A 55977-nucleotide genomic window follows, 5' to 3' on the forward strand; every position below is an offset into this window, starting at 1 on the left:
CGGGAATCCGCGCGCACAGATTGGTATAGAAATCGAGTTGCTGATGGGTGGCCTGCACTGCCGCCCGTTCGGCACTGAGATCGCGCGCAATGACGGTGACGGTGCAATCTTCCGGAGACATATTCGTATCCATGCCCAGCCGGCCTTCGAGCCTGATCCAGCGCTCATTCGATACCTCGGGCGGCAGCGCAGGCAACGACAGCAGCAGCTCGCAACTCCCCTCCGCCGCAACGGCAAAGCACTGCTGCAGGAAGCTCTCGAACACCGGCAGCGCAGTGTCGGCAATGCAAGCCTGCAAGGCGGCGGGCGCGCCGTGCGCCAGACCGAGCAAGCGCCGCGCCGCCCGGTTGCTCTGGCGCACGCTGCCATCGCGTGCCAGCACCAGACAGGCCACCGGCATCTCTTCAAACAACTGGCGATAATCCGGCGAACGCTCTGTCTCCATCACAGGCATCTCATCTGCGGCGCGAATTCGTGAAAGGGCTGGGGAACAAATGGAATCGGTCATGGTCTTGCTTCACTGTGCTGTGTTCCGGACGCATTATCTGCCCGATATTCCGAGACCCCAATACTCCCACAATCCCGGCCAGGGGAAATGTCGATGAGCCGACGATCCGGAAAACGGTACGGAGGAGTTTATCGGGTATGCTGGCCCTGCGCGGGACATGCAACACACAGCACACAACTCTCAACTTCCACAGGAGCAAGCAGCGGTGAGATTCAGAAGCAAGCGAATGCGATTATCCGGGTTGTCCGCCGCAGGCGGCATGGAACGCAATGCCAGTCCCTTGGCCCGGGTTTTGTCGTATCTCGTAACGGCCGTGGCACTGGTGCTGGCGCTGGCATTCTCGGCCGTCATTTTCGGTCTGCTGCTGTTCGCCGGCATACTGGTCGGCGCCTGGTTCTGGTGGAAGACCCGAGCCCTGCGACGCCAGATGCAGGAAGCCGCCGAGGCGATGGCCGCAACCGGTACCGCGCACGCTGAAGGCGAAGGTGAAATCATCGAAGGCGTCGGTGTGCGCATACACGAAGACAGGTTCGGCCTCGCGGAATACGCGGAGCCCGGGGAGTCCGGCGAATCCGGGAAGCCCGAGGCCCCCGACCGCCCCGCCGGACACGGATCCGGGTATTGAGCGCAGCGGCCGGCGTCAGGCGATGGCCTTGGCCGCGATCAGATTTTCCATGTATTCCACGAACGCCGCTGCCGCCATCGGCCGCGCGAAGTGGTAGCCCTGCGCTTCGTCGCAGTGCTGGCCATGCAGCATGGCAACCAGGGTCTCGTCCTCGACGCCTTCGGCAATCACCTGCAGGTTCAGGCTGCGCGCCATCTGGATGATGGCATGCACGATGGCGGCATCGTTCTTGTCGCTGGCCATGTCGCGCACGAAGGACTGGTCGATCTTGAGCTTGTCGACATCGAAACGCTTGAGGTAGGAGAGGCTGGAATAGCCGGTGCCGAAATCATCGATTGACAGCTTGATGCCCATCGACTTCAGGCGCTTGAGGATTTCCAGGGTCTTCTCGATATCCTGCACCAGGATCGATTCGGTCAGTTCGAGCTCCAGATACTGCGGATCGTGGCCGGATTCGTTGAGCGCCTGCACCACGCTTTTCTCGATGTCGCCGCGCTGGAACTGGATCGCCGACAGGTTCACCGCAACGACGATCGGCGGCAGGCCGGCCTTGCGCCATTCGACCGCCTGCTGGCAGGCATGCTTGAGCGCCCAGTCGCCCATGGGCACGATCAGGCCGCTCTCCTCGGCAATGGCGATGAACCGTCCCGGCTGCAGGATGCCCATCTCCGGATGGCGCCAGCGAATCAGCGCCTCCACCCCGACCACCTTGCCATCGGCCAGATTGATCTGCGGCTGGTAGTGCAGCAGGAATTCGTCGTTGATCAACGCCTGGCGCAAGCCGTTGCGAATCTTCAGATATTCGACGGCTTCGTTGTTCATCTGCTCGGTGTAGAACTGGTAGGTATTGCGGCCGCTGGCCTTGGCCTTGTAGAGCGCGGTATCCGCCTTCTTCAGCAGGGAATCGAAATCCTTGCCGTCTTCCGGATAGACGGCGATGCCGATGGAAACCGAGGTGGTCAGGTCGTGCCCCTGCACCTTGAAGGTGGTGCCCAGGGTTTCCTGCACCTTGGTGGCGATGGTGGAAATGATTTCCGGATCGATCACATTGGCCAGGATGATCAGGAATTCGTCGCCGCCCAGGCGGGCAATGGTGTCGGTCGTGCGCACGCAGTCGCGCAGCGTGTCGGCAATTTTCTTGATCAGTCCGTCCCCGACCGGGTGGCCGAGGGTATCGTTGATCGCCTTGAAGTGATCGAGATCCAGGTGCAGCACGCCCACCCCGCTCTTCTCGCGCGAGGCGTAGGCCACGGCATGATCCAGACGGTCCTTGGCCAGTTGGCGGTTGGGCAGACCGGTCAGCGCATCGTGATAGGCCAGATAGTTGATCTGCTCCTCGGCCTGCTTGCGCATGCCGATGTCCTGGATCAGCGGCAGAAAATAGAGCGGCTGGCCATTGCCATCCTTTACCAGGCTCATCGACACCTGTGCCCAGACATCCGCCCCGCTCTGCGACAGATAACGGCTTTCGCTGTTGTAATGCTCGGCATCGCCAGTCAGCAGACGCTGCATGCGTTCCAGCTCCTGGGGCAGCTCTTCCGGATGCATGACATCGCGGAAGTTCTTCGCCAGCAGCTCCTCGCGTTCATAGCCGAGGATCCGGCAGAGCGTTTCATTGGCGTCGAGGAAACCATGACCGGGCGCCACGATGGCGGCGCCCAGCGGCGACTGGTCGAACATTTTGCGCCAGCGCCGCTCGCCCTCCTGCTGCGCCTGCTTCACAGCGGCCAGCGATTCACGACCGGCCTGCTGCTGCGCCGATGCACGCAACAGCAGGCGTGCCGCCAGCAACGAAGCAGAGATGAAGAAAACGGCCGTCATGATGGCAGCCGGCACGCCAAAGCCGTGAACGTTGCCAAGGACCAGTACCGTCAGGAGTCCCACCAGCAGATTCGCGGCAATCACTGCCCAGATCACCTGCTTGCGGAAAGAGTTGGCTGGCAGTAATGGTGCGGCTTTGGTCATTGCATCGCGTCCTGTCGGTATCGGCCCATCGGAAACATCGAAACGTCGGCACATCCGGATCATCCCGTTCCGCGAGACGGTACCCCGGTGCTCGCGAATTTACTGTTCCGCAAGGTTTCATGCAAGGAAACATTACCCACTCCGTATCCATCCAGCCATTCCCTGTTCGCCGCATGGGATACGGCCGCGCAATGACGCCATATAATCCATTTTCTCCCCTGAGCAGACGGAATGGCCATGAACTATTACAAGCACCACGTTTTCTTCTGCACCAACCAGCGTGAACCCGGCATGGTCTGCTGCGGCGCGCGCGGCGGCGTCGAACTGCGCAATTACGCCAAGGATCGCATCAAGGCACTGGGCCTGAACGAAGGCGAAGCGGGGCAACGCATCCGCATCAACTCTGCCGGCTGTTTCGATCGCTGCGACGAAGGGCCGGTGCTCGTCGTCTATCCCGAGGGCGTCTGGTACACCTATATCGACAAGGAAGACATCGACGAAATCATCGACACGCACCTGATCGGTGGCCAGGTCGTCGAACGCCTGCGCATCTGACCGCATGAGCGCCCATGACTGAACGCTTGCTGCTCGACGGCCCGGATGGCCGCATCGAAGTTTTCGTCGATACCCTGCCGCTGCCCGGGCTGCGCGGCATTGCGCTGGTCGCCCATCCGCATCCACTGTTCGGCGGCACGGCCGACAACAAGGTGGTGACGACACTGGCCAAGGCCCTGCGCGGTCTGGGCTACGTCACGCTGCGGCCGAACTTTCGCGGCGTCGGCGCCAGCGAAGGCAGCCACGACCAGGGCGAGGCCGAAACCGCCGACCTGCTGGCCGTGCAGCAATACGCCGTCCAGCGCTTCGGTGCGCTGCCCACGGTGCTCGCCGGCTTTTCCTTCGGCGCCCATGTGGCGACCCGTCTGGCCAGGATACTCGCCGAACGCGACACGCCGGCCGAACGCCTGATACTGGTCGGCACGGCCGCCGGCCATGTCGAAGGCGCGCGCAGCTACGATACCGCCGCCGTACCCGCCGACACCATCGTCATCCATGGTTCGGAGGACACCACGGTGCCGCTGGCCAATGTCCTCGCCTGGGCCGAGCCGCTGGAACTGCCGATCAGCCTGGTACCGGGCGCGGATCATTTCTTCCATCGCAAGCTGCACATCATCCGCAACATCATCCATGCGGCATGGAAGCGCTGATGTGCTGAGCGTACAAAACGTGCCGAAAAAATTGCCCGTATCGGATATATCGGACATGCCGGACATCCTGTCGGTTGCCGACCTGCGCAAGTCGTATGCGGGCCGCGAAGTCGTCACCGGCGTGAGCTTCGGCCTGCGGCGCGGCGAATGCTACGGCCTGCTCGGCCCCAACGGCGCCGGCAAGACCACCACCCTGCGCTGCTGCCTGGGGCTGACCACGCCCGATGCCGGCGCGATCCAGATGGCCGGCCTGCCGGTGCCGCAGCGCGCCCGCGAAGCCCGCAGCCGCGTCGGCATCGTGCCGCAATTCGACAACCTCGATCCGGATTTCAGCGTCGCCGAAAACCTGCTGGTGTTCGGCCGTTATTTCGGTCTGGCGGATGCGGCCACCCGCGCGCGGATTCCCGCCCTGCTCGAATTCGCCGGTCTGACCGGCAAGGACGATGCGCCGCTGGCCAGCCTGTCCGGCGGCATGAAACGGCGCCTGACGCTGGCGCGCGCCCTGGTGAATGATCCGGATCTGCTGATCCTCGACGAACCGACCACCGGCCTCGATCCCCAGGCGCGCCACCTGATCTGGGAACGCCTGAAGCGCCTGCTGCAGCAAGGCAAGACCATTCTGTTGACGACGCATTTCATGGACGAGGCCGAGCGTCTGTGCGATCGCCTCGCCATCCTCGACGCGGGACGCATCGTTGCCGAAGGCGCGCCGCACGAACTGATCACGCGCCACATCGAGCCGCAAGTGGTCGAACTCTACGGCGAGAACGCGCCGGACTGGGCGCGGCAACAGGCGGACGGGCTGGCGACGCGGATCGAGGTCAGCGGCGAAACCGCCTTCTGCTATGTCACCGACGACAAGCTCGCGGCGCTGCTCGCGCTGACCGGTGCTGCGCCGGGCCTGCGCGTGCTGCACCGCCGCGCCAACCTCGAAGACGTTTTCCTCAAGCTCACCGGCCGCGAACTGCGCGACTGAGGACACAGACCCGCACCATGCAGCTCGCAGCCCACCTCCACCTGCCCCGCTTCTCGCTGCGCGCCATCGCCGTCTGGCGGCGCAACTTCCTAGTCTGGCGCAAGCTGGCGCTGACCTCCGTGCTCGGCAATCTCGCCGACCCGATGATCTACCTGTTCGGTCTGGGCTATGGTCTGGGCAGCCTGCTGCCGGAAGTCGGCGGCGTCAGCTACATCGTCTTTCTCGCCAGCGGCACGGTATGTTCGAGCACCATGAATGCCGCTTCCTTCGAGACGCTGTACTCCGGCTTCTCGCGCATGCATGTGCAGAAGACCTGGGATGCCATCCTCAATGCCCCGCTCTCGCTCGACGACGTGCTGGCCGGCGAATGCCTGTGGGCGGCCAGCAAGGCCACATTGTCGGGCCTGGCCATACTCGCCGTCGTCGCCGCGCTGGGCCTGGTCCACTCGCCGCTGGCCCTGTGGGCCATCCCGGTGATCTTCTGCACCGGCCTGGCCTTTGCCGCCCTGGGCTTGATCGTCACCGCGCTGGCGAGGTCGTACGATTTCTTCATGTACTACTTCACCCTCTTCGTCACGCCGATGACGCTGCTGTGCGGCGTGTTCTTCCCGATCGACCGGCTGCCGGCCGCCCTGCAGGGCGTGGCCACGACGCTGCCGCTGGCGCATAGCGTGCTGCTGATTCGACCGCTCCTGCAAGGCAGCGTGCCGCAGGACATCGCCCTGCACGTCGGCGCCTTGCTGGCGACGGCGCTGCTGGCCTATTGGACGGCGCTGCTGCTGATCCGACGACGCCTGCTCGGATAGGGATAGCGTCCGCCACCTCTGGCGGACGACTCAGCCGAGCAGTCCATACAGCATCTTGGTCGCCAGCAGGGCGAGAAAGGCGCCAAAGGCGCGCTTCAACTGCGTGACCGGCAGGCGATGCGCCAACCTGGCGCCAAGCGGCGCGGTGGCAATCGACATGACGACGATGCCGGCCAGCGCCGGCAGATGGACGTAGCCGAGCGCCCACGCCGGCAGACCCTCGGCGCCCCAGCCGCTGAGGATGTAGCCCAGGGTGCCGGCAATGGCGATGGGAAAGCCGAGCGCCGAGGAAGTGCCGATCGCCTGATGAATGGCGACGTTGCACCAGAACATGAAGGGAATGGACAGGAATCCGCCGCCCGCCGAAACGAGGCTGGCAATGCAACCGATGAATGCGCCCGCAAGGAACAGGCCGGGACTGCCGGGCAGACGCCGCGTCGGCTTCGGCGTGAAGCCGATGCTCATCTGCAGCGCCGCGTAATAGACGATCGCCGTGAACAACACGCCGAGCGGACGCGTCGGGATGCTGCTGGCAATGAAGGTGCCGCCGAACGTGCCGGCCATCAATCCCGGCGCCATGTGCCTGACGATGTCCCAGCGCACGGCGGCGTGGCGGTGATGCGCGCGCATGCTGGAAACCGAAGTGAAGGCGATCGTGGCCATCGCCGTGCCCAGCGCCAGGTGCATCAGATGCGCCTCGGCGATGCCCTGCGCGGCAAACAGCATGAACAGCAGGGGAACCAGCATCAGCCCGCCGCCGACGCCGAACAGACCGGCGATGAAGCCGGCGAAGATGCCCAGCAGGGGATAACCCAGCCAGGCCCAACTCATCATCGCGCTGTGGCCCTTGCCGCCTTGATCCCGAGCAGCCGCTCACAGATGAAGCGCCATTCGGCCGGATCGACCGGGGTGATCGACAGCCGGTTGCCCTGCTGCAGGGTGCGCATGCGCGCCAGTTCGGGATGGGAGCGCAGCTCGCTGATGCTCACCAGACGGGTTTTCTGCAGGCAGCGCACATCGACGTGCACCCAGCGCGGCTTTTCCGGCGTGGCCTTGGGATCGTAGTAGTGGCTCTTGGGATTGAACTGCGTCTGGTCGGGATAAGCCGCCCGGCTCACCTCGGCCAGGCCGACGATACCCGGCTCCTTGCAGTTGGAGTGGTAGAAGAACACCTGGTCGCCAACCTTCATCTGATCGCGCATGAAATTGCGCGCCTGATAGTTGCGTACCCCGTCCCACGGCGTGGTCTGATTGGGCATGGCCAGAAAATCGTCGATCGAGAACCCCGCAGGTTCGGATTTCATCAGCCAGTAACGCACGTTCCCTCCCGCCACAGATCAAAACGGGGAATTCTACTCGCCCTCAAGGACGAGGCGGCAACGATGCGGCGCGGTACGACACGACGTGACGCGGTGCGAATCACGGCTTCCGCTATTGGCTCTCTTGCGGCGCCCGCAGCGCCGCCAGCCGCATCTGCGCCTGCCGCCGGTCGAAACCCGCCGGACGCTGCTCGGCGGCGGCCAGGGCGAGTCGATAGAAACGCAGCGCCTGTTGCGGCTGTTGCAGGGAATCGAAGCTGACTGCGAGATTGAAAAGGTAATCCGGATTGTCCGGCTCGATGCGGTAGGCCTGCAGGAAAGCGGCCTGCGCCTCGGGCCAGTCCGACCGGCTGGCCTGCAGATTGCCCAGCGCGTAATGCAACAGCGCCTCCTCGGGCTGTTGGGCGAGCAAGTCCCGCAAACGCGCTTCGGCCGCCTGCGGGGCCTGGCGCGCCTGCAGACCGATCAGGCCGACTTCGGCGCGAAGATCCCGGGGATCCGCCTGCAATGCGCGCTGGTAGTAATTCCCGGCGACGGCTTCCTGTCCCTGGCTCAGCGCAATTTCCGCCAGGCCATGCAGGGCGGCGCGATTGCCCGGTTCGACGGCCAGCACGCGCTGATATTCCATGTACGCCCGCCTGATATCGCCCTGCTGCAAGGCGGCCTGAGCCTGTTGCATGCTGACAGGCGCCGCTGCCGCCGCTGCCGACGCGGCAACAGGGGGGATGGTCGGCGGACTCGTGCAGCCAGGCATACGCCGCATAGACCAGCGCGCCGCCGAGCAGCAGGATGGCCGCCATCACGCCCGGCGACCTGCCTGGCCGGGGTGCGACGCGCGGCGTCATGGCAGGAACTGGCGAGGGCCGTCCGGGCGCAACCTGCGGCCGAATTTCCGCCGGCGCGCGGACACCGGCGCTGCGCGTCCGTTCGGCCTTTTTCAGCTCGTCCATCAGGTGGCTCATGTTTTGCTCCGCCAAGGCTGCATCAAATCCGCCGATGATAACCCGGCGCCACGGTGCGGTATGGCAGAATGTGCCGTTCGGCATTCAGTGGGGAGCATCATGAGACGCGTGGTTTTCAATCAGAAAGGCGGTGTCGGCAAGAGCACCATCACCTGCAATCTGGCGGCCGTCGGCGCGGCGCGCGGGGAAAAGACCCTGGTGATCGATCTCGACCCGCAAGCCAATACCACCCGTTACCTGTTGGGCGATGCGGCCGACGATCTGGAAGCCAGCGCCACCGAGTTCTTCGACCAGATGCTCAGTTTCAAGCTGCGCCCGCGCGCGACCGAAGAGTTCATCGTCGCCACGCCCTTCGACAACCTGCACCTGCTGCCCTCGCATGCTTCGCTCGAAGAACTGCAGGCCAAGCTGGAGTCGCGCTACAAGATCTACAAGCTGCGCGAAGCGCTCGAAGCGCTCGAAGGCTACGACCAGATCTGGATCGATACGCCGCCGGCGCTGCATTTCTACACGCGCTCGGCATTGATCGCCGCCGATCGCTGCCTGATTCCCTTCGACTGCGACGAATTCGCCCGGCGCGCGCTGTACGCGCTGCTCGACAACGTCGCCGAAATCCGCACCGATCACAACGATCAGTTGCAGGTCGAAGGCATCATCATCAACCAGTTCCAGTCGCGCGCCAGCCTGCCGCAGCAACTGGTCGATGAATTGCGCGGCGAAGGCCTGCCGGTGCTCGACACCCTGTTGTCGTCCTCGGTGAAGATCAAGGAATCGCACCAGCAATCGAAGCCGATGATCCACCTGGATGCGCGCCACAAGCTGGCGCAGGAATTCAGCGCGCTGTACGACGAGCTGGGCAAGGCGCAGAAAACCACCGGACGAAAGAAAACCGTGAAAAGCGCCAGCCGCCAACGCGGCTGAACCGCTCACGCTTCGCGACGACTGCGACTACTTCAGGATCTTGCGCATCGCCCACAGCACCAGCGGCCCGAGCGGCATCATGAGCCAGCGCAGGCCGCCCAGGCGACTGCGCATGTCGGCCTGGTAGTCGGTAAAACGGTGGTTCTGGAAGCGCAGGACATCCTGCGATTCGGTGGTATCCATCCAGGAAGTGTAGAAGCGCTCGCTGCCCAACATGTCGCGCGGCAGCTCGATGCCCAGCGCATTGATGGCGACGCTGAGAAACTCATGCTGAGTGACCCGGCAGTCGTGGCCGCCGCCGAGCAGGAAGATTCGGCCGACGGCGCGCGGGTTGTCGATGCTGTTGGCCACGGCGGTCGCCACGTCACATGGATGCACGTATTCGAGCGGATTGTCGTGACGCACGTTGAAGAGTTGGCGCATCGTCGCCAGATCGGCGCCCAGAGTGCGCGAATCGACCGACACGCCGACACGCAGCACGCACCAGGGGATGCCGCTTGCCGCCAGACGCTGCTCGATCTCGACTTTGTGGCGGGTGTAGTTGTCGGTCGGTGAAACCGGATCGTCGGCGCGCATCAGGCGGGTCATCGGCTCCGGAAAGCCGAATACCGTCACCGATGAGGGATAGATCAGCAGCGGTTTCTCCGCACACTGTTCGATGGCATCGATCAGGCGGAAAGTCGCCTCGACATTCACCGCACGCGCCAGCGCCGGCGCAGTCTCGGTCAGCGGCGGCAGAATCGCGCCCAGATGCACGACCGCCGCAACGTCTTTCAGCAGCGGCTGGAATTCCAGCTTGCGCAAGTCGGCCCAGATCACTTCGTCATACAAATCGCCCAGCTTGCCGGCGACCTTGCGGTTCGCCGGGTTGTCGAGATCCATCGCCAGCAGGCGATGGCCGCGTTGCTTGAGCTCGGCAAGCACCATCTGGCCAAGGCGGCCAAAGGCACCGGTGACGATTACGGACTTGCTGGGATTCATGAACGACCTCGTTGCGATTGCATGGATTTGCGTGGGCTTATATGGATTACGCTGAGTCAGGCTGGCGTCAGCTTGGCCACGGCAAGCGCCAGCCATTTACTGCCGGCATGGGTGAAATTCACCTGCACGCGCGCGTCCTGGCCCGAACCTTCGGCGTTGATGATGACGCCTCGGCCGAACTTGTCGTGCATCACGCTCTGGCCGACGGCAAAACCGCTTGGCTCATCGCGCTGCAAGGCAGCGATCTCTGCCTTGCGGGTATCGTTGCCGTAACTGCCGTTTCGTGCAGCGCCGAAAGCATAAGCGCTGCCGGCATTGCGCAGTTGCGGCGTCAGCCACTTCAGCAGCGGCTGCGGAATCTCGTCGAGAAAGCGCGAGACGATGTTGTAGCGCGTCTGGCCATGCAGCATGCGCGTCTGCGCGAACGACAGATAGAGGCGCTGGCGGGCGCGCGTCACGGCAACGTACATCAGGCGCCGCTCCTCCTCCACGCCCCGGGTTTCGAGCAGGGCATTCTCGTGCGGGAACAGTCCTTCTTCCAGACCGCTGATGAAGACGATGTTGAACTCCAGCCCCTTGGCGGCATGCACGGTCATCAGTTGCACGGCATCGTCGCCGTCCTCTGCCTGGTGATCGCCCGCCTCCAGGGCGGCATGCGTCAGGAAGGCGATCAGCTCGCCTTCGTCCGCGGCAGCGGCATCATCATCTGCCGCTATGGGACGACGATCCTCCTCGGCAACGAAGCTGGCGGCGGCGGTCACCAGTTCGTCGAGGTTGGCCAGGCGGTCCTGGCCTTCCCGGTCGTTGCGATAGTGCTCGCGCAGGCCGGACAGTTCGACGACATGGTCAATCACCTCGGGCAGCGGCAAGCCGGCAGCGCCCTCGCGCATCCGGTCGAGCAAGCCGGAAAAATTCTGCAGCACGCTCTGCGCCTTGCCGGCAAGATGGACTATCGCCTGGTGCAGGCTGCACTGATGCAGCCTGGCCGCATCGGCAAGCTGCTCCAGGGAGCGCGCGCCGATGCCGCGCGTCGGGAAGTTGACGACACGCGCGAAGGCCGTATCGTCGTCGGGATTGGCGAGCAGGCGCAGATAGGCCAGCGCATGCTTGATTTCCTGGCGCTCGAAAAAGCGCAGGCCGCCATACACGCGATACGGCAGACCGGCGGAAAACAGCGCGTGCTCCAGCACCCGCGACTGGGCGTTCGAACGATAGAGCAGCGCGATCTCGCTGCGCGCGCGGCCGTCGCGCATCAGCGCCCTGATTTCCTCGACGATCCAGCGCGCCTCTTCGAGATCGCTGGCGGCTTCAAAGACGCACAGCGGCTCGCCGCTGCCGGCCTCGGTCCACAGATTCTTGCCCAGGCGCGTTTCGTTGTGCTTGATGATGGCGTTGGCCGCATCGAGGATGTTGCCCTGCGAACGGTAGTTCTGTTCGAGGCGGATCACCTCCGGCACGGCGAACTCGCGTTCGAAGGCGTGCATGTTGCCGACATCCGCGCCGCGAAAGGCGTAGATCGACTGGTCGTCATCCCCCACGGCAAACACCGCCGCGCCGGCGCCGCCGTCCGACAACAGCTTCAGCCAGCGGTATTGCAGCTTGTTGGTGTCCTGGAATTCATCGACCAGGATGTGGCGGAACCGCTGCTGATAATGGTTGCGCACAGGCTCGTTGCGCTCCAGCAACTCGAAGCTGCGCAGCAGCAGCTCGGCGAAGTCGACCACGCCTTCGCGCTGGCACTGCTGCTCGTAGGCCGCGTACAACTCGACGCGTTTTCTGCTGTAGTCATCCCAGGCCTCGACCGCCGCCGGCCGCTCGCCCTGCTCCTTGTGGGCATTGATGAAATGCTGCAGATCGCGCGGCGGAAACTTTTCGTCATCGACATTCAGCGACTTCAGCAGGCGCTTGATCGCCGAAAGCTGATCGGACTGATCGAGGATCTGGAACATCTGCGGCAGTCCCGCCTCGCGATGATGCGCGCGCAACAGGCGGTTGCACAGGCCATGAAAGGTGCCGATCCACATGCTGCGGGTGTTGACCGGCAACATGGCCGACAGGCGCGCCAGCATCTCCTTCGCCGCCTTGTTGGTGAAGGTCACGGCGAGAATATTGTGCGGACCGGCCAGCCCTTGCGCCAGCAGCCAGGCGATGCGCGTGGTCAGCACGCGCGTCTTGCCGCTGCCGGCGCCGGCAAGGATCAAGGCATGGCGCGGTTCCAGGGTGACCGCAGCGAGCTGCTCGGCATTGAGCCCGGAAAGAAGATGGGGAGACGAAACGGACATAAGCGGCGAATTATACGCAGCGCCCCGGAACATCTGGCGCTTGGCTATACTTGACAGCCCATCCCCTGCCCATCCCGAGCCCGAAGCCTGGAGTCAGCCATCATGAGCCACAAGGAAGTGGAAGCAGTCCTGCTGCCCGACGAACAACCGATCCTGCGCGTCGTGCCGATGCCGGCCGACGTGAATGCGGCCGGCGACATCTTCGGCGGCTGGGTGATGTCGCAAGTCGATATCGCCGGTGGCGTCGTCGCCGTCCAGGTCGCGCGCGGACGCATCGCCACCGTCGCGGTCAATGCCTTCCAGTTCAGGCAACCCATTTCAGTCGGCGACGTGGTCAGCTTCTACGGCAAGGTGGCACGCATCGGCCGCACCTCGATCACCGTCGATGTCCAGGTGTATGCGGAACGCTACCGGCCCTGCACGGAGAAACCGCTGGTCGTCAAGGTCACCGAAGCCACGCTGACCTATGTGGCAACCGGCAGCGACGGCAGCAAACGCGAAATCTGCCTGCCCGCAAGCTGAAGCCGGGCCAGCTCGGCGCGGCACCCGCCATGCCGCTGCATGGCTCGCTGCATGACTACTTCTTTCCCGCCTTCCTGCGCGCGGCCGGCTTCGGTTTTGCCGCGGGTCCATCGGTACTGCCAGCCGCTCCCGCCTCGTTTCCGGCCGCCGGTTGCTGCATGAAATTCCACGGCCAGAGCGCCGGATTCATCATCGTATCCAGCGCCACCTGAGCAAAGGGATTGGCCGCGCCGGCCGAATCTGCCGCTGCCGTTGCTGTTCCCTGCTCGCCGGCATCCATGGCCGCCCGCACCGACTGGCCCATCGCCTGCACCGTCATCAGCGCGACCCGCTGCATCTCCAATCCTTGAATCGTCATTTGCAGCATGTTCAGATTGGTCTTCAGCCAGCCTTCGACCGCCTTGAGATCGGCAATCCGCTTGCCGATCTCATCCACATCCACCGTCGGCGTCACCATGCCGGGGAGGGAAAATCCCATGCTGTTCCACATGGATTTCAGGAAGTCCAGCGAGTCAGCGGCAGATGATTCCTTTGACATATTCATGACTCCGGGAAATAATAGGTGGATACTACTCCAAGGCCATACTGCCCGGCGTGACAAAATGCTTTGTTTTCACCATTCCCCTTCGTTAGCATGGCGCGTCAGCCGATTCGTCGGGCTGTCATGGAAACAGGAAATGACTGCATGAAACTGCTGATCGTCGAAGACCACGCACTGGTGCGTGAAGGTTTGCTGCATACGCTGAAAAAACTGGGCCGCGACGTCGTCTGCAATGGCGTACAGAATGCCGAGGAGGCGCTGGCGCTGCTCGAAAAAGAGGGCAGCGAACACTACGGTCTGTGCCTGCTCGACCTGATGCTGCCCGGCCTCAACGGCATGGGCTGCCTGGGTGTATTACGCAAACGCTTTCCGGCCTTGCCCGTGGTCATCATTTCGGCACTCGATGATCGCAACACGATAGAGCGCGCCATGCGTGCCGGGGCTTCCGGCTTCATCAGCAAATCCAGTCCCGGCGCAGTCCTGCTGAATGCCCTGCGCACCGTATTGGCCGGTGACGTCTATGTTCCAAGGGTATTTCACGATGAAATCCTCATGCGGGGCAAACGCAACAGCAACGCTTCACTGGCCGAGCAATACAATCTGACCACGGCGCAGATGCGGGTGCTCGAACCGCTGGTGCAGGGCAAAACCAACCGGCAGATCAGCGAACTGCTGGGCCTGACCGAAGGCACGATCAAGGTGCACGTATCCGCCATCCTCAAGGCGCTCAATGTCGACAACCGCTCGCAGGCGCTGCTGCTCGTCAAGGAACACAAGTCGAACAAGCTTTGAGCGTCCTGCGGACTGACAGTGGCAGCGCAGTACGGAAAGCGGCAACGCCAGCGGCGTCAAACGCCGTAGCCGAAGCGGACCGGCGCAGGAAACCGGCCAGGCGGCGGATTCGGCGGCGTCTGGGCGCCAGTCTCGACGATATTTCCGCCACTTCGCGCATGTTTGCGGGTATGCGCGACCGGCTCGCCAGAGACTTCCAATTGCAGCAGATCGATCACCTGGCAGGAGACGCTGCGGCAGGCATTCGCCAGTGCCGTCGGCAAGGCAAGCGGCATCTGTTTCTGCAGCAGCAGCTTGCTTGCCGAAAGCGCGGATACCGGATCCAGAATCCGGTCCTGATATTGCGAAAGGAATTCACGCATCGCCCGGTCCGCCGCGTCACGCTGCCAGGCATTGGTCGGCCATTGCATGGGTACGGCGTAGGCGCGCGGAAACCTTTCCAGATCGCGCGTCACGGTACGAATGTCCTCGTGGGAATCACGAAACGGCAGCAGCACCAGATCCGCCAGACCATACAGCCGATGATCCATTTCGGTGCGGTTGCCGCCGCCATCGACCACGCCCAGCCAGGCATCGAGCGCGCGAATCTTCTCCATGACCTTGCCCAGCGTCTCGTGCGTGCGGGCATCCGCCGTCAGATAGCGGCGATTGACGGGATCCAGCGGCTCGCGGTCGGTATCCGTCAGCACGCAGACGGAACGCTGACCCAGCAGACCCAGCCCCTGGCAAAGCATGTGGGAAAGCGTGGTCTTGCCGGTACCGCCCTTGTTGCCGATGACACAAATGATGTCCGCCATGTAAGCCTCTCCAGATTCCACCGCCCCGCCACCATCGCATCGGTGCAAATACCCATGAAACAAAGCAAGGTCACGGGTACGCGGCAGGTTGGCATTATTGGCGAAGGCCGAAGCCGACAAAGCCGGGAAATGCGCGGCAATCGAGCCTTTATTCCTCGCCGCCGCCCGGCATGCGATAACAGTAAAGCCGGGTCTCGCGCCGGTCGGCAACGACGAGCTGCGATTCCGGCGCCACTTCGGGAACCGCAAAGCTGTTGCTGATCAACAGACTGTCAGGCCGCATCTGCGACCTGGCCAACGCATGCAGACGCGGCATCGGAGCCGGCGACAGGAAGGCATACACGACATCGAAGGGCGCCAGCGAAACGCGCCAGAAGTCACCATAGCGGATCTGCAGATTGCCGTGGCCACTGGCCGCCAGCCTGGCCCACAGCCAGGGCAACGGCGCATGCTCCACGCCGACGAATTCGCAATCGGGACGCGCCTTGGCCAAATGACGCAACAGGCCGCCATGACCGCAGCCAAGATCGACCAGCCGGCACGGCGTATTCGGCAACAAGCGCAGCACGGCGGCGGCGGTCGCCGGATTGGACAGATACAGCGGCACCTGGCTGCGGTCGATGCGCCAATAGAACAACAGCAGCAGAACGAAGCCCGCCAGATACCAGCCCGACGCGATTTCCAGCCGGCTGGCCAGCAGCACGGCCGGCAAAAACCCCAGATGCAGGGGAATCCACCAGCGCGGCGCGCCGAGCAACTGTCCGATCAGCGCCGCCAGCACCGCCTGCAGCAGCACCGCTTGCAACAGTGAAGCGAGTACGCCCGGCAGCGCATACGCCAGCGTCGCCGCCAGCACGATACCGGCCATCTGGGCCAGCAGAGCCTGACGCAAGGGGTGAGCGGAGCGGCGCAAAAACATCGCCGGATGATAGCCCAGCTCGGCGCGCTGGCGCATGAATCGAGCGCTCCACCGGCAACGCAACTGCCGCAAGCGCCGATATCTCTGATACAATTCGCCGCTTCGGGGCGTAGCGCAGCCTGGTAGCGCACTTGCATGGGGTGCAAGGGGTCGCGAGTTCGAATCCCGCCGTCCCGACCAATGGAATCAAGCACTTGGGCCAGTCTTCGGACTGGCCCAAATGTTTTTTTGGGATTGGTTCTCAAAAAAGTGCCCAACGAAGTGTCCAACAACCGCCATGGATTAGTGGGGTTGTCGGCCAATCACTTTGCGAACAATTGTCGCGATTGCCACCCACGTACAGTACGCGAGCCGTAGCGGAGGCCGAAGGAAGTCCCTGTGGGACGCCTCACCCATGAAATTCATGGAGCACTGGATCTCGACTCAGCATGAATCGAAACTCGCTGCATAATGCCGTTGGGTTAGAAGATGAAAAACAGAGGGAGGCTCATGCACAAGGGCCACATTCATTTCCACTGGAGAGAAAACCATGATTCATAAGTTCGCAGTCCTGGCTGTTGTAAGCACACTTTGCTCGCCGGTGTTGGCCGGGGGCAATGCGCTTCCGCTAAAGGAAGTCAACGCATTGAGACAGCAAGGATATTCGGTACGAACCATTACTCCGATCTTTGGTCAGCTAGTCACATTTTCATTTCCCAAAGGGTTCGTACCTGCGTTCGAGGATACAAAAGGTGGCCAATACATTCAAGAACTGGTCCTCGAAGGAGAGAACGTAAAGAAGTGGTCTCAGATGGTTACGATCACAGGAGCAAAGGGGCTTGCTTCAAATCCAAACGTAACGCCAGCGCGATTCGCCGACAACATGGCGGGCGGTTTCAAACGTGTGTGCCCAGACTCATACACCGCCACTGGCCTTGGTGAAATCAAGTTCGGTAGCCATGACGGATTTGTCGCCGTCGTGAGTTGCGGGGTCGCAAGCCCCGTCGGAGAGTCTTACAGCGAATCCATGCTCCTGATCGTTATCAAGGGCGAGAGCGACTACTACACCATCCAGTGGGCTGAGAGGGGTAAGGCATCGAAGACTCCGATCAAGTTCGACAATGCCAAATGGTCTGGTAGATTCAAAAAACTTACACCGATCAAGCTGTGCCCTATTGTCCCTGGGGAGCCGGCTCCTTATCCCAGTTGCACCAATCGCACGTAATGTCATCCGCACTCCCAACGACCAAGGTTAATTCTGGTTTTTGAAGCTCGGACGCCCGTACCCTGAGCGATTTTTCGAACGCAAGGAATTCCATGACCACGATCTATCGAAGAAGACGCGCATCCAATCGTGAGCTTCCCCCAAAATTTCGTCCTCCAAGGAATAGGGTATAACGCTCCGTAAATCTGGAAGGAGAAGTTGAGGAAGATAGCGAATTCGAATCCCGCCGCTCCAGCCAATGGAAACAAGCATTTGGGCCAGTCTTCGGACTGGCCCAAATGTTTTTCGGGCATCGAGCCTGCCTTGCCGATGACCGATTTCAGACGCCGGACGGCAGTTTGGAAGCCATCATGCTTCGCCGGTCGAGCTTGCGGCCATCGACGATGAACGTCCCATCGCCCACGGCGTGTATGCGCCGACGCTCCCTGCGTTCCGGATCGATGTGGGCCACTATCGCCTTCAACACGACGATGCCGTAACGATCGATGACGTCGGCAACCTTGCATTCGATGTTGGCCAGGCACTCCTTGATCAATGGCGCCTTGACGAATTTTCCCGGCACGGCCGTCAGGCCGAACCTGGCGAACTTGTCGGTATCGCTCCCGGAGCATGTACCGATGCCCACGACCGTATCCAGCAGGTCTACCGTGGGAATGGCGATCACGCACTCGCGTTGTTTGCGCAAAGCCCCGAACGAATGGTTCCATGCACCCGTCGCGATGGCGAACGCCGGGGTGAAATCCATCACCATCGTCCACGATATGGTCATGATGTTGGGCTTGCGCCCATCATAGGTGGTCACCAGGACCACCGGGCCGGGTTCGATCAGGGTAAAGGCCTTGGCTAACGCCAGCGTTCGCATGTCGACATCTCCAGCAGCATGGACGGGTAGGCGACGGATGATGGCATATTGTAACCAGCGACATGGCTCACTGGCGCTGGACAGCCTCGCCATTGCAATCATGAAACAATCCATGCCTGAGCCTGAAAGGGAAATCATCATGTCCAACCAGGAACACATCGTCATCTTCACTGGCGCGGGCGTTTCCGCCGAAAGCGGCATCGCCACCTTCCGCGACGCGAACGGCCTGTGGGAAAAGCACCGACCGGAAGAAGTGGCCCACATCGCTGCCTGGCGGCGCGACCCGGAACTGGTGCTGCGCTTTTACAACCAGCGCTGGGCGCAACTGCAAACCGTGCAGCCCAACGCGGCGCATCACGCCATTGCGGAACTGGAAGAAAATTTCAATGTGACCGTCATCACGCAGAACGTGGACGACCTGCACGAGCGCGCCGGTTCCACCAAGGTCATCCACCTGCACGGCGAACTGCTGAAGGCCTGTGAAACGCATGACAAGTCACGCACCTATCCTTATGCGCAACCGCTGAAGCTGGGCGACCTCGGCCCCACGGGACGGCAGTTGCGGCCCTTCATCGTCTGGTTCGGCGAAGATGTGCCGCTGATGCCCCTGGCGCAGGAAATCGTTTCCACGGCCAGCACCTTCATCGTCGTCGGCACCTCGCTCAATGTCTATCCCGCCGCCGCTCTGGTCCACGACGCGCTGATCGCCCGGCGAAAATTCCTGGTGAACAAGGAGCCCGCGCTGGACAACCTGGCGATTCGGGACGAAGACTGGCAGCAGTTCATCGGCCCGGCGACGGAGGGAATACGACGGGTGAGGGATGTGTTGTTGGGGTAGAGGCAGCGGTAATGGATTCGTGCAACCGCGTACCGTACGCCATCGAGCAGAACAATGACAGACTCGGCAAGGGTGATTGCGTGGTTTCGGCGATGCCGTGCCCCATATAAGGCGAAACGCCGTCAATTCTCGAAGACGATGCCTGCAGCAATCCACCGAGCGAAGTAATGACGATGACACTACGCACATGCTACACTGCGCACAATCAAGGAGGTTTCCCCATGACGGCCAGCACTGTGATTGCCAAACGCGACACCCTCAACCTGCGCATCAAGCCGCAAGTACGCGATCTGATCGATCGTGCAGCCAAGGTACGTGGCAAGAACCGCACGGACTTCATCCTCGATGCCGCGCGTCAGGCAGCAGAAGAAGCGCTGCTTGACCAGGCGCTGATACAGGTGAGTCCCGAAGCCTATGCCGAGTTTCTGGCACGTCTGGATCGCCCGGCGGCTGCCAACGTCCGCCTGCAAAAGACCCTGCAAACACCCGCACCCTGGGACCAGGCGTAATGCTGGCAGCTCCCGCGCCGCTGACGGCACACCACGAAACCAATACATTCACCTGTGGCGTCGAGAGCCTGGATCACTGGCTCAGGCAGCGGGCATTGAAGAACCAGATTTCCGGCGCTTCACGTACCTTTGTCGTTTGTGAGGATCAGCGAGTTCTCGCCTACTACGCGCTGGCCAGCAGTGCCGTCGCTGCCAAACTTGCAACCGGGCGTCTGCGGCGCAACATGCCTGACCCGATTCCCATTGTGGTATTGGGTCGTCTGGCCATAGACCAGAGTCTGCACGGTCAGGGGATTGGCCGCGCCCTGGTGCGCGATGCCTGCCTGCGTGTGGTCGCGGCAGCGGACGCCATTGGTATTCGCGGCATGCTGGTACATGCACTCTCACCCGAAGCACAGGCGTTTTATGCGCATGTGGGTTTCGAGCCTTCGCCGCTGGAGCCCATGACCCTGATGGCCACCATCGCTGATGTGCGTGCCGGGCTGGGCTGATTCGAATCCCGCCGTCCCGGTCACTCGAAGCAACGCAAAGGCAGTGCCGCGCGCCGGGTCGCATTGGAAACATTACAAAAACAATTCAAGCCAATGAATTTATTGCCGTTATTCATTGCAAGCGTCATTTTTGCATCGTGACGTGACCCTGCCGGCATCGGTTGCGCGATGCGGGCAATCCCCAGTCCCAGTGAATACGCCACTTGCCGGAGAGCCTTGCATCCCTTTGCGCTCATGAGTGGCTGGTTTATTGGAGGTCAGAATGGCACTCGATACCTTGCCCGCCTTGCTCCGGATACCGACGGTGAGCGCCATACCGGATACCAGCCAGACCAATCCGGATGACAGGAAACGTCGTGAGCAGCCGCGCGACCACCACGAGCAGTCGCCGGAAGAAACGCCGCACACACAGCCGGTCGTCAATATCGATGGCCAGATCACCGGCCGACTGATCGATACGACGGCCTGATCCGCCCGCGTCCCTCGGTGGCCGCGGCATCTTGCCGGCCAGCACGCCAGCCAGCCATTGCTATAGTGACCTATGTCACTTGCCGCAATCCATCGACGCCGGCCGCCGCTGCAAGACGTGAGAGAATCCGCCTCTGCATGAAGGAATGCACGGCAGATGAGCGACGAAGCTTGCCGCGCGACTTGCCAGCGGAAATTGCCGCCACAGGACTGCCATGAAGCTGACCGCACTTTTCAATCACGAAAACGCGCTGCCCACCTCGCCCCAGATCATCCAGGAGCTGATCGAAAGCTTCCGCGATGAAAATATTTCCAGTGACGAACTGGCGCGCAAGATTGCGCTCAATCCGGTACTCGGCGCCAATGTGCTGCGACTGGCCAATTCGCCCTACTACCACGTCTCGCGCCAGGTCGGCAGCATCAGGGACGCCATTGCCATGCTCGGTTTCGTTACCGTGCGCACGCTGGTGATCACCTGCGGCCTGGTTGCCCGCTTCAAGGCCACGCCGGGCATCGAGCTCCGGCAGTTCTGGCGCTACAGCCTGTCCACTGCGGTTGCGGGCAAGTGGCTGGCCGCCAAAACCGGCGAGAACGCCGAACTGGCCTTCACCATCGGCATCGTCCATGGGCTTGGCCAGTTGATGCTGCACCTCGGTCTGCCCGAGCAGGCCGGTACGCTGGACAAGATCACCAGCATCTACAGCGAAAACCGCTTGCAAATGGAGCGGGACGTCTTCGACTTCACCTATGCCGACGTCAGCGCCGAACTGGTCGCCCGCTGGAAGTTTCCGGATGCCATGGTCGAGGCGATACGCGCCTTCTCGCGGCCCTTCGAGAAGGAGACCCTGAACCGTCAGGGGACCATCCTCCATCTGGCCGCCTGGCTGGCGCGCATGGATGAACTGGGCTTCGATGCCGCCGCCCGCCAGGCCGCCTGTCCGCGCGATGTGGCCGGATTGCTGGGCCTGGCTCCCGAAGTCCTGCTTGCGGAAATTCCCTCTCTCGGCGAATTGCGCGCCGGCCTCGAAGACCTGATGCCATAGCCGCGGACAACCCGCATCGGGACGATCGCGCGCGCCGGCGGGTAGAATGCCGGTCCATGCCTGCACCAAAATTCATCCACCTGCGCCTGCACAGCGAGTACTCGATCACCGATGGCATCGTGCGCCTGGATGCCGCAGTCGCCCGAGCGGTGGCCGACGGCATGCCGGCACTGGCGCTGACCGACCTTGCCAATCTGTTCGGCATGGTGAAGTTCTACAGCGGGGCACGCAGTGCCGGACTGCAACCCATCATCGGCTGCGACGCCTGGATCGCCGACGACTCGCCAGACCGCCGCGACGGCAGTCGCGACGCCGGCTGCCGCCTGCTGCTGCTGGTGAAGGATCGGGCCGGCTACCTGCGCCTGTGCGAATTGTTGAGCAATGCCTACCTCGCCGCGCGGCGGCGTGGCCGCGCGGAGATAACGCGTGCAGCCCTTGCCCAGGGCGACAATGCCGGATTGATCGCGCTGTCCGGCGCGCATTTCGGCGATGTCGGCCAGTTGCTGCTGGCCGGCAAGAGCGCGCAGGCCGAGCAGCAGGCGCGCGCCTGGGCAACCCTGTTTCCCGGCAGCTTCTATCTCGAAATACAGCGTTGCGGCCAACCGCAGGCTGAAATGCTGATCACGCAGACCGCGGCGCTGGCCGGGCGCCTCGGCCTGCCGCTGGTGGCCACGCATCCCATCCAGTTCATGGCGCCCGACGATTTCAAGGCGCACGAAGCCCGCGTCTGCATCGCCGAAGGCTATGTGCTGGCCGACAAGCGGCGGCCGCAAAACTTCACCGAACAGCAGTACTTCAAGTCGCAAGCCGAAATGGCCGAGCTGTTTGCCGACCTGCCCGACGCCCTGGAAAACACGGTGGAAATTGCCCGCCGCTGCAACCTCAGCGTCGAACTGGGCAAGAGCCGCTTGCCGCAATTTCCGATTCCGGATGGCTTGAGCGACGATGCCTATCTCGATCAGCAGGCGCACGAAGGTCTGGAGCACCGCCTGGCCCAGTTGTATCCCGATGCGGCCGTGCGCGACGAAAAACGTCCGGAATACCTCGAACGCCTGGCCTTCGAAATCAACACCATCCAGCAGATGGGCTTTCCCGGCTACTTCCTGATCGTTGCCGACTTCATCAACTGGGCCAAGCAGAACGGCGTGCCGGTCGGGCCGGGGCGCGGCTCGGGAGCTGGCTCGCTGGTGGCCTACGCAATGGGCATTACCGATCTCGATCCACTGGCCTACGACCTGCTGTTCGAACGCTTCCTGAACCCGGAGCGCGTCTCGATGCCCGACTTCGACATCGACTTCTGCCAGGACGGCCGCGACCGGGTGATCGACTACGTCAAGGGCAAATACGGCGCCCACGCCGTCTCGCAGATCGCCACCTTCGGCACCATGGCGACCAAGGCGGTGATCCGCGACGTCGGCCGGGTGCTCGACCTGCCGTTCAACTTCGTCGATCAGTTCGCCAAACTAATTCCCAACGAACTCGGCATCTCGCTGGCTGAAGCACGCGAGAAGGAACCGGCCATCAACGATCGCATCGAGCAGGAAGAAGAAATCCGCGAGCTGTGGGACCTGGCCGAGCGCCTCGAGGGGCTGACGCGCAACATCGGCATGCATGCCGGCGGCGTGCTGATCGCGCCGGGCAAGCTCACCGATTTCTGCCCGCTGTATTCGGCGCAGGGCGAGGTCGATGGCCAGGCGCAGGGCGTGGTCAGCCAGTTCGACAAGGATGATGTCGAAAAGGTGGGGCTGGTCAAGTTCGACTTCCTCGGCCTGCGCACGCTGACCATCCTCGACGAAGCCGTGCGCTGGGTGCGCCAGCTCGATCCGGCGCTGAAGGATTTTCGCCTCGAAGACATCCCGCTCGACGACCAGGCGACCTATGCGCTGTTCGCCGCCGGCAATACCACGGCGGTGTTCCAGTCGGAATCGCGCTCGGCCAAGGATCTGGAAAAACGCCTCAAGGGCGACACTTTCGAGGACATCATCGCCCTGATGGCGCTCAACCGGCCGGGCCCGCTGGGGTCGGGCATGGTGGACGACTTCATCAACCGCAAGCACGGCCGCGCCAAGGCCGAGTATTTCCATCCCGACCTGGAGCCGGTGCTCAAGCCGACCTATGGCGTCATCGTCTACCAGGAACAGGTGATGCTGGTGGCCCAGGTGCTGGCCGGCTACACGCTGGGCGGCGCCGACATGCTGCGCCGCGCGATGGGCAAGAAGAAACCCGAGGAAATGGCCCAGCAGCGCGCCATCTTCACCGAAGGCGCGGCCAGGCGCGAGGTCGATGCGGCGCTGGCCACCCAGTTGTTCGACCTGATGGAAAAGTTCGCCGAGTACGGTTTCAACAAGTCGCACTCGGCGGCCTATGCACTGGTGGCCTTCCAGACCGCCTGGCTCAAGCATTACCATTGCGCGGCCTTCATGGCGGCGACGATGTCCTCGGAAATGGCCGACACCGACAAGGTGCAACTGTTCTACCAGGACAGCCTGGCCAACGATCTGCGCTTCCTGCCGCCCGACATCAATACCGGCGGCATCCGCTTCGAGCCGGTGGATGCCCGGACCATCCGCTATGGCCTGGGCGCCATCAAGGGCACGGGCGAGACCGCGCTGAGTGCCATCCTGCGCGCCCGCGAAACCGGCCCATTCACGGATCTGTTCGATTTCTGCCGGCGCATCGACAAGCGCGTGGTGAATCGCCGCGTCATCGAGGCATTGATTCGCGCGGGAGCCTTCGATGCGCTGGATGCCGAACACGCAGCAGATGCCTCATCCCGCGCCCATCGCGCGCGCCTGCTGGCCTCCGTCGGCGTGGCGCTGGAAGCCGCCGAGCAGGCCGAGCGCCACGCCCTGCAGGACAACCTATTCGGTGACGACAGCCACGCCGGCGCCGACCATCCGCACTATGTCGAAACGCCGCACTGGAGCGAGCGCGAACATTTACTCAACGAAAAACAGGCGCTCGGATTTTTCATCTCCGGCCATCCCTACAATGCCTATCGCGCCGAGCTGGCGCCCTTCGTGCGCAAGCCGCTCGCGCAGATCGAACCGCAACGCGACCCGCTGCTGCTGGCCGGCATCGTCGTCTCGACGCGCACGCAGATGACCCGGCGCGGCAAGATGGCCATCGTCATGATCGACGATGCCAGCGCCCAACTGGAAGTCACCGTATTCAACGAACGCTTCGAGGCCGAACGCAACAAGATCGTGGTGGATGAGCTGCTGCTGGTCGAGGGCAAGGTGATGCGCGACGACTTCAGCGGTGGCCTGCGCGTGGTTGCCGACAAGCTGCTCACGCTGGGCGAGGCGCGCGGCCGTTTCGCCAGGATGCTGCAACTATCGCTGAACGGCAACTCGAATGCCGAACGGTTGCGCAGCCTGCTCGCGCCCTATCGCGCCGGCAGCAATGCCTGTCCGGTGCGGCTGGCCTATCGCAACGGCGATGCCGAAGTGCAACTGAGGCTCTCCGACGCCTGGCAGGTGCGGCTGGAGGATGAGCTGCTCGCCAACCTGCACGACTGGCTGACGCCGGCGAATGTCAAGGTGGTGTATGGCTAGGGTCAGCGGCTAGCCGTAGCTGTAGAACCCCTGCCCGGTTTTGCGCCCCAGATAGCCGGCTTCCACCATCTCGCGCAGCAGCGGCGCCGGGCGGTATTTCGAATCGTTGAACTGGCCGTAGAACACTTCCATCACCGCCAGCAGCACGTCCAGCCCGACCATGTCGGCCAGGGCCAGCGGGCCGATCGGATGATTGCAGCCCAGCTTCATGCCGTTGTCGATGTCCTCTGCCGTCGCCAGTCCCTCGGCCAGGGCGAAGATCGCCTCGTTGATCATCGGACAGAGGATGCGGTTGACCGCGAAGCCCGGGCTGTTCTTCACGCTGATCGGCGTCTTGCCCAGACGCTGCGCCAGCGCCATCACCGCGGCGTGCGTCGCATCGCTGGTCTGCAGGCCGCGGATCACTTCGACCAGCGCCATCACCGGCACGGGATTGAAGAAGTGCATGCCGACGAAGCGCTCGCTGCGCTGCACGGCGGCGGCCAGGCGGGTGATCGAAATCGACGAGGTATTGCTGGCCAGTATGGCATCCGCCTTCAGTTGCGTTTCCACTTCCTTGAGCAGGCGCAGCTTGAGATCGAGATTCTCCGTCGCCGCCTCGATGACCAGATCGCAAGTCGCCAGATCGCCTTGCTGCGTGCTGCCCTGGATGCGCGCCAGCGCGGCATCCTTGTCGGCCGCGCTCATCTTTTCCTTCTTGACGACGCGCTCCAGGCTGCCGGCAATCGCCGCCAGGCCGCGCTGCACCGCCTCGTCCCGCACATCCAGCATGACCACGTCGATGCCTGCCACCGCGCACGCCTGCGCAATGCCGTTGCCCATGGTGCCGGCGCCGATCACGCCCACTTTGTCGATGTTCATCTCATGCTCCCTCTGTTGCCTTCTGTTGCCGGCCAATTTGCCAATCCGGAAAAGCCGGACAAGCTACCCGAGGCCATCGGCAGAGTCAATGATGAATGCCGATCAATGGCCCTGGCACCTTTCCCTCGCCTCCTGATCCGGTACACGGCAGCGCTGTCACATCGATGCAACATTGCATGGCCAAAATGCAACTGCATTTCACAACCTCAACAGGAGATACACATGCAGAAGCAACTGATTACCCTGGCCATCAGCGGATTGATAGCCACCGGCGCCCAAGCCCAATCCAATGTCACCGTGTACGGTGTTGCCGACCTGTCGTTCGACAGCGTCTCGACGTCCGGCGGAACGCTCCCTGGCAGCCGAACCGGCAACTACACGCGCGTCTCCAGCAACAGTTCCTACCTCGGCTTCAAGGGCAGCGAAGACCTGGGCAACGGCTTGCGCGCCTTGTTTCAGTTCGAGTCCTCCGTCAATGTCGATACGAATACGGCTGGCTCCAGCCTGCTTGGCGCTGCGCGCGATTCCTACGTCGGCCTCGAAACCGCCAGCCTCGGGACGCTGAAGCTTGGCACACTGAGCACGCCAACCCGCTCCCTGGGCACGGCCATCGACGTGAATGCCGGCGCTACCAGCATCGGCGCCAACAGCGGCCTGATCAACAACCTGGGCTTCGACTCCCGGCAAGCCAACACGATCCGCTACGACACGCCTGTCCTGGCCGGCTTCAGCGCGGCCTTCGCCTACATCGCGGGAGAAAACAAGACGACGGATGGCGCCGCTACCCCGGCCAACCGCTCGGCCTGGGACCTGGGGATGAACTACAAGGCAGGGCCATGGATGGCCGGCCTGACCCACGTCCAGAAAAAGGAAGGCGACGCTGCAGACACCAGGTTCAGGAACAGCCGGATTGCGACCGCCTATGACTTCGGCACCGGCAGTATTCGCGTGCTATGGAACCAGGATCGGGATGAGTCGCTCGGCGCGAGCACCCGGCAGACCGTCTGGGGCCTGGGCGGGACGTTCAATGCCACGCCGAACGGCAAACTCATCGCCCAGTACTACAGGGCAAACGATCGCTCGGGCAACGCAACGAGCGATGAAGGCGCCCGCCTGTTCGAACTCGGCTACGAACACAGCCTCTCCAAGCGCACCATGCTGAAGCTGATCTACGCCCGCATCGACAACGACGGCAACGCTACCTTCAACTTCGGCAGTAACGGCGTGCGCAACGTCACGGGCCAGCCCGGCGTCGATCCACGCGGCTTGCAGATCGGCGTGCGTCACAGCTTCTGAAACGCCTGCTTGCGCATCCCGCGCAAGCGGTATGCCGGATTCAGCGCGGCCGGACTTCCCAGGATTTTTGCAAACGCTTTACCGATACCGGGGATGGCGTGCGCAATTCCTGGGCGAAGAGCGCGATGCGCAACTCCTCGAGCAACCAGCGGAATTCCTCGAAGAAGGGATCGGGCAGACCGGCAGCGGCCTTGAGATGCATCTGGCGCTCGCGCTCCCAGGGCTTGGCCAGGGCCTGCCAGTCGTTCATCAGGCGCGCATCGCGGGCCGGGTCGTTGCGCAGTTTGTCCAAGCGCAGCGCCGCGCCCTTGAGATAGCGCGGATACTGCTGCAAGCGCTCGAACGCCGTGTCGCTGATGAAGTTGCGCCCCATCAGCGCCGCGCACTGGGCCTGGATGTCCGCCACCACGGCCGGATAGGCCTTGGCCAGCCCCGCCAGTTTCTTCTGCAAGCCGGCGTACTCCTGGATGATGCCGCCCACCAGGCGCAGCACTTCCTGGGCAATCAGCCCCAGGCGTGGCTTGCCTGCCTTGAGCCGCGCCTCGAATTCGCTCGCCTGCGCGGGCCAGGGTTCGGCGAGAAAGCTGCGCTCCAGCGCCACACCGAGAATCTGCGCCCGCAGCGCCTCGGCATCGAGCAGTGCCATGCACTGCAAGGCCAGATCGCGAAAGGCCGGACTGCCGAACAGGGTTTTCTCCAGTTGCTTCAGTTGCTCGCGGGCGTTCAGCATGAACAGGCGGGCGAGTCCGCCACGATGCTGCCGGCGCGCTTTCTCCGGCGTATCGAAGACGCGCAGGGCGACGCTGCTTTCCTCATCCACCAGCGCCGGGAAACCCACCACCTTGCGTCCGCCGACGACGACTTCCAGCAGTTCGGGCAACTCGCCGAAACTCCAGGTGGTCAGGCCGACGTGTTCACTGGCCTCACTGGCTTCATTGACTTCACTGATTTCACCGGCTTCACCGGCGCGTACGCTTTCGCTCTCGCCCGCCCTGGCTGCCGGCCGGCTCGCCGCCGCAAAGCTCCGCTCGACGCGGGCGCCATGCTGCGCGCGCAACTCCGCCAGCGAGCGCGACAACGCCAGGGTGGCGCCATGCTCGTCCTGCAGACGGAAATTCATCAGCAGATGGGCGCGCAGTTCACCGACGCGGAAGGCGTCGAGCGGCAGTTTCATCGCCAGTTTTTCTTCCACCGCCCGCGTCAGCGCGCGCAGCAGCGGCTCGTCCAGATCATGCTCGGCGGCGCAAAACCCGGCGGCAAAACCATCCAGCGGCTGCAGGCGATGGCGATATTTCTGCGGCAGCGTTTTCAGCAGGGCGCGGATTTTTTCCTCCCGCAGGCCGGGCACCAGCCATTCGCAGCGCGTGGCCGGCACCTGGTTGAGCTGGGCCAGCGGAACGACCAGGGTCACGCCATCATCCGCCGCGCCCGGATCGTGGTGATACGTCAGCCGCAACTGGCGGCCATGACAGGGCAGATGCGGCGGAAATGCCTCGGTGGTGATGCCGGCCGCCTCGTGACGCATCAACTGCTCGCGCTCCAGATGCAACAGGCGCGGCTGCGCGGCTTCGGCCTGCTTGCGCCAGGCATCGAAAGCCGCCAGGGTGGTGATGTCGGCGGGCAGCAGACTGTCGTAGAACGCCTCGATCAGCGCTTCATCGACCAGCACGTCGGGGCGCCGCGACTTGTGTTCCAGCTTTTCTATCTCGGACACCAGCTTGCGGTTGTGCTGGAGAAACTTCGCCCGCCGCACGAAATCCTCATGCACTTCGCCGCCGACCAGCGCATCGCGGATGAACAGCTCACGCGCCAGCTTCACCTCCGCCGCGCCCGCCTGCCCCGGGCGGCCAAAGCTCACTCGGCGCTTGGCATACAGCAGCAGTCCGTGCAGGGTGGCCCGCTCGAAGGCCACCACCTGGCCGGAGTTCTTCTCCCAATGCGGCGCATCGACGTGCTTGCGCAGCAGATGGCCGCCCACCTGCTCCAGCCACTCCGGCTCGATCTTCGCCACGCAACGGGCGAACAGGCGCGAGGTCTCGACCAGCTCGGCGGCGACGATCCAGCGGCCGGCCTTTTTAACCAGCGTCGAGCCGGGATGGATGAAGAATTTGATGCCGTGCGCGCCCAGGTAATGCCCGGCCTCTTCGCTTTTCAGGCCGAGGTTGCCGAGCAATCCCGTCAGCAACGCGCAGTGCAGCGCTTCGTAGCTGGCCGGCAACTGGTTCTCGCGCCAGCCGTGTTCCGCGCACAGGCTGTGCAACTGGCCGTGGATGTCGCGCCACTCGCGCAGGCGCAGCCAGGAAATGAAATTCTGCTTGCACCAGGCTTTCTGTTTCGACGAGGACTCATGTTTCCAAATTTCATCCGCCGCCTGCCAGAGCTTCAGCCAGGCCAGGAATTCCGAACGCTCGTCCTTCCAGCGCGCATGCGCCTGATCCGCTGCCCCCGCGCGATCCGGCGGCCGCTCGCGCGGATCGGCGATCGACAGCGCGGCGGCGATCACCAGCACTTCCTGGAGCGCACCCAGCTCGCGGCCGGCGAGGATCATGCGGGCGATCTTCGGGTCCAGCGGCAGTTTGGCCAGCTCGCGGCCGACCCCGGTCAGTTCCCGCGCCTCATCGACCGCGCCCAGCTCGGCCAGCAGCTGGTAGCCATCGCTGATCATTTTCGGCAGCGGCGCCTGGAGAAAAGGAAACGCATCGACATCGCCCAGGTGCAGCGCCTTCATGCGCAGGATCACCCCGGCCAGCGAAGAGCGCAGGATTTCCGGATCGATATGCGCCGGACGACGCTGGAAATCCGCCTCGTCATACAGGCGGATGCAGATGCCGCTGGCCACCCGGCCGCAGCGTCCGGCGCGCTGACGGGCGGCAGCCTGGGAAATCGGCTCGACCAGCAACTGCTCGACCTTGTTGCGATGGCTGTAGCGCTTGACGCGCGCCAGTCCCGTATCGACGACGTAGCGGATGCCCGGCACGGTCAGCGAAGTCTCGGCCACGTTGGTCGCCAGCACCACGCGGGACCCTTGCCCCTGGTGCGCGGCAAAGATGCGCGCCTGCTCCTGCGCCGACTGGCGGGCGAACAGCGGCAGGATTTCGCTGCTCATGCCGGCGGGCCGGCGCAGGCCGTGCTTGCGCAGCGCTTCCGCCGCCTCGCGGATCTCGCGCTCGCCGGGCAGGAACACCAGCACATCGCCCGGACCGGCGCGCTGCACTTCATCCACCGCATCGACGATGGCCTCATTCAGATCGCGCTCCTTCTGCGCGCCATCCGCGCCCAACACCGGCCGCCAGCGCACTTCGATGGGATGCAGGCGGCCGGAGACCTCGATCACCGGCGCCGGCCGGCCGTGGCCGGGCTGCGCGAAATGCTCGGCGAAACGCTGGGCATCGAGCGTGGCCGAAGTGATGATCACTTTCAACTCGGGCCGGCGCGGCAGCAACTGCTTGAGATAGCCGAGCAGAAAGTCGATGTTGAGACTGCGTTCGTGCGCCTCGTCGATGATCAGCGTGTCGTACTGGCGCAGCAGCGGATCGCCCTGGGTTTCGGCCAGCAGGATGCCATCGGTCATCAGCTTGATGTAGGTGGCCGGCGTGACGCGATCGGTAAAGCGGATCTTGTAGCCGACGAAGCGCCCCAGCTCGGACTGCAGCTCCTGGGCGATGCGGGCGGCGGTGGCCCGCGCGGCGATGCGGCGCGGCTGGGTATGGCCGATCAGGCCATGGCTGCCGCGCCCCAGTTCCAGGCAGATCTTCGGCAGTTGCGTGGTTTTGCCCGAACCGGTCTCGCCGCAGACGACCACCACCTGATGTTCCGCGATTGCCCGCGCGATCTCCTCGCGTCGCTGATTGACCGGCAGCAATTCGTCATAAACGATCGCTGGCCGAGCGGCCAGACGGGCGGCAGCGTCGAACTTCACTTGGCGAGCTGGAGGACGGTGTAAATGCCGAGCCCGGTAAGCAGCAGCGAGCCGCCCAGATGCAGCACCGCCGCGCCGCAGGCCCAGGCGTACTCGGCACGCTGGATGAGGGCGACGACCTCGGCCGAAAACGTCGAAAACGTGGTCAGGCCACCGAGCAGCCCGGTGATGAAGAAGAGCTTGAGTTCCGGCGGCAGATCGGCCTGCAGATGAAACACCGTCACCGCCACGCCGACCAGATAGCCGCCGATCAGGTTGGCCGCCAGCGTCCCCAGCGGCAGCAGCGGGAAGACGGCATTCAAGGCCAGCCCCAGCCCCCAGCGCAACCAGGCGCCGATGGCCGAGCCCAGACCCACGGCAAGAAAGGATGAAAAATTCATCGGCGGGATTTTACTCCGCCGGCAGCAAGAAGGAGCTACCCAGCAACTCGCGTTTGCCCAGTAGAATCCGGGCTATTTCACGCATTTTGTCGAGTCGTCATGAGCACTCCGGAACCGGGCAAGGCCACGAATTTCATCCGCAATCTCATCGAAGCCGATCTGGCTGCCGGCAAGCACGCGCAGATGCGCTGGGCCGGACAGCCGGGGCCGGCGGCGGCGCATGCCGGGGCGCCGCTCGATGCGGCGAAGATCCGCACGCGCTTTCCGCCCGAGCCGAACGGTTATCTGCATTTCGGTCACGCCAAAAGCATCCTGCTGAACTTCGGTCTGGCGCGCGACTATGGCGGCGTCTGTCACCTGCGCTTCGACGACACCAATCCGGAAAAGGAAGAGCGGGAGTATGTCGAGTCCATCATCGATGCGGTGCGCTGGCTGAGCTGCGACTGGGGGCGCGATCAATATTACGCCTCGAACTATTTCGCCTGGATGTACGAATTCGCCGTCGCCCTGATCGAGGCCGGCCATGCCTATGTCGACAGCCAGACGGCCGAAGAAATGCGCGAGCGGCGCGGCACGCTCACCGCAGCGGGCCAGGACAGCCCTTACCGCAGCCGCTCGGTGGAAGAAAACCTCGATCTGTTCAGCCGCATGAAAGCCGGCGAATTCGCCGATGGCGCGCACGTGCTGCGGGCGAAGATCGACATGGCGGCGGCCAACATCAATCTGCGCGATCCGGCGATCTACCGCATCCGCCATGCCAGCCACCACAACACGGGCGATGCCTGGTGCGTCTATCCGATGTACACCTTCGCCCACCCGATCGAGGATGCGCTGGAGCACATCACCCATTCGATCTGCACCCTGGAGTTCGAGGATCAGCGGCCGTTCTACGACTGGCTGCTGGAGCGACTGGCCGAGCTGGGCCTGCTGGCGTGGCCGCTGCCGCAGCAGATCGAGTTCTCGCGCCTCAACCTGACTTATGTGGTGCTTTCCAAGCGCAAGCTGATCCAGCTGGTCGATGAAAACCACGTCGCCGGCTGGGACGATCCGCGCCTGCCGACGCTGGTCGGCGCGCGCCGGCGCGGCTTCACCGCGCAAGGTTTTCAGTTGTTCGCCGAGCGCATCGGGGTTTCCAAGGCGGATTCATGGATCGACATGAGCGTGCTCGAAGACTGCATGCGCGAGGATCTCAACGCGCGCGCCGAGCGGCGCATCGCCGTGCTCGATCCGCTGAAGCTGATCATCACCAATTACCCGGCGGAGGCCGAGGAGTCCTGCCTGGCGCCGAATCATCCGCTCAAGCCGGAACTGGGCAAGCGTGAAATGCCCTTCTCGCGCGAGCTGTGGATCGAGCGCGAGGACTTCATGGAAACCCCGGTGAAAGGCTATCACCGCCTCTATCCGGGCAACCTGGCGCGACTGCGCTATGGCTTCGTCATTCAATGCACCGGCTGCGAGAAGGACGCGAGCGGCCAGGTCGTCGCGGTGCATGCCGAGCTTCAGCCGGACTCCAAGTCCGGCACGCCGGGCGCCGACAACTACAAGGTGAAAGGCAACCTGCACTGGATCAGCGCACGCCATGCCTATCAGGCCGAAGTGCGTCTGTTCGACCGCCTGTTCGCCGCGCCCCATCCGGGCGCGCGCCGCGAAGGCGATGCGGAAGGCATGGAACGCAATTATCTGGACGACCTCAATCCGGCCAGCAAGGAAGTCATCCATGCCTATCTGGAGCCGGCGCTGCAAAACGTCAAACCCGAAGAAAGTTTCCAGTTCGAACGCCATGGCTACTTCGTTGCCGACCGCGTGGACTCGCAGCCCGGCCGGCCGGTCTTCAACCGCAGCGTGACCTTGCGCGATTCCTGGGCCAAGGCGGCCGGCTAGCGTAGTGTTGCACGCTGATTGATACGTAAAAACCACACATTTGTCGTCCCCGCGAAAGCGGGGACCCAGGTACGTACTGGATTCCCGCCTGCGCGGGAATGACGAAGCCGATATTTATCTATTCCGTCAGGAATGCAGCGCTACACTAGCTCCAGCAACGTCATGTATCCTGCGCCCTGATCGTCATTCCACTCATTGACATCCATGGCCAAGCAACCTGCTCCGCTTCCACCCCTGGCGCCCGTGCAGGAAATAGACCGCTTGCTCACCGCCTCCGAGTACTACCACGCCTGCATCGGCCACCATCCGGCGACGCTGCAGCGGCCACGCGAGGTGGTCTCGGTGATCGAAGGCGAACTGGCCGAGGGCGCGCAGATCGACTGGCAAGCGGCGATCGACCAGGTGGCGGCGGCAAATCCCGGCTGCCGTCTGCGGCTGCACGGCAAGCGGCGCCAGGCGCGCTGGCGCAGTGACGGCCATGCGCCCGGCCTGCGTCTGCTGCCGGATCAGCAGTGGGACAGCCATTCCAGCCTCGGCGCAGATTTCATTTACGCCATTCCGCTATCGCTGGAAGAGGGACGTGGCTGTGAGCTCATCATCGCCGGCCGCGACAGGCTGCAGATCATTTTCCGTGCCGCTCATGCCGTGATGGATGGCACGGGCGTGGCGCATTTCATGAGCGAACTGTTCCGCGCCATACGTGGCGAGCCGCTGCTGGGCACCAATGCCGCCTATACCGACGTCGAGCTGATGCGCCAGGTGAAATCCGTGCGCTCGCCGCTCAGGCACTTCACGCCGCCCACCGTCACCGGCCAGCCGCAAGGCACGCTGCAGGGCGGTCTGTGGCGGCGCTTCACCGTACCGGGACCGCTGCCGCATCTGGTGGCTCGCTTCGCCCATGCGGCGGCCGAATACGTGCACCGGACAAGCAATGAGGTGGTGCGCATCGCCATCCCCATCAACCTCAAACGCCATGTGCCGGAACTGCTGGCCACCACCAATTTCACCAGCATGCTCTATCTGGACATCGCGCCGGGAGAAACCCTGGAAGACGTCAAAACCAATCTGCAGGGCCGGCTGGAGCGCAATGTTGAAACCAACTATCCGGAAATCCTCGAACTCATCCGCTTCCTGCCTTTTCCATGGCTGGACAAGATCGTTTCCCTGAACGAAAAGAACTACACCCGGCCGAAAACCATGGAAACCGCCGTGCTCTCGGTTGGCGGCCCCTTCAAGCGCAGCCTGCTCAGCGGCGGCGGTTTCCGCGCAGAGACGATATTCGGCCTGCCACAAACGGAGAACACCTTTCTCGCCGCAGTCGGCTTTCAGGGCAAGTATGAAATATTGGTCGGCATGTCCCATGTGTTTGCCGGCGGCGGGCGCTTCGAAGATTTCCTCGGGTTTCTCGAAAAGCGCCTCCAGCCCTGAGCCTGCGGCTGCGACTGCGCCAGTCCGGCCCGGGACGACATGACCGGAATACTTCATACCTGAATAATTCAGCCTTGCTTGACCTTTGCCAGGCAATCGAGGCTAAAATACCCGACCAGTTGACTCGGATTAAGAACGCCCATTGTTTCATTGCTTCCGGGTCGTCCCTGCCCTTGCATCCCTCATTCCGTTTGACGAGCGCTCCCATGACACAGACCCGATACACCGCGCCCCAACTGGCCGCTTACCTGCTGAACAAAGTCAACCATGCCGCCGGCGAAACCATCAATCTGATGAAGCTCGGCGCCCTGCTCTACTATGCCGAAGCCTGGTCGCTGGCGGTATTCGACCGCGAACTGATCGACGAGGAACTGCAGGCCTGGGATCACGGGCCGGTTTTTCCCTCGCTCTGGGCCAGGCTGAGCAGCAAGGGCTGGAACAACCTCGGCGCCGATGAATTGGCAGACTGCGCCATCCAGTTCGATGACGACACGCGCGGGCTGCTCGATGATGTCTGGCAGGCCTATGGCGAATTCAGCCAGGCGGAACTGGGAAAGATGATCAAGCAGGATGACCCGTGGAAAACGGCCCGCCGAGGCCTGCCGGCATGGGATTTGACCAAGCGGCCGATGAACAAGGCCGGCATGGCGCAGTTTTACAAAGCCGCCTTCGAAGCGGCAGACGCTCCCCACGCGACCCAAGCCAATGCACCTGCACGCACGGCGCAGCCCGGTCGGTCGTATTGAGAGAAGAGAGCGAAGAACAAAGCCAGACCGCGACGGTAGCGCTCACGCCCCAGGGCCAGAATCAGGGCGCGGCCTGGGTATGGTGCTTGCGATAGAAGTGCCAGCTACCGCGCTTTTGCTTGGCGGTATACATCGCATCGTCGGCGGCCTTCATCAGATCCTTGATTTCAACCGCATCCAGCGGAAACATCGCAAAACCCAGGCTGCCGGTAACGCCAACGATGCCGGCGCTGGTCTTGATGGGCTGGGCGATCGAGGACAACATGCGATCGGCCATGGCTTCCAGCGCTTCCTGGCTGCCCACCGTGTCGAGCAGCAGCATGAATTCGTCGCCACCATGACGGCCGACGAAATCGGAGCCGCGCAGGGCGGCGCGCAAACGCTCCGAAATCACCCGCAGCACTTCGTCACCCACGGCATGGCCGTATTGATCGTTGATCGGTTTGAAGCCGTCGAGATCGAGATACCCCAGCGCAAAACGGCGCGGCGGAATCTGCGCGCCGTAGAGCTCGGCCCGCTCCTTGAGCATGTCGTCGAAATTGCGGCGATTCGCCAGCCCGGTCAACGGATCGGTCTTGGCAAGCTGGATGTATTTCTCATGCTCGAGATCGCGCTCCCGCTTGAGCGCGGCGGCGGTGAACTCGTAAATGAAAGCCATGCCGGAAATCACGGCAAGGTTGAGGAAGGTGATGATGCCGCGCGCCAGATCCATCTGCGCCTCGGTCGTCACCGTCTGCAAAAACGGCACGCCCAGCAAATGCAGTACGATCAGAATGATAAGGGTCGGAAAGGTGATCGCCACGGCGCGACCGCCCCAGCGCAAGCCGCCAAAGAAATAGGCGACCAGCGGTGGAACGACGAGCAATTGCACCACGGGTGATACCGCCGGCCCCCCGGAAACACAAATGCCGATCACGATGATGAGATAGATCACCAGCACGCTGGCGATGCTGCAGAACATGTAGCCGCCCCGGCGACGGATCAGGACCAGCAGGGTGACGAAGCTCAGCGTCGCCGGCGGCAGGATCAGGCTGGCCCAGAAAACCGAGGTTGAAAGAAAGGGAGTTGCCAACACCGCCAGGTAGGCGCTGGCGGACACGATCACAAAGACCAGCATCGCGGCAATCAGGATGCGGCCGCGAAAGAAAGTGTCCGAGTCGAGGCGATAGCTCGGGTGGATGAAATAATCCACGACCAGAGACAGCGGACTTCTCCTCACTTCCTGTTCCTGTATCACACGCCTTTCCCTATTGCATCAGTCAATAAGTTGATCCGCGAGTTGCTATGCAATTCAAATCGTTGGCGGATTGTACCTTGTCGCTGTTATTTTTGGAGTTTTCCTCTCGTTCCATGCCTCGATCAGCGCGGGAAAATGGCCATGTCTTTGAATCAAAAAACGAAAACAGTGAAAAAAACGAGCCCCGCAGTGCTGGCGCACGCGGGGCCCCGGTCCGTCTGCTGACGAAAGCAGCAACTCAGCGCAGGGATGCGTTCAGCGCCTCCAGCGCCTTGCTGCCAGGGCAGAGATAAGCATCCCCGAGCCTGTTGAGCGGTTTGGCCACGGTGTTGAGATGGCGGTGCAGATCTTCCGCGCTGCTGTCGACATACAACAGGCCGGTGACGATCTCGCCCAGGGCGTGGCGTTCCTGCAAATAGTTCATGGCCCCGATGCGATCGGTCGGATCGTAGCCATCGGCCACTTTCCGCAGGTGCAGCACCGAGCCATCGTGCTGCACGACACGGCGCAACGAGCCCGGCGGATAAGACGCCTCGATCGGATCGCGCGGCAGGATCACCTCGATGCGATTCACCGCCTCGTTGTGTTCGCGCACATAGTCGTAGCTCTTGGTGGAGCCGGCGTGGTTGTTGAAAGTCACGCAGGGACTGAGGATGTCGATGAAGGCCGGGCCGCGATGGCGCAACGCACCCTTGATGAGCGGCACCAGTTGCTCCTTGTCGCCCGAGAAACTGCGCCCCACATAGGTGGCGCCGAGCTGCAGCGCCAGGGCGACGAGGTCGATCGGGCTATCGCTGTTCACCACGCCGCGCTTGTTCTTCGAGCCCTTGTCGCTGGTGGCCGAGAACTGGCCCTTGGTCAGGCCATACACGCCATTGTTCTCGCAGATGTAGGTCATGTTCACACCGCGCCGCATGGCATGGGCGAACTGGCCGATGCCGATGGAGGCGGAATCGCCATCGCCGGAAATGCCCAGGTACAGCAGCTCGCGATTGGCCAGCGCCGCGCCGGTGAGCACCGAGGGCATGCGGCCATGCACGCTGTTGAAGCCGTGGGAATTGCCGAGAAAGTAGTCCGGCGTCTTCGACGAGCAGCCGATACCGGAGAGCTTGGCGACGCGATGCGGTTCGATGTCCAGATCGAAGCAGGCCTGCACGATGGCCGCGCTGATCGAGTCGTGGCCGCAACCGGCGCACAGCGTCGAGATGGCGCCTTCGTAGTCGCGCCGCGTGTAGCCGAGTGCATTCTTCGGCGTATCGGGACGCAGCAGCTTGGGTTTGGCGATGTAGGTCATGAGGCCACCTTGCGGGTCTGTTGGGCATTGCCATCGGACAGTGCACTTTCGATCCGCTCGCTGATGAAGCGCGCGGTGATCGGCGTGCCGTCGTAATGCAGCACGCGCACCAGTTTTTTCGGATCGATATCGCACTCGTTGATGAGCAGGCTGCGCAACTGGGCGCTTTCGTTCTGCTCGACGACGAAGACCCGCTCGTGGCGCTCGATGAAGTCCACCACCGCGTCGCTGAACGGAAAGGCGCGCACACGCAGCGTATCGGCGTGGATGTCACGTTGCTCCAGCAGGACGCTGGCTTCCGCCATCGCCGCGCTGGTCGAGCCGTAGTGGATCACGCCAATGGTCGTCGGCAACTTCGCCTGATGCAGGATGGGCGCGGGAACCAGCTTCTTTGCCGTATCCAGCTTGCGCCGCAGCCGCTCCATGTTGTAGATGTAGTCGGCCCCGGTTTCGCTGTACTTGGCATAGGCGTTGCGCGTCGTGCCGCGGGTGAAAAAAGCGCCGCGTGTCGGGTGGGTTCCGGGAATCGTGCGGTACGGAATGCCGTCGCCATCGACATCGAGATAGCGGCCAAAATCCTTGCCCGCCTCGAGATCGGCCTCGCTCATCAGCTTGCCGCGGTCATAGACGTGGCTGTCGTCCCAGGCGAAGGGCTTGCACAGCCGCTCGTTCATGCCGATGTCCAGGTCGAGCAGGACGAACACCGGCGTCTGCAGGCGCTCGGCCAGATCAAAGGATTGGGCGCCCAGCTCGAAGCACTCGTAGGGATCTTCCGGGAAGATCAGCACATGCCGGGTGTCGCCATGCGAGGCATAGGCGCAGGAAATCAGGTCGGACTGCTGGGTGCGCGTGGGCATGCCGGTCGACGGGCCGCCACGCTGGACATCGAAGATCACCGCCGGGATTTCGGCGAAATAGGCCAGGCCGAAGAACTCCTGCATCAGCGAAATGCCGGGGCCCGAAGTGGCGGTGAAGGCCCGCGCGCCGTTCCAGCCCGCGCCGATGACCATGCCGATCGAAGCCAGTTCGTCCTCGGCCTGGACGATGGCATAACGGCTGGCGCCATTGTCCGGATCGACGCGGTATTTGCGGCAGTAGCCGGAGAAAGCCTCGATCACCGAGGTCGACGGCGTGATCGGATACCATGCCGCCACCGTCGCGCCGCCATACACCGCGCCCAGGCCGCAGGCGCTGTTGCCGTCGATGATGATGCGATCGCCGATCATGTCGGCCCGCTCGACGCGCAAGCCGAGCGGGCAGGTGAAATGCGCCTGGGCGTACGCGTAGCCGATCTTCAGCGCCTTCATGTTGGCGTCGATCAACTGTTCCTTGCCGCGGTACTGCTCGCCGATCAGTTTCTCGACTTCCTTCGGATCGATGTCGATCAGCGCGGCCAGCGCGCCGACGTACATGATGTTCTTGAACAACTGGCGCTGGCGGGCATCCTTGTATTCGCGGTTGCATAGTTCGGTCAGCGGAATGCCGATGATGTGCAGGTCGTCGCGGAACTTCGAGCGCGGCAGCGTCTTGGTCGAATCGTAAAGCAGGTAGCCGCCGGGAGAAATCTCGGCGATGTCGCGATCCCAGGTCTGCGGATTCATCGCCACCATCATGTCGCAGCCGCCGCGACGGCCGAGCCAGCCTTCGGCCGAGACGCGCAGCTCATACCAGGTCGGCATGCCCTGGATGTTCGACGGGAAGATGTTGCGCGGCGCCACCGGCACACCCATGCGGATGATGGAACGGGCGAACAGCTCGTTGGCCGAAGCCGAGCCGGAACCATTGACGTTGGCGAACTTGATGACGAAATCGTTGCAGCCCTGGACGGCTGCGGACGGTTGACTCTGCTGACTCATCGTTTTGGAACCTCCGCACCGGCGTGGGCGATTTCGTAATAAAACGCCTGCATGTCCCACGCCCCCGTCGGGCAGCGTTCGGCGCACATGCCGCAATGCAGGCAGACATTCTCGTCCTTGACCATGACCCGGTCCGTCTTCAGCTCGGGCGACACATACAGCGCCTGATTGGCGTTCCTGGCCGGCGCCTTGAGACGGCCGCGCAGATCGCCTTCCTCACCGTTGGCGGTGAAGGTGATGCACTCCGTCGGACAGATATCGACACAGGCGTCGCATTCGATGCACAGCTTGGGCGCAAACACCGTCTGCACGTCGCAGTTGAGGCAGCGTTCCGCCTCGGCATAAGCCAGGCGCGGGTCGAAGCCCAGCTCCAGCTCCAGCTTGATATCGGCCAGCGCGAACTCCAGCGGTTTCATCGGCACCTTCTTGCGCGCATCCTCAGAAACCTGGTTGTCGTAGCTCCACTCGTGGATGCCCATTTTCTGGCTGACCAGATTCACCGGCGGAATCACCCGCTGGGCGACCTCTTTGCCGCGACAGAAGTTGTCGATGGAAATCGCCGCTTCATGACCCTGGGCCACGGCGGTGATGATGTTCTTCGGACCGAAGGAAGCATCGCCGCCGAAGAACACCCTGGGTAGGGTCGACTGGAAGGTCTTGGCATCGAGTACCGGCATGCCCCATTTATCGAACTCGACGCCGATATCCCGCTCGATCCAGGAAAAACTGTTTTCCTGGCCAATCGCCACCAGCACTTCGTCGCACTCCATCAGCACATCCGGCTCGCCGGTCGGCACCAGATTGCGCCGTCCCTTGGCATCGTACTCGGCACGCACCTTTTCAAAAGACACGCCGCGCAGCTTGCCGTCGTCATGGACGAACGCCTTGGGCACAAGGAAGTTGTGAATGGGGATGCCTTCGTGCATGGCATCTTCCTTTTCCCACGGCGAAGCCTTCATTTCATCGAAGCCGCTGCGCACCACCACCTTGACGTCCGTGCCGCCCAGACGACGTGCCGAACGACAGCAGTCCATCGCGGTATTGCCGCCCCCCAGCACGATGACGCGCGGTGAAATCCCGTCCACATGACCGAAGGCGACATTGGCCAGCCATTCGATGCCGATATGGATATGCGCGGCCGCCTCCTGGCGTCCCGGCACATCGGCATCGCGACCGCGCGGCGCGCCGGTGCCGACGAAAACGGCATCCCAGTCTTCGGCCAGCAGACCGCGCAGGCTGTCCACCCAGCGTTCCTGGCGGGAAGTCACGCCCAGGCCGAAAACGTAATCGCATTCCTCGTCGATCACGCTGTCGGGCAGGCGGAACTTGGGAATCTGGCTGCGCATCATGCCGCCGGCCGACTTGCCGTTGTCGAACACCGTCACCTCGTAACCCAGCACGGCCAGATCGCGCGCCACGGTCAGCGAGGCCGGGCCCGCGCCGACGCAGGCGATGCGCTTGCCGTTCTTCTGCGCCGGCGCCTGCGGCAGGCGGTCATGGACGTCGTCCTTGAAATCGGCGGCGACGCGCTTCAGCCGGCAGATCGCCACCGGCTCCTTGTCGACGCGGCCGCGCCGGCAGGCCGGCTCGCAAGGGCGGTCGCAAACGCGGCCAAGAATGCCGGGAAAGACATTCGCCCGCCAGTTGATCATGTAGGCATCGGCATACTGACCGGCGGCAATGGCGCGGATGTACTGCGGTACGGGCGTATGGGCCGGACAGGCCCACTGGCAATCCACGACTTTGTGGAAATAATCGGGGTTGTTGATATCGGTAGGCTTCAACGAAGTCTTCCCTCCAGAGGAAAAAACCCCGCCCGCAGGCGGGGTCAGGAATGGGCTTTCAGGCGCGTTCGAAAATGCCGGCGATACCCTGACCGCCGCCGATGCACATGGTCACCAGACCATAGCGCTTGCCGGTGCGCTGCAGCTCGTACAGGCACTTGACGGTGAGGATGCTGCCCGTGGCGGCCAGCGGATGGCCCAGCGCCACGGCGCCGCCATTCGGATTCACCTTGGCCGGATCGAAGCCCAGTTCACGGCTGACGCACAGCGCCTGGACGGCAAAGGCTTCGTTCGATTCGATCACGTCGATGTCGTTGAGCGACAGGCCGGCACGCTTGAGCGCCAGGCGCACGGCCGGAATCGGCCCGGTGCCCATGATGCTCGGATCGACGCCGGCCACCGCGTAGGAAACCAGCCGCGCCAGCGGCTTCGCGCCGGCTCTGGCGGCCGCGCCGGCTTCCATCAGCACCACGGCCGCCGCGCCATCGTTGATGCCCGAAGCATTGCCGGCCGTGACCGTGCCGTCCTTCTTGAACGCCGGCTTCAGCTTGGCGAGCGAATCCAGCGAAGCGTCGGCCTTGGGATATTCATCGGTATCGAACATCACCGCGCCCTTGCGCGTCTTCAGTTCCACCGGCACGATCTGCGACTTGAAGTGGCCGGCGGCAATGGCCTTGACCGCGCGCTGCTGGCTTTCCACGGCGCAGGCGTCCTGGTCCTCGCGGCCGATGCCGAAACGCTCGGCGATGTTCTCCGCGGTGATACCCATGTGGTTCGGACTGAACGGATCGGTGAGGGCACCGACCATCATGTCGATCATCTTGGTATCGCCCATGCGCGCGCCGAAACGGGCGGCCGGCATGGTGTAGCCAGCGCGGCTCATGCTCTCGACGCCGCAGCCGATGGCGACATCGGCATCGCCCAACTGGATCGCATTGGCGGCCGTGACGATGGACTGCAGACCCGAGCCGCACAGACGGTTCAGCGTCAATGCGGCGGATTCCTGGCTCAGGCCGGCGTCGATGGCGATGGCGCGCGAGACATACATGTCGCGGGCTTCGCCATGGATCACGTTGCCGCAGACCAGTTGCTCGACCTGGGCGGCCTCGATGCCGGCGCGGGCAATGGCCTCCTTCACCACCAGAACGCCGAGCAGCGAGGGCGACAGATCCTTCAGACTGCCGCCAAAACTACCGATCGGGGTGCGCGCACCGCTGACCACCATCACTTCACGTCGATTCGACATCATCGTTCTCCTGAAAAACTGTTCAACCCATCCAGCTGGCGACCCAAAATAGCGCCAGCAGCAGCACGCACAGGACGAGACTGCGCCACACCAGACCTATCGCACTTTGCATGGAATCGGCATCGGCCTCCTCGCCGCTGCCCAGCTCCGGCCGCTCACTGAACGCAACCTCGCCCGCCTCCTGCAGAGGCTGGCCGAGACGCACACCGATGGCGCCAGCGCCGCTGGCCAGCAGTATACCGGAGGCCGGGTCCGGCCAGTTCGCGGCCTGGGTGCGCCAGCAATACACGGCGTCCTCGAAATTTCCCACCATGGCGAAGACCGCCGCCGTGCAGCGCAACGGCAGCCAGTCGATGTAATGGAAAGCCTTGCGTGCCGTTTCGCCAAACACGCCGACTTCGCTCCCGCCCCACTGGCCGCGGAAAAACAGCGCCAGCCGATACAGCATGGCACCCGCCGGACCGAGCGCGACGAAGTAGAACAGCGGCGCGAAGACATGCTGGTGCGAAGCCAACAGGGCTTCCTCGATGGCCAGACGCGCCACTTCGCGCGAACTCAGACGCTCGGCGCTGCGGCCGCGCCATTCGCCGATCAACGCGCGCGCGCGCTCCAGTTCGCCCATGCGCAGTGCCAGGTGGGTATCGGTGAAGTAATGGCTGAACTGGCGAAAGCCCATCGTGACGTACAGCACCGCCACATTGAAGGGCAACAGCAGCAGGGGCTGCCAGCGGGCAATGGCGAACTGCAGCAGCAACAGCAAGAGCAATGGCGGCAACATCGCCGCAAGCCAGGCGATCGTGCCGTGAATACGCCGGCCGTCGTTGCAGTAAGTTTCCAGAAATTGCGCATAACGCGTCAGTGGCGCACGCACGAAACGCTGCTGCGCAAGCGGGCGGACCTGCTCGAGTATCAGGGCAATGACAATCGAAAAAAGCGACATGCCGGCAAACGGGATGATCGGGATGATCGGGATGATTCGTACGGTTCCCCAAGATACCACAGCCCGCAACGGGCGGCATCACTCTTGCACAGCAGTATCACCATCCTGAGCAAAGAGATGGCGCTGCAAGGTCACGATCATTCCGGCCGTGGCTCCCCAGATGAAATAGCCCTTCCAGGGCATGGCATAGTATTCGCGCAACACGCCCTGAAATTCGATCCTGTGCCGCTGGTAATTGGCTGGATCCATCAGGAATTCGAACGGCACTTCGAACACCTCGGCCACCTCGAAGTCATCGAGCTTGAGGTTGAGCGGCGGCATGACTAAACCGACCACCGGCGTGATGCTGAAACCCGTTGCCGTGCCGTATTCCGGCAGTTCGCCGAGAATCTCGACCTGGGCCGGATCGATCCCCACTTCTTCCTGCGCCTCGCGCAAGGCCGTGGCCTGCACCGTGGCATCGGACTCCTCGCAGCGCCCGCCCGGAAAACTGATCTGTCCGGCATGATCGCGCAGATGCTGGGTACGCTGGGTCAGCAGCAGGGTCACGCCCGTGTCGCGCAGCACCAGTGGAATCAGGACGGCCGCCGGCGTCGGCGCTTGGGGCGGCAGATCGAACATGCTGCGATCGAAGCCCTGCACGCTCTTGGACGTGCTTTCAGCGCCGCATGCAGGACGCAGCGAACACGCCAGGCGCTCGCGCAGCCAAGCGACGCTGATGGGCGGCATTGCCGCAGGATTTTCGTTCATCGGAGATCAACGTAAACCGATAACCGCATCGAGGGTAGCCGGACGGCAAGCATCGTCACCGCCTCGCCACGTCAATCGCGGAAGTTGCCGTACTTGATCGGGAAATCGGTAATGCCCTTGGTTACCAGCGCGATCGCCGCCTGCAGGTCGTCGCGCTTGGCGCCGGAGACGCGCACCGCATCGCCCTGGATACTGGCCTGCACCTTGAGTTTGGCATCCTTGATCATCTTGACGATCTTCTTCGCCAGTTCGGACTCGATGCCGATCTTGATCTTCAGCTCCTGCTTGACCTTGTTGCCGGAAATTTTCTGCACCGTCTGATGATCGAGGCGCTTGACGCTTTCCTTTTCCTTCTTCTCCATCGCCGGGAAGAGGATGTCCTTGATCTGGTCGAGCTGAAAGTCGGAATCGCCAAAGAGCGTGATCACCTTGTCCTTCTCGTTGAGCTCGACCTTGGCCGAAGTGCCCTTGAAGTCATAGCGTGCATCGATCTGGCGACTCGTGACGTCGATCGCATTCTTCAGCGCGACCATGTCGGCTTCAGAGGAAAAATCAAATGATGGCATGCCAACCTCCGTTCAACCAAAATGACAGACGTAGTGATAAGGCTCGATCACCTCGATGTCGAAACTCGAATTGCCCGGTACGCTGAACGACTGGCCCGCACCGTAAGATATCCACTCACTTTGGCCCTGCAATCGAACGCGGCAAGCGCCCGCCACGCTTTCCATGATTTCCGGCGCGCCGGTGTTGAAAGTCAGCGCAGGCCCCGGCAGGATCACGCCGACGCTCTTCTTCGTGCCATCGGCAAACTGCACGGTATGGCTCACGCATTGGCCGTCGAAATAGACATTGGCCTGCTTGACGACACTGACGTTATCGAACTGCGACATATTCAGATTCCCCAGAGTTTTTCGATGACCAGTTTGGTGATGAAGCCGAGCATGCCGAAAGCCAGCACGAAGAACAGCACGAACGTGCCGCGCTTGCCCGCCTTCGACTTGTAGGCCAGCTCGCCGATGATGAACAGCATGAACAACATGAAGGCGCCGACGCCCCAGGTGGAGAAGAACTCGGCGAACTTTTCTTCACTGATGTTCATCATGACGCAGCCCGGTCCGGATCCTGAATCCTATTTGCCGCGCCGCGCGGCAAGATTGGCGGCAATGCGCAGACGCAAGGCGTTCAGCTTGATGAAGCCGCCGGCATCCTTCTGGTCGTAGGCGCCGGCATCGTCCTCGAAGGTGGCGATGGTCGGATCGAACAGCGAATCGGTCTTCGAATCGCGGCCGACGACGATGACGTTGCCCTTGTAGAGCTTGACGCGCACGCTGCCGTTCACCGTCTGCTGGGTGTGGTCGATCAGCGCCTGCAGCGCGCGGCGCTCGGGCGCCCACCAGTAGCCGTTGTAAATCAGACTGGCATAGCGCGGCATCAGGTCGTCCTTGAGATGGGCGACTTCGCGGTCGAGGGTGATCGACTCGATGGCGCGATGCGCGCGCAGCAGGATCGTGCCGCCCGGCGTTTCGTAGCAGCCGCGCGACTTCATGCCGACGTAGCGGTTCTCGACCAGGTCGAGGCGGCCGATGCCGTGCTTGCCGCCGATCCGGTTCAACTCGGCCAGCAGTTCGTGCGCCGGCATCGCCTTGCCGTTGATGGCAACCAGGTCGCCCTGCGCGAATTCCAGATCGAGGTATTCGGCGGCGTCCGGCGCCTGCTCGGGCGACACCGTCCAGCGCCACATGTCCTCTTCGGCCTCGGCGGCAGGATCCTCCAGATGGCGGCCTTCGTAGCTGATGTGCAGCAGGTTGGCGTCCATCGAGTAGGGCGAGCCGCCCTGCTTGTGCTTCATCTCGACCGGGATGCCGTGCTTCTCGGCATAGGCCAGCAGTTTCTCGCGCGAGAGCAGATCCCATTCGCGCCACGGCGCGATGATCTTGATGCCGGGCTTCAGCGCATAGGCGCCGAGCTCGAAGCGCACCTGGTCGTTACCCTTGCCGGTCGCGCCGTGGGAGATCGCGTCGGCGCCGGTCTGGTTGACGATCTCGATCAGGCGCTTGGCGATCAACGGCCGCGCGATCGAAGTGCCGAGCAGGTACTCGCCTTCATAGATGGTGTTGGCGCGGAACATCGGGAAGACGAAGTCGCGCACGAATTCCTCGCGCAGGTCGTCGATGAAGATGTTCTCCGGCTTGATGCCGAACTTGAGCGCCTTGGCGCGCGCCGGCTCCAGCTCCTCGCCCTGGCCGAGGTCGGCGGTGAAGGTCACCACCTCGCACTGATAGGTGTCCTGCAGCCACTTGAGAATGACCGAGGTATCCAGCCCGCCCGAATAGGCGAGCACTGCTTTCTTGACGTCGCTCATGATTGATTCACTCTAATAACCAGGAATGCTAAATACAAATTTTGTTCAGGAACCCACCTTGCCGAGCAGCAGGAATTCCATCAGCGCCTTCTGTATGTGGAGCCGGTTCTCCGCCTCGTCCCAGACCACGCTCTGCGGGCCGTCGATGACCTCAGCCGCCACTTCCTCGCCGCGATGCGCCGGCAGGCAGTGCATGAACAAGGCATCGGGCTTGGCCTGGCGCATCATTTCCGCATCGACCTGCCAGTCCTCGAAGTCGCGCAGGCGCTCTTCGTTTTCGGCCTCGAAGCCCATGCTGGTCCACACGTCGGTGGTCACCAGGTCGGCGTCGTGCGCTGCTTCCAGCGGATCGGCGAATTCCTCGTAGTGGTCGGTACCGTAAAGGCCGGCACGCTCGGGCTCGACTTCGTAGCCGGGTGGCGTGGACACATGCACGTTGAAGCCGAAAATCTCGGCCGCCTGCAGCCAGGTGTTGCAGACGTTGTTGGAATCACCGATCCAGGCCACGGTCTTGCCGGCGATCGAGCCGCGCTGCTCGATGAAGGTGTAGATGTCGGCGAGGATCTGGCAGGGATGGTATTCGTTGGTCAGGCCATTGATCACCGGCACGCGCGAATTCGAGGCGAAACGCTCGATGATGTCCTGCTCGAAGGTGCGGATCATGACGAGGTCGCTCATGCGCGAGATCACCTGCGCCGCGTCCTCGACCGGCTCGCCGCGGCCGAGCTGCGAATCGCGCGTGTTCAGGTAAATCGCGCTGCCGCCGAGCTGCTGCATGCCGGCCTCGAAGGACAGTCGTGTGCGCGTGCTGGCCTTCTCGAAAATCATCACCAGCGTGCGGTCGATGAGCGGCCAGTATTGCTGGTAGGCCTTGAACTGCTGCTTGATGATTTTGGTGCGCTGGAACAGATGTTCGTGCTCGGCGCGGGTTAAGTCCTTGAACTGCAGGAAATGTCTGACGGGAATCATGTTCATCACCTGTTCGGTTGCTTGATGTGCCGCATGCCGGCCTGCCTGCGGGTCAGTCACCGGCCGCCAGGAATTCGCGGATCAGCCGGGACAGCGTGCCCACCAGTTCCGCCGCCTCGGCATCGCTGAAGATCAGCGGCGGCAGCAGGCGCACCACCTTGTCGGCGGTGACGTTGATCAAAAGACCGGCGACCAGCGCCTGCTGCACCAGCTCGCCGCAATTGCGATCCAGCTCGATGCCGATCATCAGGCCGCTGCCCCGGATGTCGACGACGCCGGCAAGTCCCGCCAGGGCGCTGGCAAGGCCATCGCGGATGGTTGCGCCGAGCACCTGGGCTCGCGCCAGCAGTCCGTCCTGCTCGATCACTTCGAGCGTCGTCAGGGCGGCGATGCAGGCCAGGGGATTGCCGCCGAAAGTCGAACCGTGATTGCCGGGACCGAATACACCAGCGGCCTTGCCGGCCGCCAGGCAGGCGCCGATGGGCACCCCCGAGCCGAGCCCCTTGGCCAGCGTCATCACATCCGGCAGGATGCCGGCGTGCTGATGGGCAAACCAGCGGCCGGTGCGTCCCAGGCCGCACTGCACTTCATCGAGCATCAGCAGCCAGTCGTTGGCCGTGCAGATCCGGCGCAGCGCCTGCAGGTATTCCTGATGGGCCTGACGAATGCCGCCCTCGCCCTGGATGGGCTCCAGCAGCACGGCCACCACATTGGCGTTGTTGCGGGCCACCGCTTCGAGGGCCGCCAGATCGTCGTACGGCACGCGGATGAAGCCGCCCACCAGCGGCTCGAAACCGGCCTGCACCTTGCGGTTGCCGGTGGCCGACAGCGTTGCCAGCGTGCGGCCGTGGAAAGCCTTTTCCATGACGATGATCGCCGGCTGCTCGATGCCCTTGTTGTGGCCGTAGAGCCGGGCCAGCTTGATCGCCGCCTCGTTGGCTTCGCAACCCGAGTTGCAGAAGAACGTCTCGGCCATGCCCGAATGCACGGCGAGACGATCGGCCAGCAACTCCTGTTCGCGCACGCGATACAGGTTGGAAGTGTGGATCAGCCTGCCCGCCTGCTCGGCGAGCGCCTTGCTCAGACGCGGATGGCCATGTCCCAGGGTATTGACGGCGATGCCGGCCAGCGCATCGAGGTAGCTGCGGCCTTGCTCATCATAGACGCGTGCGCCTTCGCCATGAGTGAAAGTCACCGATTGGCGGGCGTAAACATTCATCAGATGCGTCATGGCGGCTGCCCCGTGCGAAAGTCGAAGATGCAACGAAGATACGGAAACTACGTCGTCAAACAGCGACGGCGGCTTGCGCCGCCGTGCATGACAGGAAACGGTCAGTACCGGTTCGGAACTCAGAACCGCTGGCCCGATCACCCGCAAAACAGAAACCAGCCTGCTAACAGACTGGCGCGCTCAATTCACTCGCAATTCGACTCGCTGCGGCATGCAGCGCCACGAACGGCTGCCGCGTGCTTCGACCATCCAGCTAGCCAGCCATACAAGCAAGGAAGCGACCGGGAGCCGGACGCTTGCGCCGGAATCAGAGCGCCTTGATGGCGGCCGACAGGCGGCTCTTGTGGCGAGCGGCCTTGTTCTTGTGGATGATTTTCTTGTCAGCGATGCTGTCGATGGTGCTCATCGAGGTATTGAAAACGGACTGGGCGGCGGTTTTGTCGCCGGCAAGAATCGCCTTCTGCACCTTCTTGATTGCGGTACGCAACTCCGAGCGCAGGCTCATGTTGTGGACACGCTGCTTGTCTGCCTGACGGGCGCGCTTGCGCGCTTGTGCGCTATTTGCCATGAATTCGTTCCAGCGGTAACAGGGAAAGCGGCGGATTATAAGGAGATTCAGCCACATATTCAAGCGCATCGAAATCCGTCTTGCCGTATAGTCGCTGGTCACGAAAGTTCAGCGCGGGACGCACGCCCCTTCCGGCAACACCATGAACCTGCTCAGAGCCCTTGTCACCGTCAGTGGCATGACCCTGCTGTCGCGCATCCTCGGCTTTGTCCGCGATGCCGTCATCGCCCACATTTTCGGCGCCGGCATGGCCAACGATGCCTTCGTCGTCGCCTTTCGCCTGCCCAACCTGCTGCGCCGCCTGTTCGCCGAAGGGGCTTTTTCGCAGGCTTTCGTCCCCATTCTGGCCGAATACAAAAACCGACTGGGGCCCCAGGAAGCGCGGCGCCTGGTCGACCATGTCGCCACGCTGCTGTTTCTCATCCTGCTGGGCATCACCCTGCTGGGCATGCTGTTGACGCCCTGGCTGATCCATCTGACCGCGCCGGGCTTCGCCGCCGACGCCGAAAAATTCGCGCTGACCGTCGAACTGACGCGCATCACCTTCCCTTACATTCTGTTCATGTCGCTGGTCGCGCTGGCCGCCGGCGTGCTCAATACCTGGAGCCGCTTCGCCCTGCCGGCTTTCACGCCAGTGCTGCTGAATCTCTCTTTCATCTTCATGGCGCTGCTGGCCGCGCCGTACTTCGATCCGCCGATCATGGCGCTGGCCTGGGCCGTGGTGCTCGGCGGCATCCTGCAACTGGCGATCCAGTTGCCGGCGCTGGCGAGGATCGGCATGCTGCCGCGCTTCTCGTTCAGCCTGAATGATCCCGGCGTCAATCGCATCCTCAAGCTGATGGCGCCGGCCATCCTCGGCGTCTCGGTGGCCCAGATCAGCCTGCTGATCAATACCGTCTTCGCCTCCTTCCTGCCCGTCGGCAGCGTTTCCTGGCTCTACTACGCCGATCGCCTGATGGAGTTTCCCGCCGGGCTGCTGGGGGCGGCACTGGGCACGATCCTGCTGCCCAGCCTGGCGAAATGCCACGCCGACGACCGCCCGGAAGAGTTTTCGGTACTGCTCGACTGGGGCCTGCGCCTGACCCTGCTGCTGACCCTGCCCGCCGCGCTGGCCATGGCGCTGCTCGGCGTGCCGCTCATTGCCACGCTGTTCCAGCACGGCGCCTTCGCCGCCGGCGACGTATTGCAGACACGCAGCGCCCTGCTCGCCTACTGCCTGGGCCTGGCCAGCCTGATTCTGGTGAAGGTGCTGGCGCCGGGCTTCTACGCCCGCCAGAACATCCGCACCCCGGTGAAGATCGCCGTGCTCTCGCTGGCCGTCACGCAACTGCTGAACCTGGTCTTCATCTTCGGCCTCGGCCTGAATCATGCCGGACTGGCCTTGTCGATCAGCCTGGCCTCCGCCCTCAACGCAGGCTTGCTCTATCGGGGTCTGCGCAGTGCCGGCAGCTATCGGCCGCAGGCCGGCTGGGCCGCGTTTTTCGGCAAGCTGCTGCTGGCGCTGGTCGTCATGGGGGCCGTGCTGTGGTTCGGCGTCGGCGACGAAAAGGCCTGGCTGCAGATGAACATGCAAAGCAAGATCCCCTGGCTCGCCGGCCTGTGCCTCGGCGGTGCAGCCAGCTATTTCGGCACCCTCGCCCTGCTCGGCTTCCGTCTGGGCGACTTCAGGAAGCGCAGTACGAACTGAACGGCAGGTTCAGCCGGCGGCGCTCAAGGTTCGGGCGCATCCCACGGCAGCAGTTCGTGCAAAGGCGGCTTGCTGATGTAATACAGTGAAACCGCCACGCTGGCAAAGAACAGCGTGGCGGCAATGGCGCTGCCGGTAAGCACGTCCGTCACGCCCTTGGTCTGGACAAACCAGATGCAGATACCCGCGCTGAGGAACATGCAGATCAGGCTGAAAATGGAAAAGCCCAGGGAAACTTTTTTGCCAAAGGATCGTGTAGTCATGACTCGGCTACAGCCTGCGGACAGGCCAACGAATGGAGGGGGAAGCGCGATTGTAGCCTCGATTGCAGGCACTGACGCCAAATTGTGCCGGCCAGCGAACGCGGCAACGCAGCAACGCAAACCCGCCAAAGCAACGAGGCAGCCCGCAGGCTGCCTCGCTGGTCAAAGCAAATACCGATCAAACAATCAGCGGCACGATCAGCAGGGCCACGAGGTTGATGATCTTGATCAGCGGATTCACCGCCGGGCCGGCCGTATCCTTGTAGGGATCGCCAACGGTATCACCCGTCACGGCGGCCTTGTGAGCCTCCGACCCCTTGCCGCCGAAATTGCCGTCCTCGATGTATTTCTTGGCGTTATCCCAGGCGCCGCCGCCGGTGGTCATCGAGATGGCGACGAACAGGCCGGTAACGATGGTGCCGACGAGCAGACCGCCAAGCGCCTGCGGGCCGAGAATCAGACCGACGGCGATCGGCACGGCGATCGGCAGGATCGACGGAATCATCATTTCCTTGATCGCCGACACGGTCAGCATGTCGACCGCGCGCGAGTAGTCGGGCTTGGCCGTACCTTCCATGATGCCGGGGATTTCCTTGAACTGGCGGCGCACTTCAACCACCACCGAGCCGGCCGAGCGACCGACGGCCTCCATCGCCATGGCGGCGAAGAGGTAGGGAATCAGGCCGCCGATGAACAGGCCGATGATGACCAGGTGGTTGGACAGATCGAAGGTGACATTGAGGCCGGCGGCTTCGAGACCATGGGTGTAGTCGGCGAACAGCACCAGCGCAGCCAGGCCGGCCGAACCGATGGCGTAGCCCTTGGTCACCGCCTTGGTGGTATTGCCGACGGCGTCGAGCGGATCGGTGACGTTGCGCACGTCCTTCGGCAGTTCCGCCATTTCGGCGATGCCCCCGGCGTTGTCGGTGATCGGACCGTAGGCGTCGAGCGCGACGACGATACCGGCCATCGACAGCATGGAGGTCGCGGCGATGGCGATGCCGAACAGGCCGCCCAGCGTGTAGGCGCCCCAGATCGAGGCGCACACGGCAAGCACCGGCCAGGCGCAAGCCTTCATCGACACGCCGATGCCGGCGATGATGTTGGTGGCGTGGCCGGTCTGGCAGCTCGATGCGACGTGCTTGACCGGCGCGAAATCGGTACCGGTGTAGTACTCGGTGATCCACACCAGCGCCGCCGTCAGCAGCAGGCCGATGACGGAAGAACCGAACATGCTCATGGTGTTGATCACCGTGCCATCCGGCAGCACGGCGCCCTCGCCGATCAGCCATTGGGTCACCGGATAGTAGGCCGCCAGGGCCAGCACGCCGGCAACGATCAGGCCGCGATACAGCGCATTCATGATCTTGCCGCCATCCGTCGCCTTGACGAAATAGCAGCCGATGATCGAAGCGATGATCGAGACGCCGCCCAGCACCAGCGGATAGAGCAGCAGATTCTCGCCCAGCGCCGGCACGCTCTTCAGCGTCAATGCGGCCAGCACCATGGTGGCGACGATGGTCACGGCATAGGTCTCGAACAAGTCGGCGGCCATGCCTGCGCAGTCGCCGACGTTGTCGCCGACGTTGTCGGCAATCACCGCCGGGTTGCGCGGATCGTCCTCGGGAATACCGGCTTCGACCTTGCCCACCAGATCGGCGCCGACGTCGGCACCCTTGGTGAAGATGCCGCCGCCGAGACGGGCGAAGATGGAAATCAGCGAGGAGCCGAAGGCCAGGCCGATCAGCGGCTCGATGACATGGTGCAGATCCGTGTCCGCAACGCCCATGTTTCTCAGCACGGCATAGTAGCCGGCAACGCCGAGCAGGCCGAGGCCGACCACCAGCATGCCGGTGATCGCGCCGCCCTTGAACGCAACGTTGAGCGCCGGGGCAATGCCGCCGCGTGCCGCCTCGGCCGTGCGCACGTTGGCGCGCACCGAGACGTTCATGCCGATGTAGCCGGCCGCACCGGAGAGCACCGCGCCGACCAGGAAGCCGACCGCCGTCAGCCAGCCAAGGCCGAAGCCGATGACGACGAACAGGACAATGCCGACGATGCCGATCGTCTTGTATTGACGGTTGAGATAAGCCTGCGCGCCTTGCTGAATGGCGCTGGCGATTTCCTGCATGCGCGTGTTGCCGGCAGGCTGGGCCAAGATCCACTTGCTGGAAACCGCACCGTAAATGATGGCGACCACGGCACAGACCAGCGCAAACATAAGTCCGGACATTCACTTCCTCCTTGAATTGAAAATCTGCTACATCAACACCTGTTGCCGATTCCGGAATTCCACGATTCCAGACGCCGGAACCGGCATGCACAACCGTTATTGCCTGCTATCGATCGACAGACAAACACGTAAAAACAGGTTGCCACGATGCACATGGCAATGCGGCAACCCGTTTCATTCCCCTCATTGTTTCCCGTTCCGTTACAGATCGAATGGCGGCAGTTTCTTCGCCACTGCCACATTCCGCAGCCGCACGTACTGCGGCAGGCCGTTGCGATACGGCGGATAATCCTCGCCCTCGATCAGCGGCGCCAGATAGGCGCGCGCCGCCGCGGTGATGCCGAAGCCATCCGCCGTGATGAACTCCGGCGGCATTTTTTTCTCGACATTGGCGACCTGATGCAGATCGGCTTCGCCGATCTCCCAGCGATACGGCTGGTCGGACAAGCGCACGATGCTGGCCATGACGGCGTTTTTCCCGGCCAGCGCCAGTTCGACGGCGGCTCGCCCCACGGCCACGGCCTGCTCGAGATCGGTGCGCGAAGCGATGTGCCGCGCCGCGCGCTGCAGATAATCGGCCACCGCCCAGTGATACTTGTAATCCAGCTTGTTCTTGACGAGGCCGGCAATCATCGGGCCGATGCCGCCCAGTTGGGCATGGCCGAACGCATCGCGCGCGCCGGTCTCCGCCATCAGCTCACCCTGCGGATTGCGCAGGCCTTCCGAAACGGCGATGGCGCAATAGCCATGCCGCTCGACGCAATCCCTGACGCGGGCGAGAAAAGCCGCCTCGTCGAAAGGCACTTCGGGAAGCAGCAGAATGTGCGGCGCATCGCCCTCGCCTTCGGCAGCCAGGCCGCAGGCCGCGGCAATCCAGCCGGCATGGCGGCCCATGACTTCGAGAACGAAAACCTTGGTCGACGTCTCGGCCATCGAGGCGACATCGAGGCCCGCCTCGCGCATCGACACCGCCACATACTTGGCCACCGAACCGAAGCCCGGACAGCAGTCGGTGAGCGGCAAATCGTTGTCGACGGTCTTCGGCACGTGGATGGCCTGGATCGGATAACCCATGGTTGCCGACAGTTGCGAAATCTTCAGGCAGGTATCGGCCGAATCGCCGCCGCCGTTGTAGAAGAAGTAGCCGATGTCATGCGCGCGGAACACCTCGATCAGCCGCTCATACTGCGCGCGATGCGTCTCCAGGCCCTTCAGCTTGTAGCGGCAGGAGCCGAACGCGCCGGCCGGCGTGTGGCGCAGCGCGGCGATGTTCTCCGCCGGTTCGAGCGAAGTGTCGATGAGATCTTCGGTCAATGCGCCGATGATGCCGTTGCGCCCGGCATAGACCTTGCCGATCCTGTCGGGATGCGCGCGCGCCGCCTCGATCAATGCGCCGGCGGTGGCGTTGATGACTGCCGTCACCCCGCCCGACTGCGCATAGAAGGCGTTGCGCGGCACCATCTCAGACTAGCACGCCGAAAACTTTGTCGCGGATGGCCTCGACGCTGCCCACGCCCGCCAGCTTGCGATACTTCGGCGCCTGCGCATCGGCACTCGCGGCCCACTTGCCGTAGTACTCGACCAGCGGCAGCGTCTGCTGGCGATACACCTCGAGGCGCTTCTGCACCGTCTCGGCCTTGTCGTCGTCGCGCTGGATCAGCGGCTCGCCGGTCACGTCATCGATGCCGTCGACCTTGGGCGGGTTGAACTTGACGTGATAGGTGCGGCCCGATGCCGAATGCACGCGGCGTCCGCTCATGCGGGTAACGATCTCCTCGTCGTCGACGTCGATTTCCAGCACGTAGTCGATGCGCACGCCGGCCGCCTTCAGCGCGTCGGCCTGGGCGATGGTGCGCGGGAAGCCGTCGAGCAGATAGCCCTTGGCGCAATCCGGCTGTTGCAGCCTGTCCTGCACCAGGCCGATGATGATGTCGTCGGAAACCAGCTTGC

53 protein-coding genes and 1 tRNA gene (2 of these 54 cut by a window edge) are annotated in these 55977 nt (G+C 63.1%); 21 read left to right on the plus strand and 33 right to left on the minus strand.

Annotation, left to right across the window (positions count from 1 at the left end; genetic code table 11):
• Positions 1-445: the beginning of a PAS domain-containing protein gene (locus SDENCHOL_RS12460; RefSeq protein WP_172955077.1), read on the minus strand. The gene continues 2351 nt to the left of window position 1, outside the view; the window shows 445 of its 2796 coding nt (coding positions 1-445); its start codon is at positions 443-445; its stop codon lies off the left edge, out of view.
• Between the two features lie 322 nt (positions 446-767).
• Between SDENCHOL_RS12460 and SDENCHOL_RS12465 the strand changes: the two genes are divergently transcribed.
• Complete coding sequence (locus tag SDENCHOL_RS12465) at positions 768-1133, plus strand: hypothetical protein (RefSeq protein ID WP_067170247.1); 366 nt, start codon at positions 768-770, stop codon at positions 1131-1133.
• Between the two features lie 15 nt (positions 1134-1148).
• Here the strand turns inward: SDENCHOL_RS12465 and SDENCHOL_RS12470 are convergent, their stop codons facing one another.
• On the minus strand, positions 1149-3098 hold the full coding sequence (locus tag SDENCHOL_RS12470) for a putative bifunctional diguanylate cyclase/phosphodiesterase (protein ID WP_067170250.1): 1950 nt from the start codon (positions 3096-3098) through the stop codon (positions 1149-1151).
• A gap of 237 nt (positions 3099-3335) precedes the next feature.
• On the opposite strand from SDENCHOL_RS12470, the gene SDENCHOL_RS12475 reads away from it, so the two are divergent.
• From SDENCHOL_RS12475 to SDENCHOL_RS12490, 4 genes are read left to right on the plus strand one after another with little or no spacing between them, the layout of a single operon-like run.
• A complete protein-coding gene (locus tag SDENCHOL_RS12475; protein ID WP_172955078.1) occupies positions 3336-3653 on the plus strand; it encodes a (2Fe-2S) ferredoxin domain-containing protein in 318 nt (105 codons plus the stop codon).
• Positions 3654-3667: 14 nt separating this feature from the next.
• Positions 3668-4303: an alpha/beta hydrolase gene (locus SDENCHOL_RS12480; RefSeq protein WP_067170255.1), complete on the plus strand. Its 636-nt coding sequence runs from the start codon at positions 3668-3670 to the stop codon at positions 4301-4303.
• Positions 4304-4358: 55 nt separating this feature from the next.
• The gene (locus SDENCHOL_RS12485; protein ID WP_067170741.1) at positions 4359-5279 is read left to right on the plus strand and encodes an ATP-binding cassette domain-containing protein; all 921 of its coding nucleotides are present in this window, start codon (positions 4359-4361) and stop codon (positions 5277-5279) included.
• Between the two features lie 17 nt (positions 5280-5296).
• Complete coding sequence (locus SDENCHOL_RS12490; protein WP_067170258.1) at positions 5297-6085, plus strand: ABC transporter permease; 789 nt, start codon at positions 5297-5299, stop codon at positions 6083-6085.
• Positions 6086-6115: 30 nt separating this feature from the next.
• Here SDENCHOL_RS12490 and SDENCHOL_RS12495 read toward each other — a convergent pair whose 3' ends face one another.
• The 3 genes from SDENCHOL_RS12495 to SDENCHOL_RS12505 form a co-directional block, all read right to left on the minus strand.
• The gene (locus SDENCHOL_RS12495) at positions 6116-6916 is read right to left on the minus strand and encodes a sulfite exporter TauE/SafE family protein (RefSeq protein ID WP_197706979.1); all 801 of its coding nucleotides are present in this window, start codon (positions 6914-6916) and stop codon (positions 6116-6118) included.
• On the minus strand, positions 6916-7404 hold the full coding sequence (locus tag SDENCHOL_RS12500; RefSeq protein WP_067170262.1) for an EVE domain-containing protein: 489 nt from the start codon (positions 7402-7404) through the stop codon (positions 6916-6918). The genes SDENCHOL_RS12495 and SDENCHOL_RS12500 overlap by 1 nt, the downstream gene beginning before the upstream one ends.
• Positions 7405-7516: 112 nt before the next feature.
• A complete protein-coding gene (locus tag SDENCHOL_RS12505; protein WP_172955079.1) occupies positions 7517-8083 on the minus strand; it encodes a tetratricopeptide repeat protein in 567 nt (188 codons plus the stop codon).
• 382 nt (positions 8084-8465) lie between these two features.
• Here SDENCHOL_RS12505 and SDENCHOL_RS12510 point away from each other — a divergent pair, with 382 nt between their 5' ends.
• The gene (locus SDENCHOL_RS12510) at positions 8466-9287 is read left to right on the plus strand and encodes a ParA family protein (RefSeq protein ID WP_067170268.1); all 822 of its coding nucleotides are present in this window, start codon (positions 8466-8468) and stop codon (positions 9285-9287) included.
• A 27-nt stretch (positions 9288-9314) separates the two neighbouring features.
• Here SDENCHOL_RS12510 and SDENCHOL_RS12515 read toward each other — a convergent pair whose 3' ends face one another.
• Together SDENCHOL_RS12515 and SDENCHOL_RS12520 are read right to left on the minus strand one after the other, a co-directional pair.
• Positions 9315-10268, minus strand: coding sequence for an NAD-dependent epimerase/dehydratase family protein (locus tag SDENCHOL_RS12515; protein ID WP_067170271.1), 954 nt, complete (start codon positions 10266-10268; stop codon positions 9315-9317).
• Between the two features lie 56 nt (positions 10269-10324).
• Entirely contained in the window at positions 10325-12550 is a 2226-nt protein-coding gene (locus SDENCHOL_RS12520; RefSeq protein ID WP_067170272.1) for a UvrD-helicase domain-containing protein, read from the minus strand.
• A 102-nt stretch (positions 12551-12652) separates the two neighbouring features.
• Here SDENCHOL_RS12520 and SDENCHOL_RS12525 point away from each other — a divergent pair, with 102 nt between their 5' ends.
• On the plus strand, positions 12653-13072 hold the full coding sequence (locus SDENCHOL_RS12525) for an acyl-CoA thioesterase (RefSeq protein ID WP_153011275.1): 420 nt from the start codon (positions 12653-12655) through the stop codon (positions 13070-13072).
• 55 nt (positions 13073-13127) lie between these two features.
• On the opposite strand, the gene SDENCHOL_RS12530 is transcribed toward SDENCHOL_RS12525, so the two are convergent.
• Positions 13128-13610, minus strand: a complete 483-nt coding sequence (locus tag SDENCHOL_RS12530; RefSeq protein ID WP_067170277.1) for a PhaM family polyhydroxyalkanoate granule multifunctional regulatory protein — start codon at positions 13608-13610, stop codon at positions 13128-13130.
• 147 nt (positions 13611-13757) lie between these two features.
• On the opposite strand from SDENCHOL_RS12530, the gene SDENCHOL_RS12535 reads away from it, so the two are divergent.
• On the plus strand, positions 13758-14405 hold the full coding sequence (locus tag SDENCHOL_RS12535; RefSeq protein WP_067170280.1) for a response regulator transcription factor: 648 nt from the start codon (positions 13758-13760) through the stop codon (positions 14403-14405).
• Between the two features lie 56 nt (positions 14406-14461).
• Here the strand turns inward: SDENCHOL_RS12535 and SDENCHOL_RS12540 are convergent, their stop codons facing one another.
• Together SDENCHOL_RS12540 and SDENCHOL_RS12545 are read right to left on the minus strand one after the other, a co-directional pair.
• Entirely contained in the window at positions 14462-15202 is a 741-nt protein-coding gene (locus SDENCHOL_RS12540; RefSeq protein WP_231912983.1) for a hypothetical protein, read from the minus strand.
• A gap of 148 nt (positions 15203-15350) precedes the next feature.
• On the minus strand, positions 15351-16157 hold the full coding sequence (locus SDENCHOL_RS12545; protein WP_083522851.1) for a class I SAM-dependent methyltransferase: 807 nt from the start codon (positions 16155-16157) through the stop codon (positions 15351-15353).
• A 67-nt stretch (positions 16158-16224) separates the two neighbouring features.
• Between SDENCHOL_RS12545 and SDENCHOL_RS12550 the strand changes: the two genes are divergently transcribed.
• Positions 16225-16301: transfer RNA gene (locus SDENCHOL_RS12550), tRNA-Pro, on the plus strand.
• 349 nt (positions 16302-16650) lie between these two features.
• Entirely contained in the window at positions 16651-17325 is a 675-nt protein-coding gene (locus SDENCHOL_RS12555) for a hypothetical protein (protein ID WP_067170282.1), read from the plus strand.
• Positions 17326-17644: 319 nt separating this feature from the next.
• On the opposite strand, the gene SDENCHOL_RS12560 is transcribed toward SDENCHOL_RS12555, so the two are convergent.
• Complete coding sequence (locus SDENCHOL_RS12560) at positions 17645-18328, minus strand: flavin reductase family protein (RefSeq protein ID WP_231912984.1); 684 nt, start codon at positions 18326-18328, stop codon at positions 17645-17647.
• Between SDENCHOL_RS12560 and SDENCHOL_RS12565 the strand changes: the two genes are divergently transcribed.
• From SDENCHOL_RS12565 to SDENCHOL_RS12575, 3 genes are all read left to right on the plus strand, one after another.
• Positions 18327-19025, plus strand: a complete 699-nt coding sequence (locus SDENCHOL_RS12565; protein ID WP_067170747.1) for an NAD-dependent deacylase — start codon at positions 18327-18329, stop codon at positions 19023-19025. The genes SDENCHOL_RS12560 and SDENCHOL_RS12565 overlap by 2 nt on opposite strands.
• Before the next feature lie 221 nt (positions 19026-19246).
• Positions 19247-19534 (plus strand): DUF1778 domain-containing protein, encoded by a 288-nt coding sequence (locus SDENCHOL_RS12570; protein ID WP_067170288.1) that lies wholly within the window; start codon positions 19247-19249, stop codon positions 19532-19534.
• Positions 19534-20025 carry a GNAT family N-acetyltransferase gene (locus tag SDENCHOL_RS12575; protein ID WP_067170289.1) on the plus strand — a complete coding sequence of 164 codons (492 nt, stop codon included), beginning with the start codon at positions 19534-19536 and terminating at the stop codon, positions 20023-20025. Before SDENCHOL_RS12570 ends, SDENCHOL_RS12575 begins: the two co-directional genes overlap by 1 nt.
• 20 nt (positions 20026-20045) lie before the next feature.
• Here the strand turns inward: SDENCHOL_RS12575 and SDENCHOL_RS12580 are convergent, their stop codons facing one another.
• Positions 20046-20261: a hypothetical protein gene (locus SDENCHOL_RS12580; protein WP_154717250.1), complete on the minus strand. Its 216-nt coding sequence runs from the start codon at positions 20259-20261 to the stop codon at positions 20046-20048.
• 26 nt (positions 20262-20287) lie between these two features.
• Between SDENCHOL_RS12580 and SDENCHOL_RS12585 the strand changes: the two genes are divergently transcribed.
• From SDENCHOL_RS12585 to dnaE, 3 genes are all read left to right on the plus strand, one after another.
• A complete protein-coding gene (locus SDENCHOL_RS12585; protein ID WP_067170292.1) occupies positions 20288-20494 on the plus strand; it encodes a hypothetical protein in 207 nt (68 codons plus the stop codon).
• 214 nt (positions 20495-20708) lie between these two features.
• Positions 20709-21536, plus strand: a complete 828-nt coding sequence (locus tag SDENCHOL_RS12590) for an HDOD domain-containing protein (protein WP_067170295.1) — start codon at positions 20709-20711, stop codon at positions 21534-21536.
• A 56-nt stretch (positions 21537-21592) separates the two neighbouring features.
• Positions 21593-25093 carry a DNA polymerase III subunit alpha gene (gene dnaE / locus SDENCHOL_RS12595; RefSeq protein WP_067170298.1) on the plus strand — a complete coding sequence of 1167 codons (3501 nt, stop codon included), beginning with the start codon at positions 21593-21595 and terminating at the stop codon, positions 25091-25093.
• Between the two features lie 9 nt (positions 25094-25102).
• Here dnaE and SDENCHOL_RS12600 read toward each other — a convergent pair whose 3' ends face one another.
• Complete coding sequence (locus SDENCHOL_RS12600; protein ID WP_067170301.1) at positions 25103-25954, minus strand: 3-hydroxybutyryl-CoA dehydrogenase; 852 nt, start codon at positions 25952-25954, stop codon at positions 25103-25105.
• Between the two features lie 222 nt (positions 25955-26176).
• Here SDENCHOL_RS12600 and SDENCHOL_RS12605 point away from each other — a divergent pair, with 222 nt between their 5' ends.
• Positions 26177-27250, plus strand: a complete 1074-nt coding sequence (locus SDENCHOL_RS12605) for a porin (RefSeq protein WP_067170303.1) — start codon at positions 26177-26179, stop codon at positions 27248-27250.
• Between the two features lie 40 nt (positions 27251-27290).
• Here the strand turns inward: SDENCHOL_RS12605 and hrpA are convergent, their stop codons facing one another.
• Positions 27291-31169, minus strand: coding sequence for an ATP-dependent RNA helicase HrpA (hrpA, locus tag SDENCHOL_RS12610; protein ID WP_067170305.1), 3879 nt, complete (start codon positions 31167-31169; stop codon positions 27291-27293).
• Positions 31166-31549, minus strand: coding sequence for a fluoride efflux transporter CrcB (gene crcB, locus SDENCHOL_RS12615; protein ID WP_067170308.1), 384 nt, complete (start codon positions 31547-31549; stop codon positions 31166-31168). Before crcB ends, hrpA begins: the two co-directional genes overlap by 4 nt.
• A 99-nt stretch (positions 31550-31648) precedes the next feature.
• Between crcB and SDENCHOL_RS12620 the strand changes: the two genes are divergently transcribed.
• The 3 genes from SDENCHOL_RS12620 (at position 31649) to SDENCHOL_RS12630 (ending at position 35604) form a co-directional block, all read left to right on the plus strand.
• Entirely contained in the window at positions 31649-33430 is a 1782-nt protein-coding gene (locus SDENCHOL_RS12620; RefSeq protein WP_067170311.1) for a glutamine--tRNA ligase/YqeY domain fusion protein, read from the plus strand.
• A gap of 204 nt (positions 33431-33634) precedes the next feature.
• Positions 33635-34858, plus strand: coding sequence for a hypothetical protein (locus SDENCHOL_RS12625; RefSeq protein ID WP_154717251.1), 1224 nt, complete (start codon positions 33635-33637; stop codon positions 34856-34858).
• Positions 34859-35064: 206 nt separating this feature from the next.
• Positions 35065-35604, plus strand: coding sequence for a Panacea domain-containing protein (locus tag SDENCHOL_RS12630; RefSeq protein ID WP_067170316.1), 540 nt, complete (start codon positions 35065-35067; stop codon positions 35602-35604).
• A gap of 61 nt (positions 35605-35665) precedes the next feature.
• Here SDENCHOL_RS12630 and SDENCHOL_RS12635 read toward each other — a convergent pair whose 3' ends face one another.
• The 14 genes from SDENCHOL_RS12635 to rpsT form a co-directional block, all read right to left on the minus strand.
• On the minus strand, positions 35666-36823 hold the full coding sequence (locus tag SDENCHOL_RS12635) for a GGDEF domain-containing protein (RefSeq protein WP_153011276.1): 1158 nt from the start codon (positions 36821-36823) through the stop codon (positions 35666-35668).
• A gap of 256 nt (positions 36824-37079) precedes the next feature.
• Positions 37080-38135: a 2-oxoacid:ferredoxin oxidoreductase subunit beta gene (locus tag SDENCHOL_RS12640; protein WP_067170321.1), complete on the minus strand. Its 1056-nt coding sequence runs from the start codon at positions 38133-38135 to the stop codon at positions 37080-37082.
• Complete coding sequence (locus SDENCHOL_RS12645; RefSeq protein WP_067170324.1) at positions 38132-39991, minus strand: 2-oxoacid:acceptor oxidoreductase subunit alpha; 1860 nt, start codon at positions 39989-39991, stop codon at positions 38132-38134. Before SDENCHOL_RS12645 ends, SDENCHOL_RS12640 begins: the two co-directional genes overlap by 4 nt.
• A complete protein-coding gene (locus tag SDENCHOL_RS12650) occupies positions 39988-41775 on the minus strand; it encodes an FAD-dependent oxidoreductase (RefSeq protein ID WP_067170326.1) in 1788 nt (595 codons plus the stop codon). Before SDENCHOL_RS12650 ends, SDENCHOL_RS12645 begins: the two co-directional genes overlap by 4 nt.
• A gap of 58 nt (positions 41776-41833) precedes the next feature.
• Positions 41834-43021: a beta-ketothiolase BktB gene (bktB, locus tag SDENCHOL_RS12655; RefSeq protein ID WP_067170749.1), complete on the minus strand. Its 1188-nt coding sequence runs from the start codon at positions 43019-43021 to the stop codon at positions 41834-41836.
• Positions 43022-43043: 22 nt separating this feature from the next.
• Entirely contained in the window at positions 43044-43961 is a 918-nt protein-coding gene (locus SDENCHOL_RS12660) for a CobD/CbiB family protein (RefSeq protein WP_067170329.1), read from the minus strand.
• 78 nt (positions 43962-44039) lie between these two features.
• Positions 44040-44711: a CoA pyrophosphatase gene (locus tag SDENCHOL_RS12665; protein ID WP_083522854.1), complete on the minus strand. Its 672-nt coding sequence runs from the start codon at positions 44709-44711 to the stop codon at positions 44040-44042.
• Positions 44712-44782: 71 nt separating this feature from the next.
• A complete protein-coding gene (locus tag SDENCHOL_RS12670) occupies positions 44783-45277 on the minus strand; it encodes a YajQ family cyclic di-GMP-binding protein (protein WP_067170331.1) in 495 nt (164 codons plus the stop codon).
• Between the two features lie 12 nt (positions 45278-45289).
• Complete coding sequence (locus SDENCHOL_RS12675; RefSeq protein WP_067170334.1) at positions 45290-45604, minus strand: pyrimidine/purine nucleoside phosphorylase; 315 nt, start codon at positions 45602-45604, stop codon at positions 45290-45292.
• Positions 45605-45606: 2 nt separating this feature from the next.
• Complete coding sequence (locus SDENCHOL_RS12680; RefSeq protein WP_067170337.1) at positions 45607-45816, minus strand: DUF2788 domain-containing protein; 210 nt, start codon at positions 45814-45816, stop codon at positions 45607-45609.
• A gap of 27 nt (positions 45817-45843) precedes the next feature.
• Positions 45844-47076, minus strand: a complete 1233-nt coding sequence (locus SDENCHOL_RS12685; protein WP_067170339.1) for an argininosuccinate synthase — start codon at positions 47074-47076, stop codon at positions 45844-45846.
• A gap of 45 nt (positions 47077-47121) precedes the next feature.
• Positions 47122-48045, minus strand: coding sequence for an ornithine carbamoyltransferase (argF, locus tag SDENCHOL_RS12690; protein ID WP_172955081.1), 924 nt, complete (start codon positions 48043-48045; stop codon positions 47122-47124).
• A 52-nt stretch (positions 48046-48097) separates the two neighbouring features.
• A complete protein-coding gene (locus tag SDENCHOL_RS12695; protein ID WP_154717252.1) occupies positions 48098-49276 on the minus strand; it encodes an aspartate aminotransferase family protein in 1179 nt (392 codons plus the stop codon).
• A gap of 307 nt (positions 49277-49583) precedes the next feature.
• Complete coding sequence (gene rpsT / locus SDENCHOL_RS12700; protein WP_067170344.1) at positions 49584-49844, minus strand: 30S ribosomal protein S20; 261 nt, start codon at positions 49842-49844, stop codon at positions 49584-49586.
• Positions 49845-49986: 142 nt separating this feature from the next.
• Here rpsT and murJ point away from each other — a divergent pair, with 142 nt between their 5' ends.
• Positions 49987-51531: a murein biosynthesis integral membrane protein MurJ gene (gene murJ / locus SDENCHOL_RS12705; RefSeq protein WP_067170346.1), complete on the plus strand. Its 1545-nt coding sequence runs from the start codon at positions 49987-49989 to the stop codon at positions 51529-51531.
• 23 nt (positions 51532-51554) lie between these two features.
• Here murJ and SDENCHOL_RS12710 read toward each other — a convergent pair whose 3' ends face one another.
• The 4 genes from SDENCHOL_RS12710 to adk form a co-directional block, all read right to left on the minus strand.
• The gene (locus SDENCHOL_RS12710) at positions 51555-51794 is read right to left on the minus strand and encodes a hypothetical protein (protein ID WP_067170349.1); all 240 of its coding nucleotides are present in this window, start codon (positions 51792-51794) and stop codon (positions 51555-51557) included.
• 178 nt (positions 51795-51972) lie between these two features.
• Positions 51973-54027, minus strand: coding sequence for a sodium-translocating pyrophosphatase (locus SDENCHOL_RS12715; RefSeq protein ID WP_067170350.1), 2055 nt, complete (start codon positions 54025-54027; stop codon positions 51973-51975).
• Between the two features lie 201 nt (positions 54028-54228).
• Positions 54229-55488 carry a 6-phosphofructokinase gene (locus SDENCHOL_RS12720; RefSeq protein ID WP_067170353.1) on the minus strand — a complete coding sequence of 420 codons (1260 nt, stop codon included), beginning with the start codon at positions 55486-55488 and terminating at the stop codon, positions 54229-54231.
• A gap of 1 nt (position 55489) precedes the next feature.
• Positions 55490-55977, minus strand: the 3' portion of a protein-coding gene (gene adk, locus SDENCHOL_RS12725) for an adenylate kinase (protein ID WP_067170356.1). 166 nt of this gene lie beyond the right edge of the window; 488 of the gene's 654 nt are visible here — the last part of the coding sequence; its start codon lies beyond the right edge, outside the window; the stop codon is at positions 55490-55492.

Origin of the sequence: Sterolibacterium denitrificans, from assembly GCF_900174485.1 — a bacterium.
GTDB lineage: Bacteria > Pseudomonadota > Gammaproteobacteria > Burkholderiales > Rhodocyclaceae > Sterolibacterium > Sterolibacterium denitrificans.

Excerpts from the sequence above, each read along its gene's own strand:
- SDENCHOL_RS12490 (WP_067170258.1), top strand. The coding sequence starts at position 5,297 with ATGCAGCTCGCAGCCCACCTCCACCTGCCCCGCTTCTCGCTGCGCGCC.
- SDENCHOL_RS12555 (WP_067170282.1), top strand. The coding sequence starts at position 16,651 with ATGATTCATAAGTTCGCAGTCCTGGCTGTTGTAAGCACACTTTGCTCG.
- SDENCHOL_RS12585 (WP_067170292.1), top strand. The coding sequence starts at position 20,288 with ATGGCACTCGATACCTTGCCCGCCTTGCTCCGGATACCGACGGTGAGC.
- SDENCHOL_RS12515 (WP_067170271.1), bottom strand. The coding sequence starts at position 10,268 with ATGAATCCCAGCAAGTCCGTAATCGTCACCGGTGCCTTTGGCCGCCTT.
- SDENCHOL_RS12665 (WP_083522854.1), bottom strand. The coding sequence starts at position 44,711 with ATGAACGAAAATCCTGCGGCAATGCCGCCCATCAGCGTCGCTTGGCTG.
- SDENCHOL_RS12695 (WP_154717252.1), bottom strand. The coding sequence starts at position 49,276 with ATGACGCATCTGATGAATGTTTACGCCCGCCAATCGGTGACTTTCACT.
- SDENCHOL_RS12510 (WP_067170268.1), top strand. The coding sequence starts at position 8,466 with ATGAGACGCGTGGTTTTCAATCAGAAAGGCGGTGTCGGCAAGAGCACC.
- SDENCHOL_RS12520 (WP_067170272.1), bottom strand. The coding sequence starts at position 12,550 with ATGTCCGTTTCGTCTCCCCATCTTCTTTCCGGGCTCAATGCCGAGCAG.
- bktB (WP_067170749.1), bottom strand. The coding sequence starts at position 43,021 with ATGTCGAATCGACGTGAAGTGATGGTGGTCAGCGGTGCGCGCACCCCG.
- SDENCHOL_RS12605 (WP_067170303.1), top strand. The coding sequence starts at position 26,177 with ATGCAGAAGCAACTGATTACCCTGGCCATCAGCGGATTGATAGCCACC.
- SDENCHOL_RS12560 (WP_231912984.1), bottom strand. The coding sequence starts at position 18,328 with ATGATGATTTCCCTTTCAGGCTCAGGCATGGATTGTTTCATGATTGCA.
- SDENCHOL_RS12590 (WP_067170295.1), top strand. The coding sequence starts at position 20,709 with ATGAAGCTGACCGCACTTTTCAATCACGAAAACGCGCTGCCCACCTCG.
- SDENCHOL_RS12485 (WP_067170741.1), top strand. The coding sequence starts at position 4,359 with ATGCCGGACATCCTGTCGGTTGCCGACCTGCGCAAGTCGTATGCGGGC.
- SDENCHOL_RS12530 (WP_067170277.1), bottom strand. The coding sequence starts at position 13,610 with ATGTCAAAGGAATCATCTGCCGCTGACTCGCTGGACTTCCTGAAATCC.
- SDENCHOL_RS12580 (WP_154717250.1), bottom strand. The coding sequence starts at position 20,261 with ATGAGCGCAAAGGGATGCAAGGCTCTCCGGCAAGTGGCGTATTCACTG.
- SDENCHOL_RS12670 (WP_067170331.1), bottom strand. The coding sequence starts at position 45,277 with ATGCCATCATTTGATTTTTCCTCTGAAGCCGACATGGTCGCGCTGAAG.
- SDENCHOL_RS12710 (WP_067170349.1), bottom strand. The coding sequence starts at position 51,794 with ATGACTACACGATCCTTTGGCAAAAAAGTTTCCCTGGGCTTTTCCATT.
- SDENCHOL_RS12545 (WP_083522851.1), bottom strand. The coding sequence starts at position 16,157 with ATGCGCCAGCGCGCCGAGCTGGGCTATCATCCGGCGATGTTTTTGCGC.
- SDENCHOL_RS12525 (WP_153011275.1), top strand. The coding sequence starts at position 12,653 with ATGAGCCACAAGGAAGTGGAAGCAGTCCTGCTGCCCGACGAACAACCG.
- SDENCHOL_RS12535 (WP_067170280.1), top strand. The coding sequence starts at position 13,758 with ATGAAACTGCTGATCGTCGAAGACCACGCACTGGTGCGTGAAGGTTTG.
- SDENCHOL_RS12715 (WP_067170350.1), bottom strand. The coding sequence starts at position 54,027 with ATGTCCGGACTTATGTTTGCGCTGGTCTGTGCCGTGGTCGCCATCATT.
- SDENCHOL_RS12505 (WP_172955079.1), bottom strand. The coding sequence starts at position 8,083 with ATGCAACAGGCTCAGGCCGCCTTGCAGCAGGGCGATATCAGGCGGGCG.
- SDENCHOL_RS12565 (WP_067170747.1), top strand. The coding sequence starts at position 18,327 with ATGTCCAACCAGGAACACATCGTCATCTTCACTGGCGCGGGCGTTTCC.
- SDENCHOL_RS12540 (WP_231912983.1), bottom strand. The coding sequence starts at position 15,202 with ATGGCGGACATCATTTGTGTCATCGGCAACAAGGGCGGTACCGGCAAG.
- SDENCHOL_RS12575 (WP_067170289.1), top strand. The coding sequence starts at position 19,534 with ATGCTGGCAGCTCCCGCGCCGCTGACGGCACACCACGAAACCAATACA.
- argF (WP_172955081.1), bottom strand. The coding sequence starts at position 48,045 with ATGATTCCCGTCAGACATTTCCTGCAGTTCAAGGACTTAACCCGCGCC.
- SDENCHOL_RS12625 (WP_154717251.1), top strand. The coding sequence starts at position 33,635 with ATGGCCAAGCAACCTGCTCCGCTTCCACCCCTGGCGCCCGTGCAGGAA.
- SDENCHOL_RS12570 (WP_067170288.1), top strand. The coding sequence starts at position 19,247 with ATGACGGCCAGCACTGTGATTGCCAAACGCGACACCCTCAACCTGCGC.
- SDENCHOL_RS12660 (WP_067170329.1), bottom strand. The coding sequence starts at position 43,961 with ATGTCGCTTTTTTCGATTGTCATTGCCCTGATACTCGAGCAGGTCCGC.
- SDENCHOL_RS12470 (WP_067170250.1), bottom strand. The coding sequence starts at position 3,098 with ATGACCAAAGCCGCACCATTACTGCCAGCCAACTCTTTCCGCAAGCAG.
- SDENCHOL_RS12685 (WP_067170339.1), bottom strand. The coding sequence starts at position 47,076 with ATGAGCGACGTCAAGAAAGCAGTGCTCGCCTATTCGGGCGGGCTGGAT.
- SDENCHOL_RS12465 (WP_067170247.1), top strand. The coding sequence starts at position 768 with ATGGAACGCAATGCCAGTCCCTTGGCCCGGGTTTTGTCGTATCTCGTA.
- SDENCHOL_RS12720 (WP_067170353.1), bottom strand. The coding sequence starts at position 55,488 with ATGGTGCCGCGCAACGCCTTCTATGCGCAGTCGGGCGGGGTGACGGCA.
- SDENCHOL_RS12645 (WP_067170324.1), bottom strand. The coding sequence starts at position 39,991 with ATGAGTCAGCAGAGTCAACCGTCCGCAGCCGTCCAGGGCTGCAACGAT.
- SDENCHOL_RS12495 (WP_197706979.1), bottom strand. The coding sequence starts at position 6,916 with ATGAGTTGGGCCTGGCTGGGTTATCCCCTGCTGGGCATCTTCGCCGGC.
- dnaE (WP_067170298.1), top strand. The coding sequence starts at position 21,593 with ATGCCTGCACCAAAATTCATCCACCTGCGCCTGCACAGCGAGTACTCG.
- SDENCHOL_RS12620 (WP_067170311.1), top strand. The coding sequence starts at position 31,649 with ATGAGCACTCCGGAACCGGGCAAGGCCACGAATTTCATCCGCAATCTC.
- SDENCHOL_RS12640 (WP_067170321.1), bottom strand. The coding sequence starts at position 38,135 with ATGACCTACATCGCCAAACCCAAGCTGCTGCGTCCCGATACGCCGAAG.
- SDENCHOL_RS12600 (WP_067170301.1), bottom strand. The coding sequence starts at position 25,954 with ATGAACATCGACAAAGTGGGCGTGATCGGCGCCGGCACCATGGGCAAC.
- rpsT (WP_067170344.1), bottom strand. The coding sequence starts at position 49,844 with ATGGCAAATAGCGCACAAGCGCGCAAGCGCGCCCGTCAGGCAGACAAG.
- SDENCHOL_RS12680 (WP_067170337.1), bottom strand. The coding sequence starts at position 45,816 with ATGATGAACATCAGTGAAGAAAAGTTCGCCGAGTTCTTCTCCACCTGG.
- SDENCHOL_RS12630 (WP_067170316.1), top strand. The coding sequence starts at position 35,065 with ATGACACAGACCCGATACACCGCGCCCCAACTGGCCGCTTACCTGCTG.
- crcB (WP_067170308.1), bottom strand. The coding sequence starts at position 31,549 with ATGAATTTTTCATCCTTTCTTGCCGTGGGTCTGGGCTCGGCCATCGGC.
- SDENCHOL_RS12475 (WP_172955078.1), top strand. The coding sequence starts at position 3,336 with ATGAACTATTACAAGCACCACGTTTTCTTCTGCACCAACCAGCGTGAA.
- SDENCHOL_RS12480 (WP_067170255.1), top strand. The coding sequence starts at position 3,668 with ATGACTGAACGCTTGCTGCTCGACGGCCCGGATGGCCGCATCGAAGTT.
- murJ (WP_067170346.1), top strand. The coding sequence starts at position 49,987 with ATGAACCTGCTCAGAGCCCTTGTCACCGTCAGTGGCATGACCCTGCTG.
- SDENCHOL_RS12675 (WP_067170334.1), bottom strand. The coding sequence starts at position 45,604 with ATGTCGCAGTTCGATAACGTCAGTGTCGTCAAGCAGGCCAATGTCTAT.